Genomic DNA, 54155 nt, shown 5'->3' on the forward strand with positions numbered 1-54155 from the left:
AGGTGAAGAAGGCCCGCCTGGTGGTCAGCGGCGAGATGGCCAACGACCAGATGTGCCTGCGCGTGGAGGCCAGCGAGACCGACAGCGGCCTGCGGCAGCAGATCGAGGCCGCCGTGCGCGAGGTCACCAAGCTGCGCGCCCAGGTCGAGCTCGTCCAGCCGGGCTCCCTGCCCAACGACGGCAAGACCATCGAGGACAGCCGCTGCTGCGCCTGAGGCGCAAGAGGCGCACGCGATCCCCCTTTCAGGGCTGGCGCGCCTCCCGCCGATCCGCGGCGGCCCGCTTGTGCCGCAAGGCACCGGGTGGATGCCCGATGACCCTTTTGAACGCGCGGCTGAACGAGGCCTCCGAGTCGTAACCCAGGCGGGTGGCGGCCACGGCCACGCGCATGCCTTCGCGCTCGATCCAGCGGCGCGCCTGGAACATCCGCACGCGGGTCACGTACCGCGCCGGGCTCTCGCCCAAGGTGCGCGTGAACAACTCGGCGAAGCTGGAGCGCGAGGCGCCCATCAGGTCCGCCAGCGCCGGCACCGTCCAATCGCGTTCGGGCTCGGTGTGGATCGCGGCGATCACCTTGCCGATGCGGGGGCACTGCACCGCCGCGATCCAGCCACTGGCGTCGCTGCAGGCGCACTCGACCCAGGCGCGGATGATGCAGGCGGCCAGCACATCGGCCAGGCGCGCGAGCATGCCGCAGGCGCCGATGCGATCCAGCGCGACCTCGCGCTCCATCGCTTCGAGCAACGCGGGCACGGAGGGGTCTCGCGTGGCCAGTTCGTTGGCGCGCATCGCGTCCGGCATCATCGCCAGCAGGGGGTGCAGGGGATCGAGGTTGAAGCGCATGGCGCCGCAGAAGACGATGTCGTTCGGCGCGCCTGGAGGCCCTTCGTCCGGCGTTGATGGCGATGAGGCCGGGGGCGCGGGCTGCGGCGCGCCGCCGATGAGGTAGATGTTGTCCGCCACCGGGGTGCGCGAGAGCGATTCGATGTCCACGCACGGCACGTCGGGCGCGCTGGCCAGGATGTGAAAGCTGCCCCGCGGCAGCAGCACCGCGTCGCCGGCGTCCAGCCGCACCCAGTCGTGACCGGGCAGCCAGAGCCAGCAGCCGCCGCGCGCCACGAAATGGAAACGGGCCTCCGGCCGCGCGGGGTAGGCCACGGCCCAGGGCGGCTGCATCACGCAACGGCCGTATTCGACGCCGTCGAGTCGCAAGCCCAGCAGGATGCGGCTCAGCAGGTCGGCCGGGCGGGGTGGCGCGTCCGCCGCGCCACGGGCGGCGCTCCCCTCGAGCAGGGCGGGAGATTCGGAGGAATAGTCAAGCATTTCGGCTTTTCCCACATGGAAACGCCGGCATCTTATCCCTAAGCTGGCGGTCTTGCTGGCTTCCCCCTGTTCCATTCATGTCCTCCTCCTGCTCCACCTGCATCGATCCCTCCCAAGCCGTGGCCGCACCGCCGCCGCCAGCGAACGCGGATTCGTCCCACTGGGCCGCCGTCGGCTCGCTGGCGCTGGGCGTTTTTGGCCTGGTGACCGCCGAATTCCTGCCGGCCAGCCTGTTGACGGCCATGGCCACGGACCTGGGCATCAGCAACGGCGCCGCGGGCCAGACGGTCACGGCGACGGCGCTGGTGGGCGCGGTCGCCGCCCCCGCCTTTCCGCTGCTGACGCGGCGGCTGGACCGCAAGTGGGTGATGCTGGCGCTGAGCCTGCTGCTGGTCGTCTCCAACCTGATGGCCGCGACGGCCACCTCGCTGCCCGTGCTGCTGTTGGCCCGCGTGTTGCTGGGCGTGGCGCTGGGCGGCTTCTGGGCCCTGGCGGGCGCGCTGGCCCTGCGGCTGGTGCCCGCGGACCGGTTCGCCCGCGCCATGTCGCTGATCCTCACGGGGGTGTCGGTGGCCACGGTGTGCGCCGCCCCCATCGGCGCCTGGATGGGTGATCTGTGGGGATGGCGCAGCGCCTTCGTCGCCGCGGGCGTGGTCAGCGTGGTGACGCTGGTCGCGCAGGCCATCACCCTGCCCGCGCTGCCGCCGCGCGACCACGCCAGTCTGCGCGTGCTGGGCCAGTTGCTGCTGCGGCCGCAGGTGCGCATGGCCTTGTTGGCGGTGCTGCTGGTGATCTCCGGCCATTTCGCGGGCTTCACCTACATCCGGCCGCTGATGGAAAACGTCACCCACCTGTCCGTCCAGGCGATCTCGGTGGTGCTGCTGGGCTACGGCATCGGGGGTTTCTTCGGCAACCTGGCGGGCGGCTACCTGGCCGAGCGCAGCGAGCGCCGCGCCATCGTGGCGGGTGGCACGCTGGTCGTCCTCATGGCGGGCAGCCTGTTGCTGGCGGGTTCGTCGGCGCTGGTGACCGCCGTGGCGGTGGCGCTCTGGGGTTTTGCGTTCGGCGCGTTCCCGGTCGGTTTCCAGACCTGGGTGGTGCGGGCCGCGCCCGACCACGCTGAAGGCGCGGGCGGCCTGATGGTGGCGGCGTTCCAGATCGCCATCGCCAGCGGCGCGGTGGGTGGCGGGCTGCTGGTCGATCACGTGGGCGCGCTCGGCGCGCCGGCCTTCGCGCTGGTCGCCATCGTGCTGGGCACCTTGCTGACCCTGCGCCACGGTCCCCGGCCGCAGGGCCAACGGGCCGGTGCCCAGCCGGTGCCGGTTCATCACTGAACCAGGGCGTCAGGGCGTCGTCGGGCCTGAACCCGCGGCATTGCGCACGCGCCGCTGGCGCGCCTGCGGCGGCGACGCGTGCTGGTGCAAGGCGAGGCGCAGGGCCGTCGCGGCCACACCGAGGGCGCGGTCGGTGCGGCGGGCCAGGTAGGTCTGCGTGTGCGCCACGCCCAGCGGACCGAGCGCCGTGGCGGCCAAGGGCACCAGCTGCTTCTCGGCCAGTTCGCGCTCGATCACCCACCGCGGCAGGCGGCCCCAGCCCACCCCGCCCAGGATCAGGGCCCGCTTGGCGTCCTGCGTGCCCACGCGCAGCGTCTGGGGCGACAGCACACCGAAGTCGCGTCCCTCGGACAGCGGTGTGGGATCTTCCAGCACGATCTGCACGTGGTCGGCCAGCTCGACGCTGGTGAGCGCCTTGCGGCGCCGCGCCAGCGCATGGCTGGCGGCGGCCACCGCCACGATGGGCACGCGTTGCAGCGCCTCGGTCTCGATGCGCGGATCGAGAAAGTCTTCGCCGGCCATGATGGCCAGGTCGCACTGCCGCTCGCGCAGCGCTTGCAGCGGACCGCCCAGTGGCGCGACCGCCAGACGCAGCCGAACCGACGGCCAGGTCTCGCGCACCGCCTTGAGCGCGGCGGCCACCACGGGCAGCGGGTAGAGCGTGTCCACCATCAGCGAGAGCTCGATCTCCACGCCCTCGCCCAGGCCGCGCGCGCGTGCCCGCATGAAATCCACCTTGAGCAGCACGGCGTGCGCGTCTTCCAGCAAGGCCAGGCCGGCCGGCGTGAGTGTGGGCCGGTGGCCGCTGCGATCGAAGAGGCTCACGTCGAGCTGGTGTTCGAGGTTGGCGATCGCGTGGCTCACGGCCGACTGCGCGCGCCGCAGGCGCGTGGCCCCGGCCCGAAAGCTGCCGGCCTCGGCCACGGTCACGAACATGCGAATCTGATCGAGGGTGAGGGCGTCCAGCATTGATCGATTCCGTAGATCAGGAAGCTCAAAATTTTAGGCCTTCCGCAGATCAATGTGGCTGCCGATACTTCTCCCATTCCCACATGAGAGGTGTTCACGTCATGACCCAGGTGCTGGTGCTCTATTACTCTTCCTACGGCCACATCGCGACCATGGCCAACGCCGTGGCCGAGGGCGCGCGCACGGCGGGCGCGCAGGCCGTGGTCAAGCGCGTGCCCGAACTGGTGCCGGACGCCGTGGCCCGCAAAGCCGGTTACCAGCTGGCGCCAGACGTGCCGGTGGCCACCGTGGAGGAGCTCGCGGCGTACGACGCCATCGTGTTGGGCACGCCCACCCGCTTTGGCAACATGGCCGCGCAGATGAAGAACTTTCTCGATCAGGCCGGTGGCCTGTGGGCCCGGGATGCGCTGGTGGGCAAGGTGGGCAGCGTCTTCACCTCCACGGGCAGCCAGCACGGCGGGCAGGAGTCGACCATCCTCTCGACGCACATCGTGCTGATGCACCTGGGCATGGTGGTGGTGGGCCTGCCCTACAGCTTCAAGGGCCAGATGCGCATGGACGAGATCACCGGCGGCTCGCCATACGGCGCGGCCACCTTGGCCGATGACGGGTCGGGCGGCGACCGCCAGCCCAGCCTGAATGAAATCGAAGCGGCCCGCTACCAGGGGGCCCATGTGGCGCGGGTGGCGCGGGCGCTCGCGCTGTCGCAGCCGATGGCGGTGGCGTGAGCGGCTTCTCTGCGAACCCGGCCCGCACCGACTGGCGGGCCGTCGGGGTGGTGGTGGCCGCCGGGGTGGTCTCGGCCTTTCACCTGGGCAAGGTCGCCATCGCGGCCCCCCAGCTTCAGGCCGATCTGGGCCTCAGCCTGGGCCTGCTGGGCGCCCTCGGTGCCACCTTCGCCGTGCTGGGCGCGCTGGGCGGCGTGGTGGCGGGCTCCGTGGTGGCCCGTGCCGGCGACCACCGCATGCTGGTCCTCGGGCTGTTGGCCACGGCACTGGGGGCGGCGATGGCGGTGCCGAGCGACCGCTTCGGTGTGCTGCTGGCGTCGCGCGTGGTGGAGGGGCTGGGGTTCCTGCTGATCACGGTGGCCGGGCCCACGGTGCTGGCGCGCCGGGTGCGCGCGGCCGATCAGGCCACCGCCTTGGTCTTGTGGAGTTGCTTCATGCCTGCGGGCATGGCGCTGGCGATGCTCACCGGGCCGTGGTTCGGCGACTGGCGCAGCCTGTGGGTGACCGCCGCGCTGGCGGCCGGTCTGCTCGCGGTTCTGGTGGTGGGCATGGTGCCGCGTGGTCCACGGCCTGCCCGCGCGGACGACCCGGCCCGCCTGGCCGAGGTCTGGCGCTCCGAACCCCTGGCGATGGCCGCCACGTTCCTGCTCTACAGCCTGATGTTCTTCGCGCTCTTCAGCTTTCTGCCCGTGCTGCTGCAGCAGCGCCTGCAGGTGGGCGCCGGTGCCGTCGGGCTGCTCGCCGCGGTGGCCTGTGCGGCCAACATCGTGGGCAACCTGTGCGCGGGGGTCCTGCTGGGCAAGGTGGGCCGTGAGGTGCTGGGCGCCTGCGCGGCGATCACGATGGGTCTCTGTGGCCTGGGCATCTTTCTGCCTGTGCTGGGTCCGGGCATGGCCTTGGCCCTGTGCCTGGTGTTCTCCGCGGTGGGCGGCCTGGTCCCGGCCAGCCTGCTGTCCGCGGTACCGCGGGTCACGTCCACGCCCGCGCAGGCGGCCCTGGTGGTGGGGCTGCTCATGCAGGGCAGCAACCTGGGCCAGGCGCTCGGGCCGGTGCTGGTCGGCAGCGCGGTGGACCGCCACGGCTGGCCGGCCGCCGCGGCCTGGGTGGTGGCCGCGGCACTGGCGATGGCCTGGACCGTCTGTCACAAAGCGGCGCCGAGGCCCGTCTAGCAAGACAAGGATTCCCTTTTCAACCCAGGAGCTCACGATGTCCTCTCCCCGACTTGACTACTTCACGCTGGCGCCCAAGGCCGCCAAGGCGTTGGCCCAGCTTTCACACGTGGCCGGCGCCACGCTGGACAAACGGCTGAAGGAGCTGGTGAACCTGCGCATCAGCCAGATCAATGGCTGCGCGTTCTGCATCGACATGCACTGGGCCGACCTGGTGAAGCAGGGCATGGACCCACGGCACATCAACGCCGTGGCGGGTTGGCGCGAGGCGCCGCGCTTCTTCAGCGACGCCGAGCGCGCCGCGCTCCAGTGGGCCGAGGCGGTGAACGCCTTGCCGCAACGGGCACCGAGCGATGCCGACTTCGAAGACCTGCGGCGGCACTTCAGCGACGGCGCGATCGCGGAGCTGACGTTCGCCGTCGGCGCCATCCGGGCGTGGAACGTGCTCAACGCCAGCTTCCACACCCCCGTGCCCGACACCCCGTTTGCGGCCGCTTGAGGCCGGGCGGGCTCAGCCCAGTCGGTCCGCGAAGGTGTACGCCACCATGCCGTCGCCCCGGGCAAAGCCGATCAACAGCAGACCGGCCTCGTTCGCCACGTCGATCGCCATGGCCGTGGGCGCGGAGACGGCGGCCAGCACCGAGATGCCCGCGCGCGCGGTCTTCTGCACCATCTCGAAACTGGCCCGGCTGGTGAGCGCGACGAAGTGCCGCGAAGGGTCGAAGCCTGCCCGCCGCGCCGCGCCGATCAGCTTGTCCAGCGCGTTGTGCCGCCCCACGTCCTCGCGCACCAGCACCACGCCGCCATCGTCGATCCGGCAGAGCGCCGCCGCGTGCGTGGCGCCGGTGAGCTGCTGCCGGGGCTGGTGGGCGGGCAGGGCCTGGAGGGCCGAGGCCACGGCGGCGGGCGCGATGCCCAAGGCGGGCACGGCCGGCGGCCGCTGCCGCACGGCGGCGAGGGAGTCCGTGCCGCACAGGCCGCAACCCGTGCGCCCGGCCATGCTGCGCCGGCGTTCGCGCAGCCGCCACTCGCAGGCGCTGGCCACCTCCAACTGCACCTCGATGCCATCGGGCGTGTCCACCACGTCCACCCCGCGCAGCTCGCCGGGGTCGAGCAACAGGCCTTCGGTGAGGGCGAAGCCCAGCGCGAAGTCTTCCAGGTCGGCCGGCGTGGCCATCATCACGGCATGCGAGATGCCGTTGAACACCAGCGCGACGGCCACTTCGTCGGCCACCCAGTCGGTGGCCAGGCTGGCGAGTCCGTCGCGGCGCACCTGCACCTCGCTGGCCCGCACGCCGGCCGGCGGGCGTTGGGGCGTCGCGGCCATCGAGCGCCCGGCCGCCGTGAGGTGCGCCACCCAGCGGTCGTCGACCTGTTCCACGCGCACCCAGCCGGGCCCGTGCGCGCCGCCGATGACCGCGTGGCCCATCAGTGTGAGCTGGCGCATCAGCACGCTGACGCCCTGACCCAGGCGCTTGCCCAGGCGTGGCAGCGACATGCCGTTGGCCTCGGGTGTGCTGGCCAGTTCGCGCAGGATGGCTTCGGCCAGCGGGGTGAGCGTGGTGGTGCCGTTCATGGCTCGAGGTGGGGCGTCAGGCGCACCGGAATCGCCTTCGAGGTGGGCGTGCCCGCCGCGATCGCGGTGGCCGACAGCGGCACCAGCGGGTTGGTCTCGGGGTAGTAGGCGGCCAGGCAGCCGCGCGGAATGTCGTAGGCCACCAGGCGGAAGCGGTCGGCGCGGCGGTGCTGGTCGTCGTCCCACACGGTGTGGAGGTCCACCCAGTCGCCATCGGCCAGGCCCAGGGCGCGCAGGTCCTCGGCGTGGATGAAGACCACGCGGCGCTGGCCGAACACGCCCCGGTAGCGGTCGTCCATGCCGTAGATGGTGGTGTTGTACTGGTCGTGCGAGCGCGTGGTGAGCAGCGAGAACACGAGGGTGTCGCGCTGGCGGGCCTGCATGGACCGGCGCGCGCGGTGCACCGGCGTGTCGCGCGGCACCGGGTGCGGGAAGAACGTGGCCTTCCGCGCCGGGGTGTCCCACACGCGCTCGCTGGCGGTGTTGCGCAGGCGAAAGCCGCCGGGCACGGCCACGCGGGCGTTGAAGTCCTTGAAGTCGTCGAACACGGCCTCGATCTGGTCGCGGATGCGGGCGTAGTCCTCGATCAGCCACAGCCAGGGGGTGCGGCTGCGCCGGCCCAGCGTGGCCGCGGCCAGGCGCGCGACGATGGCCGGCTCGGACAGCAGGTGTTCCGAGGCCGGCGGGTTGATGCCCAGCGAGAGGTGCACCATGCTCATGGAGTCCTCCACCGTCACGCCCTGCGGGCCCGTGGCCTGCACGTCGATCTCGGTGCGCCCCAGGCAGGGCAGGATCAGCGCCTCGCGGCCGTGCACCACGTGGCTGCGGTTGAGCTTGGTGGCCACGTGCACCGTGAGGTCGCACTGGCGCAGCGCCTTCCAGGTCTCGTGGGTGTCGGGCGTGGCGGCGGCGAAGTTGCCGCCCAGCGCGAAGAACACCTTGCCCTTGCCCTCGCGCATCAGCTGGATGGCCTCCACCGTGTCCACGCCGTTCTGGCGAGGCGGCTCGAAGCCGAACACCTGCCGCAGCCGGTCCAGCAGCGCGGCCGGCGGCTTCTCCCAGATGCCCATGGTGCGGTCGCCCTGCACGTTGCTGTGGCCGCGCACCGGGCAGGCACCGGCACCGGGCCGGCCGATGTTGCCGCGCATCAGGAGCAGGTTCACCAGCATCTGGATGGTGGCCACCGCGTGCTGGTGCTGGGTGATGCCCATGCCCCAGCAGACGATGGTGTTCTTCGCCCCGGCGTAGAGGTCGGCGGCGGTGTGGATCTGTTCGCGCGTGAGGCCACACTCCTCGGTGATCAGGTCCCAGGACTCGGCGCGCAGGTCGTCGGCCAGGGCCTGGAAACCCACGGTGTGTTCGGCGATGAAGGCGTGGTCGAGCAAGGCCTGCTCGCCCGCGTCGTGCCGCTCCAGCAGGCGCTTCATCATGCCTTTCACGGCCGCCAGGTCACCTCCGCCGCGCAGCTGGAAGTAGTGCGAGCTGATCGGCGTGGAGCCCAGCGTGGCCATCTCCATCTTGCTCTGCGGGTCCTGGAAGCGCTCCAGGCCGCGTTCGCGCAAGGGGTTGAAGCTGACGATGCGCGCGCCGCGCTTCGAGGCGGCGCGCAGCTCGCCCAGCATGCGCGGGTGGTTGGTGCCGGGGTTCTGGCCGAAGATGAAGATCGCGTCGGCGAGTTCGAAGTCGTCCAGCGTCACCGTGCCCTTGCCCACGCCGATCTGCGGGCGCATGCCGTTGCCGCTGGGCTCGTGGCACATGTTCGAGCAGTCGGGAAAATTGTTGGTGCCGTACTCGCGCACGAACAGCTGGTACAGGAAGGCCGCCTCGTTGCTGGCGCGGCCCGAGGTGTAGAACATGGCCTGGTTGGGGTCGGGCAGGGCGTCGAGGTGGCTCGCGATGAGGGCGAAGGCGGCGTCCCAGCCAATGGGGCGGTACCGGTCGAGCACGCCGTCGTAGACCATCGGGTGCGTCAACCGGCCCTGGTCTTCCAGCCAGAAGTCGCTCTGCCGCGCGAGCTCGCTCACGGTGTGGCGCTCGAACAGCTCGGGCCCGGCGCGGCGCGCGGTGGCCTCGGCCGCCACGGCCTTCACGCCGTTCTCGCAGAACTCGAAGGTGGATGCGTGGTGGCGGTCCGGCCAGGCGCAGCCCGGGCAGTCGAAACCGTCGGGCTGGTTGGCCGACAGCAGGGTCTTGGCGCCCTTGAGGGGAATGTCCTGCCGCAGCAGCGCGTTCTTCACGCTGTTCAAGGCGCCCCAGCCGCCGGCGGGGCCGGTGTAGAACTCGATCTTCTGTGGATTCATCAGGGTCTCGGTGAGAATGCAGGCGTCCTGGCCTGTCCGGCATCGTCCCGTGATTTCCGTTCGCCATCAATATGAAGCTTTCGGTCCGATGCACCGGCAGCCCGCTGCATAAGCACCGCCTCACATAAGCGCATGAAACAGGTCTCCATCCGCCCCGTCTGGACCATCCAGGAGCCCGATGGCCCGCCCCTGCCGGCGCGCCTGATCGAGTTGCTGGTGCTCGTGGCCGAGCAGGGCAGCCTGCTGAACGCCGCGCGCGGGCTGGGCATGTCCTACCGCCGCGCGTGGGACGTGGTGCGCGAAGGCGAACAGCAGTTCGGGACCCCCTTGCTCGTGATGGAGCGCGGCAAGGGCTCGACGCTGACCGAGCTGGGCGCGCGCATCGTCTGGGCCGACAAGCGCATCCACGCCCGGCTGCGGCCCGCGCTGGAGACGCTGTCTTCCGAACTCGCCGAGGAACTGCGCGGCGCCCTGAGCGAAGCGCCCGCGGCCTTGCGCATCCAGGCCAGCCACGGCTTTGCCATCGAGCGGCTGATCGACCGGCTGGCGCAGGACGGCCTGAAGCTCAGCTTCTCGTATGCGAGCAGTGCCGCGGCGGCCGCCGCGCTGCGCGAAGGCGCGTGCGACGTGGCCGGTTTTCACCTGCCCATCGGGCCGATGGAGGCCATGGCGCTGGCGCACTACCAGCCCTGGCTGCAAGGCCTGGACCTCACACTGGTGGACATCGCCACGCGCCGCCAGGGCCTGATGGTGCGGCCCGGCAACCCGCGCGAGCTCTATGCGCTGGCCGACCTCACGCGCGCCCCCGTGCGCTTCATCAACCGCCAGCCCGGATCGGGCACGCGCCTGCTGCTGGAGGGTTTGCTCAAGGCGCAGGGCATCGTCCCCACACGCATCGCCGGTTTCGAGCAGGGCGAGTACACGCACGCCGCCGTCGCCGCCTATGTGGCCAGCGGCATGGCCGATGTGGGCTTCGGGCTCGAACCCCCGGCGCGGCACTTCAAGCTCGACTTCGTGCCCATCGCCACCGAGCGCTATTTCCTGCTGTGCCGCGACGACGTGATGACCGCGCCCGCGATGCAGGCGGTGCTGTCCGCCCTGCGCGACCCCGGCTTTCGGGCCACGCTCGCGCAGTTGCCGGGTTACGACCCGGCCGACCTGGGCCGGGCGATGCCGTTCCAGGATGCGTACCGGTTCGTACTGCCCTCTGGTTGATACGCGAAAGGTATTGCTGGGAATACAAAACGAGTATTTGAACGTATCGACACCCCGACCTAGGATCGGCCCATGGGATGCACCCGATGACGCCGAACCTCAAATACTCTTCGACCGCGATCGCGATTCACTGGCTGGCTGCGCTGCTGATCCTGGCGGCCATCGCCCTGGGCGTTTACATGACCGGCCTGCCGATGTCGCCGGCCCGGCTCAAGCTCTACAACTGGCACAAGTGGCTGGGCATCACCATCCTGGTGCTCTCCGTCGTCCGCCTGGCGTGGCGCGCCACGCACCGCCCGCCGGCGGACCTGCCCATGCCACCCTGGCAGCGCCGTGCCGCCCATTGCTCGCACGGCCTGATGTACGCGCTGTTCTTCGCCGTGCCGCTGGCGGGCTGGGTCTACAGCTCCGCGTCCGGGTTTCCCGTGGTCGTGTTCGGCGTCCTGCCCCTGCCCGATCTGGTGGCGCCCGACAAGGCGCTGGCGGAGGACTTGAAGTCCGTTCACGCCGGCCTGGCGCTGGCGCTCGGGGCGGCCATCGCGTTGCACCTGGCGGCCGTGGTGCAACACCAATTCATTCACAAGGACGGCCTGCTGTCGCGCATGCTTCCGCGAACGGCTGGAAAGAACCAGGCATGAACAACCGCCTTCGCATCGGCATCGCCGCCTTCGTCCTGTCGGGCGCCAGTGTGGCGATGGCCCAGACCCTGGAGCCGGCGCAGAGCGAGATCGCCTTCACCTTCCGCCAGATGGGCGTGCCCGTGGCGGGGCGCTTCACGAAGTTCAGCGGCCAGGTCCACTTCGACCCCAAGAAACCCGAGGCCGGCAAGGTCGCGCTGCGCATCGACACCGGCAGCGCGCGCTTCGGTTCGGCGGAGACCGACGCCGAGGCGGTCAAGAGCGACTGGCTGCACGCCGCGAAGTTTCCGCAGGCCAGCCTGGATTCCGTGGCCATCCAGGCCGTGGGCCCGGGCCGGTACGAACTGGCCGGCCAGCTGAGCATCAAGGGAACGGCCAGGGCCGTGCGCATCCCGGTGGCGCTGGCACGCAGCGGCGCCATGACCCTCGCCACCGGCGCCTTCACGGTCAAGCGGCTCGAATTCAAGGTCGGCGATGGGGACTGGTCGGACACCTCCCTGGTCGCCAACGAAGTGCAGGTGAATTTCAAACTCGCGCTGTCCGGCATGGCGGCGCTTTAACCCTCCGGTAACCACCATGAAGAAACTGTTGTCTCTGCTGCTCGCCGCATCGGCCTGCGCGTCGGCCCAATCGGCCACCTACCAGCTCGATCCGCTGCACACCCACGTCATGTTCGAGATCGACCACATCATCTCGACCAACCGCGGCCGCTTCGACAAGAAGGAGGGGGTCGTCGAGTTCGATCCGCAGGGCAAGACGGGCAGCGTCAGCCTGACGCTGGACATGAGCTCGATCAACACCGGCGTGGCCCCGTTCAACAAGCAGCTGCAGTCCAAGGACTTCTTCGATGTGGAGCAGCACCCGACGGCCCGCTTCGTGGCGGACCAGTTCGTCTTCAACGGCGACAAGGTGGTGGAAGTCAACGGCCAGCTCACCCTGGTGGGCAAGACCCATCCCGTCAAGCTCAAGGCCTTGCGCTTCACCTGCTACATGAACGGCATGCTCAAGCGCGAGGTCTGCGGCGGCGATTTCGAGGCCACCATCAACCGCAGCGCCTGGGGCATCGAGTTCGGCATCCCGCGCTTTCCCGACAGTGTGAGGCTGGTGCTGCAGGTCGAAGGGATCAAGCAGTGACGGACCGGGGTCGGCCCTCACGACGGTGCGGGAAATGAAGGACCGTTACCTGGCCCACATGCGGGACACCGCGAAGCGCCTCGAAGCGCTGTGAGTCAGCGCGAACGGATCTCCACCACCTGGTCGATGGCCCCGAACAAGGCCTCGCCCTGCGGGCCGCCGGCCAGGATGCGCACGCGGTCGCCGTGCTGAAGGTAGGGCGGCAGCCGGTCCTCGGGCTCGCCTTGCAGCTGCGCGCGCACGCGGGCTTCGGTGATGCAGGCGCTGCCCGAATCGGGGTCGGCGTTGCTGACCGTGCCCGCGCCCACGATGCTGCCCGCCACCAGGCTGCGGGTGCGCGCCAGGTGGGCGATGATCTGCGCGAAGTTGAACACCACCTCGCTGTTGGCATGGGGCTCGCCAAAGCGCTCGCCATTGAGCTCGATGCGCACGCGCCCGTCGAACATGTGGTCCTTCCAGGCCTCGCCCAGCGCGGCGGGGGTGACCGCGATGGGGGCGAAGCTGGTGGCCGGCTTGCTCTGGTAGAAGCCGAAGCCCTTCGCGAGTTCGCCCGGGATCAGGCCGCGCAGCGACACGTCGTTGAGCAGCACCACCAGCGCGATGCGATCGGCGGCCTGTTCGGCGGTGGTGCCCATGGGCACATCCTTCGTGATCACCGCGACCTCGGCCTCCAGGTCCACCAGGTGGGCGGCATCGGTGGCCACGATGGGCTCCACGGGGCCGAGCATCACGTCCGAACCGCCCTGGTACACCAGGGGTTCGATGTCGTAACGCGGCGGGATGGGCTCCTTGCGCCATTGGTAGATCAGGCGCGCGTGGTTGCGGTAGACGGAGGCGTCGGCCCACTGGTAGGCCCGGGGCAATGGCGCCATGCAATGGGCCGGGTCGATGCGCTCGGCACCGCGCCAGCCCTCGGCTTCCAGGGCGAGGCGGCGCTGCTCCAGGCCCGGGGCCTGGGCATCCCAGACGTCCAGCAGGGCCTGCAGCGTGGGCAGGTCGCGGCCGGCGGGCACCCACTGTTGGCCGGACGGGCTGACCAGCATGAGTTCACCGTCTCGGGTGCCGTTGTGGCGGGTGGCGAGTCGCAGGTGCAGGGGACTTGGGGTCATGGGGTGGTGGTGGTCGGTGTCAGAGGCCGCGCTCGCGCACGCTCAGCGCGGAACGGAATTGTTTCTTGAGCCGGTACAGCTGGGCCGGGCGGTTGCGGCCGCCGAGCTTGGTCGCGCCGGGCACTTCTTCCAGGATGCCCAGGTCATCGAGCTTGCGCCGGAAGTTGGGCAGGTTCAAGGGCTGCGCCAGCACCGCCTCGTACACCGCGTGGAGTTCGGGCACGGTGAATTGATCGCCGCAGAGGAACGCCGGCAGCGACGAGTAGGCTGCCTTGTTGCGCACGCGCGCCACCACGCCGGCGATGATCTGCGCATGGTCGAAGGGCAGGGCGGGCAGCCTGCCCACCGGGAACCGCTGGACTGTGTCGCCCAGCACGCTGGGCGGCACCAGGGCGTAGTAGACGACGGTGAGCGACCAGCCCCGTGGATCGCGGCCGGGGCCGGAGAAGGTGCCGTACTCTTCGAGGTAGGGGCTCACGACACCCGCCTTGCGCTTGAGCACGCGCGCCGCCGCCGCGCCGGCGTGGTCGTCCTTGTCCTCGTGCACGTAGCCCCCGGGCAGGGCCCAGAGCCCCTTGAAGGGCTCGGCGTCGCGCTTGAACAGGGCGACTTCCAGCTCGCCCTGGACCAGGGTCAGGAGCACGACGTCGACGGTGAGGATGATGGCCATGGTGGGGAATTTTTTCCGGATTCTACTGCTTAGATTCAGAACGCACCGAATAGATGGATGGATCCATTCATCGGCAAATGTCCTGAATCAGAAAGACTAAGATGCAAAAAAAATCAAAGTAGGTATACTGGGGCCATCGACACCCACCAAGGACGGATGGACATGCGAACCAAGCTCCTGATCATTGATCCCCAGAACGACTTCTGCGACATCGAGGGCGCGGCGCTCCCGGTGGCCGGCGCCCGTGACGACCTGCGCCGCCTGGCCCGCTTCATCGACGCTCAGTCGGCTCGCCTCAGCGACATCACGGTGACGCTGGATTCGCACGCCAGCGTCGCGGTCGAGCGCACCAGCTTCTGGCTGACGCGCGAGGGTGAGGCCGTGGCGCCGTTCACCTTCATCACGGCCGCGAGCGTGGCGGCCGGCGAGCACCGACCGCGCGACGCCCGCCTCACCGGCCAGGTGATGGCCATGCTGAATCAACTGGCCGCCGCGGGCAAGGCCGGCATGGTGGTGTGGCCGGTGCACTGCGTCACGGCCACCTGGGGCCACAACATCCAGAGCGACCTCGCCGACAGCCTCGCCGCCTGGGAGATGGCCCATCAGCGCGCGGTGGCCAAGGTGCTCAAGGGCGAGTACCCGCTGACCGAGCATTTCGGCGTCTTCGAGGCCGACGCCCCGGTGGCCTCGGTGCCGGGCACCCAGTTCAACCGCGCGCTGGCCGCCTCGGTGGCCAGTGGGGCCGACTTCGTCGCGTTCGCGGGGCAGGCGTCGAGCCACTGCGTGGCCGCCAGCTACGACCAGTTCATGCGCTTCCTCGCCAGCGCGCCGGCTTTCGCGCCCCAGGTGGTGCTGCTGCGCGACTGCATGAGCCCGGTGCCCGGCTTCGAGACACTGGCGGACGGCCTTTTCGAGCGCGCGCGGGCCGCCGGCAGCCTGGTGCTGGACGTGGACGAGTTCGCCGCGCGGATCCGCTGACTTCAGACAAGACAAGGAGCGCAACATGAGCGGAACCACCGACACCGCGATGCAGGCCGAGGCGGCGTTCTCACCCGTCGTGACCTCGCTGCTGGGCACCGATCTCTACAAGTTCACGATGCTGCAGCCCATGCTGCACTCGATGCCGGCCAACCAGGCGGAGTACCGCTTCGTGTGCCGCAACGAACCCGGCTACCCCTTGAGCGAGATCCGGGAGGAGGTCGAGCGCCAGCTGGCGCACCTGTGCACCCTGCGCTTCACCGAAGAGGAGCTGCAGTACCTGGGTGGGCTGCGCTACATGAAGTCCGACTTCATCGACTTCCTGCGCATCTTCCAGCTCCAGCACCGCTACGTGACCGTGGCCGCCGAGGGCGATCACCTGATCATCGTGGCCCAGGGGCCGCAGATCCACGTGATGTTCTTCGAGATCTTCGTGCTGGCCATCGTCAACGAGATCTACTTCCGGCGCCTGGCCACGCCCAAGGTGCTGAGCGAAGGCCGCCGGCGCCTGCGCGAGAAGATCGCCCTGCTGCGCACCGTCGGCGCCCGGCGCCAGAACCCGTTCGAGTTCTTCGACTTCGGCGTGCGCCGCCGCTTCTCGGCCGCCTGGCAGGAAGAGGTGGTGGCCACGTTCGCGAAAGAGGTGCCCGAGTTCTTCAAGGGCACCTCCAACGTGTACCTAGCGAAGAAGTACGGCCTGGTGCCGATCGGCACCATGGCGCACGAGTACCTGCAGACCTTCCAGGCCGTGGGCGTGCAGCTCAAGGGCTTTCAGAAGGCGGCGCTGGAGGCCTGGGTGCAGGAGTACCGCGGCGACCTGGGCGTGGCCCTGACCGATGTGGTGGGCATGGACGCCTTCCTCGCCGACTTCGACCTCTACTTCGCCAAGCTCTTCGACGGCCTGCGCCACGACTCGGGCGATCCGGTGGCCTGGGGCGAGAAGGCGCTGGCGCATTACGAGCGCCTGAAGATCAATGCGCACACCAAGCGGCTGGTGTTCTCCGACGGCCTGGACCTGCCGACCGCGATCGGCCTCTACGAGCACTTCGCCGACCGCATCCAGACCGGCTTCGGCATCGGCACCAACCTCACCAACGACATGGGCCTGCCGACGCTGAACATCGTGATGAAGCTGGTGAGCTGCAACGGGCAGCCCGTGGCCAAGCTCTCGGACTCGCCGGGCAAGACCCTCTGCGACGACGAGACCTTCCTCGCCTACCTGCGGCAGGTGTTCCGCATCGCGGCATACCCCTGAATTCCACTCCTTGGAATTGGGGTGGTGCGCGGTGCGATCAGGCGACCTAAGCTGCGCGGAGGTGTCACGGCCACGCCGTGCCGCCTTCCCATACCTAGACCTGGAGACACCGACCGATGACCACCCAACCCCCCTTGTCGCGCCGCCGCTTCAACGCCGCGCTCGGCGCCAGCCTGGTCCTGCCGTTCGCGGCACCCGCGCTGGCGCAGTCACAGGCTTTCCCGAACAAGCCGATCCGCATCCTGGTGCCGTTCGCGGCCGGCGGCCCGACCGACCTGATGGCGCGCGCCGTCGGCAAGAACCTCTCGACCTCGCTGGGGCAGCCGGTGATCGTCGAGAACAAGCCCGGTGGCGGTGGCGTGATCGCCATGGGCGAGGTGGCGCGCGGCCCGGCCGACGGCTACACGCTGGTGTTTCCGTCCATCCTCGCGGTGACCAACCCCGCGCTCATGCCCAACTACCCGTTCGACACGCTGCGCGACTTCGCGCCGCTCACGGTGGTGGGCTACATCCCGCACGCGCTGGTGGTGCGGCCCGATTTCCCGGCCAAGGACCTGCAGGCCCTGGTGGCCATGGCCAAGGCCGCGCCGGGCAGCGTCAACTACGGCTCCTCGGGCAACGGCACCTCGGCCCACCTCGGCGCCGCGCTGTTCGCGCAGCGCGCCGACATCAAGGTCACGCACGTGCCCTACCGCGGCGCGGCCCCGGCGGTGCAGGACCTGCTGGGCGGCCAGATCCAGTTCATGTTCCTCGACATGAGCTCGGCGCTGGCGCAGATCAAGACCGGCAAGCTGCGCGCGCTGGCCGTGGCCCCGGCCAACCGCTTCGCCGGCCTGCCCGACGTGCCCACCGTGGCCGAGCAGGGCTACCCCGGCTTCAACGTGCACGGCTGGTACGGCCTGTTCGCGCGCAGCGGCACGCCCGCGCCCATCGTGCAGGCGCTCTACACCGAGGTGAAGAAGGCGCTGGTGTCGGCCGAGATCCGCGAGCTGTTCCAGAACTACGGCATCGAGGCCGGCGGCATGCCGCCCGAGGACTACACCGAGATCGTGCGCAAGGACCTGGCCATGTGGAAGCGCACCGTCGACCAGCTTCAGATCACCCTGCAATAAGCCCATGATCATCGCGATTCCCGACGACTACCAGGACTGCGTGCGGCACCTGGACTGTTTCGCCAAGCTCGCCGGCCACGAGGTGCGCATCTTCAACGACTCGGTGAAGGGCACGGACGCCCTGGCGGCGCGCTTCGCCGACGCCGAGGCCATCGTGCTCACGCGCGAGCGCACGCGCATCGACGCCGCCCTGCTCGACCGCCTGCCCAGGCTGCGCCTGATCAGCCAGACCGGCAAGCTCGCGGGCCATGTGGACCTGGCCGCGTGCACCGCGCGCGGCGTGCGGGTGGCCGAGGGCAGCGGCGCGGGCTCGGCCACGGCCGAGATCGCCTGGACCCTGGCGCTGGCCAGCCGGCGCCACCTGGTGAGCGAAGCCAACCGGTTGCGCGATGGGCAATGGCAAGGGCACCTGGGCCAGCAGCTCAGCGGCCAGCGCCTGGGCGTCTGGAGCTACGGCCGCATCGGCCGGCAGGTGGCGGGCTACGGCCGCGCCTTCGGCATGCAGGTGTGGGTGTGGGGCCGCGAAACCTCGACCGCCGCCGCGCGCGCCGACGGCTTCGAGGTGGCGCCCTCGCGCGAAGCCTTCTTCGCGCAGAGCGATGTGATCAGCCTGCACGTGCGGCTCTACGCCGACACCGTGGGCATCGTGACGGCCGAGGACCTCGCGCGCATGAAGCCCACGGCGCTGCTGGTGAACACCAGCCGCGCCGAGCTGATCGCGCGCGGCGCGCTCGAACACGCGCTGGCGCAGGGCCGGCCGGGTTTCGCGGCGGTGGACGTGTACGAGGAAGAGCCGGTGCTGGGCGCGAACCACCCCTTGCTGCGCCTGCCGAACGCGCTGTGCACCCCGCACATCGGCTACGTGGAGAAGGACAACTACGAGCGCTACTTCGGCATCGCCTTCGACCACATCCTGGCCCATGCGCAAGGCCGCCTGACCGGGGTGCTCAACCCCGAAGCCAGCCCAGCAGCAGCGGGTTGATCGCGTCGGCGCGCTCGTACTGCACCCAGTGCCCGGCATCCGCCACGAGGCGGGTGTGGGCATCGGGCAGGGGCGAGGCCAGCGCGGCCGCGACGGCGGCCGGCTCGGCCGTCACGTCGTGTTCGCCCCAGGCCAGCAGGGTCGGCCCGGCGTAGGCCGCCAACACGCCGGCGAGGCCGCCGGCGCGCGAGATCTCCTTGCTCCGAAAGCGCGTGCGCACGCAGGCCTCGGTGTGCACGCGCAGCGCGAGCGGATCGATGTCTTGGGCCAACCCGCTGAGCATGTGCACGGCGAGGTTGTGGCGCATGGCCTGTTCCACCGCCGCCGCGTCGCCCGCGCGCCAGGCCGGTTTCCAGTTGACCAGCTCGCCCTTGGGGCGGCGCGGCCCCTGGTGGCCGCCCGTGCCCAGCAAGGCCAGGCGCCGCACCTGGGGCCGCTGCGCGGCCAGGTGCGCGGCGACCAGGCCGCCGAACGAAAAACCCACCAGCTGCACCGGCGTGCCGGGGCCGATGAGGGTGTCCAGGGTCGACAAGGTCGGGGCCAGCAGCGCGGCCAGGCCTTCGCCCTCGGGCGGATCCGAATCGCCGAAGCCGGGCAGGTTCACCGCCCACACGGTGTGCTCGGCGGCCAGGGCCTCGATGTTGCGCACCCAGTGCAGCCAGCTGCCGTGGCCGCCGTGCACCAGCACCACCGGGCTGCCGCTGCCGAAGCCGCGCCAGCAGACCTGGCCGCCGGCCCAGGCCACGCGCTCGGTGCGGGCCCGCGCCGACAAGCTGTCGATCAGCGCCGGGTCAGTCCGCATGCGCGAGCACCACCACGCCGTCGGCGGCCTTCACGCCCTGGCCTTCGGGCAGCACGAACACCGGGTTGATCTCGGCCTCGATCAGCCGCTCGCCGAGCTGCGCGGTCATCTGCGAGAACGCGACGATGGCCGAGACCAGGGCCTCGACGTCGGCCTTGGGCCGGCCCCGGTAACCGTCGAGCAGGGGCCAGGTCTGGAGCTCGCGCAGCATCCCGTGCGCCACCTCGCGGCTCAGGCCGCCTTGTGGGGGCAGCATGCGCAGCGTGGTGTCCTTGAACAGCTCGGCGGTGATGCCGCCCATGCCCAGCAGGATGGCCGTGCCCAGCGCATCGCGGTGCATGCCGAGGATGAGCTCGATGCCGCCCGACACCATCTCCTGCACCAGGAAGCGCGTGGGCGCCACCCCGGCCTTGGCCCGCACCTCGTCGGCCATGCGGGTCAGGCGCGCGCCGATCTGTTCGGGCGTGACGTTGACGGCCACGCCGCCCACGTCGCTCTTGTGCGTGATCTCGCCCGTGAGGATCTTCAGCACCACGCGCTCGCCCAGCGCGCGCGCGGCCCGCTCGGCTTCGGCGGGGCTGCCCACCACGGTCTCGGTGGTGCAGGGAATGCCGAAGCGCGTGAACAGCTGCTTGCACTCGGCCTCGTTCAGCGAGCCGCTGCCGATGTCGTGCACCGCCACCGGCGCGTCCAGCGGCGCGGCGGCGTGTTCGCTCCAGCGGCGGGTCTGCAGCATGCTGTTGAGGGCCACGCTGCAGCTCTCGGCGTCGGCGAAGGCCGGCACGCCGCGCTGCGTCAGCAAGGCGGCCACCTGCGGCGCGTGCGGGCTCACGTAGGCGATCACGGGTTTGTCGCTCAGCGGCAGGCAGTCCTGGATCGCATTGGCCATCAGCTCGGGCATGGCCAGGCTGGACGAGCCCACGATGATGGTCAGCGCGTCGTAGCTCGGGCTCTCCAGCAGGGCGCGGATGGCGCCACGCAGCAGCTCGGGCTGCAGGCCGGCCAGCGTCACGTCGATCGGGTTGCGGTCCAGCGCGGCCTGCTCGCCGGTCTGCAGCGCGCGCAGCTTCGCGGCGGTGGCTTCGTCGGGCGGTGGGGTCTCGAGACCGGAGACGCCGTAGCTGTCCGACACCAGCGTGCCGGCGCCGCCGGTGGAGGTGAGGATGGCCACGCGCGGGCCGCGCAGCACGCGGCCGGTGGACAGCGCCACCGGAATGTCCAGCAGGTCGCTGAAGGTCTGCGCGCGGATCACACCCACTTCCTTGAACAGCGCGTCGTACATGCGGTCGGCACCGGCGAGCGCGCCGGTGTGCGACACGGCGGCCTGGGCGCCGGCCTCGGAGCGGCCGATCTTGAACGCCACCACCGGTTTGCCGGCGCGCGCGGCCTTCAGCGCGGCCTGGCGGAAGCGTTCGGGGTGGCGCACGCTCTCCACGTACAGCGCGATGACCCGCGTGGCCTCGTCGTCGGCCAGGTGGTCCACGAAATCGGCGAGGTCCAGGTCCACCTCGTTGCTGGTGGAGATCAGCTTGGACAGGCCGATGCCGCGCGCCGCCGCGCGCGAGAGCAGCGCGCCCAGGATGCCGCCGCTTTGCGAGACCACGCCCACCGGGCCGGCCGGGAAGTGGTCCATCTCCAGCGCGCCGCTGGCCGAGAGCACGATGTTGTCGGTGAGGTTGACCAGGCCGATGGTGTTCGGGCCGAGCAGGCGCATGCTGCCCGCGGCCTCGCGCAGCTGCGCCTGGCGGCGCGCGCCTTCTTCGCCGGTCTCGGTGTAGCCGCTGGCCAGCACGATGGCGGCGGCCGTGCCGCGCGCGGACAGGTCCGACACGGCCTTGTGCGCGCGCTCGGCGCCGAGCAGCACGATGCCCACGTCGGGCACGGCGGGCAGCGAGGCCACGTCGGGGTAGCAGCGCAGGCCGTCGATGTGCTCGGCGCGCGGGTTGATCGGGTAGATGTCGCCGGTGAAGCCGTGCTTGCGCAGGTAGGCCACCGGGCGGCCGGCGGTTTTGCCCGCGTCGGCCGAGGCGCCGATGACGGCGACGCTGCGCGGCTGCAGCAGCCGGGAGATGGGGGTCACGGGGTTCATGCCTGGGGCGCGGCTTTGTTCAGGAAGGCCATCACCGAGTCGCGGTGCTCGGTGCTGGTGTAGCAGATGCCCTGGGCCTGGCTGCCCTGGGCGAAGACCTGCTGCGCCGGCAACTCGAAGGTCTGGTTCAGGATGGTCTTGCTCAGCGCGAGCGCGGTGGCCGAACCCTGGCTGAGTTCGCGCGCCCAGGCCTGGGCGTCGGCCAGCAGCCGCTCCGCCGAGGTCTTGCGGTCCACGATGCCGAGCGAGAGCGCCTCGTCGGCGTCCACCTTGCGGCCGGTGAAGATCAGCTGCTTGGCGATCGGCAGGCCCACGCGGCGCGGCAGGAAGTACATGCCGCCGCCGTCGGGCACGATGCCGCGGTGGATGTACGACCAGGTGAAGCTGGCCCATTCGCTGGCGATGACGAAGTCGCAGGCCAGGGCGGTGTCGGCGCCCAGACCGGAGGCCGCGCCGTTCACGGCCGCGATCACCGGCTTGGGCAGGGTGTGCAGCAGCATCTGCGTGTGGTGCACGCGCTGCTGCCGGTGCCAGCCGTTGAAACCCACCTCGCCGGCCGGGGCGTTCATGCGCTTTTCCATGCCGGCCACGTCGCCGCCCGCGCAGAAGCCCTTGCCGGCGCCGGTGAGCACCAGCGCGCGGATGGCCTTGTCGGCCGCGACTTGCTCCAGCGCGTGGATGAACTCCGCGCGCATGGCGTCGCTCATGGCGTTGCGTTTGTCGGGCCGGTTCAGCGTGAGCGTGGCGATGCCGGTGTCAACCTGCAGATCGATCAGGGGAGGCGTGGACATGGTGGGTTCCAGAGAGAGGGGAGGTCAGTTCGAGGTGATGTTGTTTTCTTTGACGATCTTGCGCCAGCGCGCTTCTTCGGCGCGCACATAGGTCTCCAGCTCGGCCGGCGCCCCGGCGCTGATCACCAGGCCTTCCTGCTCGACCTTCTTGCGGAACTCGTCGGTGGCCACGGCCTTCTTCGCGGCGGCGTTGAGCTTGGCGATCACGTCGGGCGGCGTGCCGGCGGGCGCGTACAGGCCGTACCAGCTCTCCATCACGTAGCCGGGAATGGTCTCCGCGATGGCCGGCACGTTCTTGAGCACCGCCGAGCGCTCGGCGCCGGTCACGCCCAGCGCGCGCAGCTTGCCGCTTTCCAGGCCCGAGGACACGGCGGTGGCGGTGCCGAAGATCATGTCCACCTGGCCGCCCATCAGGTCGGTGAGCGCCGGGCCCGCGCCGCGGTAGGGAATGTGCTTCATCTGCACCTTGGCGAGGTTGTCGAACATCTCGCCGGCCAGGTGCGCCGAGGTGCCGTTGCCCTGCGAGGCGTAGTTGAGCTTGCCCGGGTTGGCGCGGGCCGCGTCCAGCACGTCCTTGACGGACTTGTACGGGCTCTCGGCGCGCACCACCAGCACGTTGGGGCCCTTGCCGATCAGGATCACCGGCGCGAAGGCCTTGTCGTTGTCGTAGGGCAGCTTGGGCATCAGGCTGGGGTTGACCGCGTGGGCGAAGGTGGAGATCACCAGCGTGTAGCCGTCGGCCGGGCTCTTGGCCACGAGGTCGGTGCCGATGATGGTGCCCGCGCCGGGCTTGTTCTCGATCACCACCGTCTGGCCCAGTTCCCGGGACATGCCCAGGCCCAGGGTGCGCGCGATCAGGTCGGTGCCACCGCCGGGCGCGAAGGGCACGACGAGGCGGATCGGCTTGTCGGGGAACTGGGCCAGCGCGGCGGTGGTTGCGAGCGCCGCCGACACGAAGAAGAGGCTGATCCGCGCGGCGGCGGTTCGAGGGGAAAGGGGCATGGTTGTCTCCGGTAGGGCCATGGGGAAAACGGTGTTTTTCTCAGGGAAGCATGCTACGTTCGATGCTTCCCGGCCGCACCCCTCCAATTCCAAGCAGTGGAATCACGAACATGAAGACCAGCCCCGTTCCGACCCCGTCCGAGGACAGCTTCGGCAGCTCGCCCACCAACCGTTCGCTGGAGCGCGGCATCCTGATCCTGCGGGCGTTCCGCCCTGGCTCGAGCTGGCTGGGCAACGGCGACCTCGCGGAGCGCACCGGCCTCTCGCCCTCCACCATCAGCCGCCTCACGCAGACCCTGGTGGGCGCGGGCCTGCTGCAGCACGACCGCCAGCGCCGCGCCTACCGGCTCGCGCCGCCGGTGCTGAGCTTCGCGCACGCCATGCGGGCCGGTTCCCAGGTGCTCGCGGTGGCCGCGCCGCGCATGCGCGCGCTGGCCGAAAGCCAGCGCGTCAACGTGGGCCTGGCAGCGCCCGACCACGACGAGATGGTGTACCTCGAATCCATCCGCTACAACCGCCGCGTGGCGCTGCGCAACGTGGTCTCGGGGCAGCGGGTGCCGATGGAACTCACCTCGCTCGGCCGGGCCTACCTGTCCACCGTGTCGGCCGGCCGGCGCAAGGCCTTGTTCGGTGTGTTCCAGCGGCGCTGCGGCAGCCACTGGCCCGAGGTGCAGGCCGACATCCTGGCGGCCATCCGGCAGGTGCACGAGCAGGGCTTCTGCGCGGCGTCCTGGCAACCCGAGGTGGTGGCGATGGCCATGCCGCTGAACACGGTGGAGGGCGTGCACGTGCTCAACCTCAGCGTCTCCACCGAGGAGCCGCTGGCGCGCGTGGTGCGCGAGCTGTCGGGCTCACTCACCGCGCTGGCGGCCGAACTGCAAGGCGCGCTGGCGCGGGAGACCGGGCCTTAGCCTGGGCCCATTCGCGCCCGTCGCGCCGAGCCGCTCGACCGACGTTTCTTGCTGCTATATTAGGAATAATTCTCATTCCGACAATTGGGCCGCCTGCTTGCCAGCGGCAGGAAAGCACCGTGGCCACCCCCGAGATCGCGCTTGAGCAGCAACAGCTCACCACCCTGTATGTGGACCACCACGGCTGGCTCCAGGGTTGGTTGCGCCGCAAGCTGGGCGACTCGTTCGTGGCCGCCGACCTGGCGCACGACACCTTCGTGCGCCTCATGGTGTCGAGCTGGCGGCCGGGCAAGCTCGGCGAGCAGCCTCGCGCGCTGCTGACCCACATCGCCAAGGGCCTGGTGGTGGACCACTGGCGCCGCCAGGACGTGGAGCGCGCCTACCTGCAGGCCCTGGCCCAGCTGCCCGAGCCCGAAACCCCTTCGCCCGAGACGCGGCTGCTGATCCTGGAAGCGCTGTGCCGCATCGACGCGATGCTGCGCAGCCTGCCGCCGCGCACGCGCGACATCTTCCTGCTCGCCCAGCTCGAGGGCCTGACCTATGGCCAGATCGCGGCGCAGCTCGGCACCTCGCTGATCACCGTCAAACGGCACATGCGCGTGGCCTTCGCGGGCTGCCTCGCGCTGGCCTGACCCGCCATGGCCGTGTCCGCGACCGACATCGATCCGGCGATCCTGAACGAGGCCGCCGGCTGGATGGTGCTGCTGCAGGCCGGCGAGGCCGGCGAACGCGAACTGGCCGAGCTGGGGCGCTGGCGCGAGCGCAGCCCCGCGCACGAAGCCGCCTGGCGGCGCGCCGAAAGCATGCTCGAGACCTTTCGCCGGGTGCCGCCCCGGCTGGGCCGCGACACCCTGTCGCGCCTGGGCCGCCCGGGCCGCCGGCACCTGCTGGGCCTGCTGGCCCTGGCCGCGCCCGTGGCTTGGTTGAGCTGGCGCGATGCGCCCTGGCAGGAATGGACCGCCGATCTGCGCACCGGCGTCGGCGAGCGGCGCTCGATCGACCTGGCCGACGGCACCCGCCTGGTACTCAATACCGCCAGTGCCGTGAACCTGGCCTTCGGCGCCGAGAGCCGCCGCCTGACGCTGCTGGCCGGCGAGATCCTGGTCACCACCGGCCGCGACCCCTCGCCCACGCCGCGGCCCTTCACCGTGCGCACCGCCCAGGGCAGCGTGCGCGCGCTGGGCACGCGCTTCATGGTGCGCCACCTGGGCGACGCCACCCGCGTGGCCGTGTTCGACGGCGCGGTCGAGGTGCGCCCCGCCGAGTCCGACCAGGCGGCCCTGCTGCGCGCGGGCGAACAGATGCGGTTCACCGCCCACGCCATGCAGCCGGTGCAAGCCGTGGAAGCCACGGCCGCGCTCTGGGAAAAAGGCATGCTGCTGGCGCGCGACATGCCGCTGGGCGAGTTGGTCGCCGAGCTCGCGCGCCACCACCGCGGTGTGCTGCGCTGCGACCCGGCCGTTGCCGCCTTGCCCGTCTCCGGCGCCTTCGCGCTCGGCGACGTGCCGGCCAGCCTGGCCTTGCTGGAGCAGACCCTGCCCTTGCGCATCGCCCGCGCCACGCCGTACTGGATCACGGTGCAGGCCCGCTGATACCTTTTTCGGGCTCGTCCGGTGTACCGGTTGAAAGGCGCGTCGCTCACGCGCTCCCCTCCGCGTCCGCACACCCGATGAAAGGTTCACCGCATGGTCTTCCCTCCCGCCCGCCGCCCCCATGGGGGCGCATCCCCGGTCTTCGAGTTCAGGGCGCTGAGCCTGGCCATCGGCTGCGCGCTGATGGGGTTGGCCGGCATGGCGGCCCTGGTGCCCACCCCGGCGCGGGCCGCCGAAGCGGTGGCGGCGCAGCGCTACGCGCTGGCGCCCGGCAAGCTCAGCGATGTGCTGGCCCAGTTCGCGGCCATGGCCGGCGTGCCGCTGTCCTTCGACCCGCGCCAGCTCGCCGGCCTGAACAGCCCGGGGCTGCAGGGCCAGTACACCCCGCGTGAGGGCTTCTCGCGCCTGCTGGCGGGCAGCGGGTTCGAGCTGGTCGAGGCGGCTGGCGGTTTTTCCCTGCGCCGCGCGCCCGCACCCGCCGCGGCACCCCAGGCGCCGGACGCCCAGGCACCCACCGAAGCGACCGAACTGCCCCAGGTGACCGTGACCGCCAAGCTCTACGGCGCGCGCGAAACCCAGACCCTGGACACCTCCAGCGCGTCCGTCGGCATCGTCACCGCCGAGGACATCGAGGAGGGCCAGATCCGCAACCTCCAGGACTCCCTGCGGCGCCTGGGCAACGTCGAGGACGCCGCCTTCCTCAACTCCGGCTTCGTCATCCGGGGCATGAGCACCGAAGGCTTCGTGCCCTCCGGCGCGCCCATGGGCTCGATCTACATCGATGGCGTGCTGCAGGCCCGCTACAGCTCGCGCTTCGGCGCCCGCAACCTCTGGGACGCGCAGCAGGTCGAGGTCTACCGCGGCCCGCAGTCCACGCTCAGCGGGCGCGCGGCCACGGCCGGTGCCGTCTACATCAAGACCAAGGACCCGGTCTTCGACAAGGAGGCCGAGCTCTCGGCCACGCTGGGCAACCACCGCCAGACCGGCACGGCCTTCGTGCTCAACACGCCGCTGGTGGACAACACCGCGGCGCTGCGCCTGTCGGGCGCCTTCGAGCGCGGGCGCACGACGGTGGCCTATCCCGGCTACCAGGCGTTCGCGGGTTACGACGATCTGCGCACCGAGATCAGCCAGAACCTGCGCGCCAAGCTGCTGCTGCAGCCCTCGGGCAGCACGCGCGCCATGCTCAGCTACGCGTACTCCAACGACCGCCCGAACGAGCGCCTGATCGGCGTCGGCCCGGGTTTCGACCTCGACGACGAGCGCGGCGACTGGTACGCCATCCCCACCTACGCCGAGTTCCGCCAGACCAAGGTGCACAACGGTGGCATGGAGATCACGCATGAACTGTCGCCCGAGCTGCGGCTGACCTCGCAGACCGGCCTGCACAAGGGCATCACCCGCCGCCGCTCGGTGGACCAGGGCACACCCGGCCTGCTCGACGGCATCGACGGCAAGGTCAACGACACCCTGCTCACGCAGGAAGTGCGGCTGAATTACGAGCGGGACCGCTGGAAATGGGTGGGCGGCGTGTTCGCCAGCCACCAGAACTACGACTCCCGCTTCGGCGCGATCGCCGTGCCCTTCCTGCAACTCGGCGAGACCTTCAACCGCAAGACCACCAACCTGGCCCTCTTCGGCGAAGCCACGCACGAGTTCGTGCCCACCTGGAGCGTGACCGTGGGCGGCCGCTGGGACTACCTGCGCGAGAAGACGGTGCAGCGCAACGCGGAGTCCTACCCCTTTGGCGCGGTGCCCAACCAGTACGAGAACCGGGCCGACTTCAGCGAGACCAACTTCGTGCCCAAGCTCGGCCTGGCCAAACAACTCGCGCCGGGGCACCTGCTGGGCGCCACGTACTCCGAGGGCTTTCGCACCGGCGGCTTCTACGTCAACTACAACACCGGCCGGGCCGCGTACTACGGGCCCGAGACCGCGCAGAACCACGAGCTCTATTACAAGGGCCGCTTCCTCGACGAGCGGCTCACGCTCAACGCCAACCTGTTCTTCACCACCTACAAGGACCAGCAGATCGAGATCCGGCCCGACCCGAACAACCAGTCCTACCGCGAGACCTCGAACGCCGCTTCCTCGCGGGCCTGGGGCTTCGAGATCGAACCGGCCTTCCAGGTCAACCGGCGCTTCTCGGTGTTCGCCTCGCTGGGCTACCTGCACACCCGGTTCAAGGAATTCAACCACGCCAGCTACGGCGACCTGTCGGGCCAGCCCTTCCCCGAAGCCCCCAAATGGACCCTGGGCTTCGGCGGGCGCTACCAGCTGCGCAACGGCTTCTTCGTCGGCGGCGACGCCAAGTACATGGCGGGTTACGTGGGCCGCTTCGGCATCGCGCCCCAGGACCCCATCGACTCGCGCTTCATCGCCAACGCGCACGTCGGCTACCGCCACGACAACTGGGAGCTCAGCCTGTTCGCCGAGAACCTGTTCGACGAGCGCTACAACACCTTCATCGACCGCGATGCCACCCCCATCTACGCGCAGATGGGTCCGCGCCGCAGCGTCGGCGTGAACCTGCGCGTGAAGTTCTGATGAACCAGATCCCGGCGCGCGCGCTCGCCGGCGTGGCGGGTGGCTACGTGCTGGCCCAGTGGCTGCCCCTGGCGCTGATGGAGGCGCTGCCCCTGGACCGCGTGGACACCGTGGCGCTGGCCCTGCTGATGAGCTTCGCGGTGTACGTGGCGGCCATCCTCTGGTGCTTCGCCGCGCGCAGCGCCTGGCGCGCCTGCGCCGGCCTCGCGCTGGTGGGCCTGCCTTGCGGTGTGCTGCTGCTGGCGCTGGGGCGCTGGCCATGACGGGTGGCTTCCGCCAGAGCACGTCCTGGGTGCACACCTGGGCGGGCCTGCTGCTCGGCTCGCTGCTGTACTTCATCTTCCTCACCGGCACGGCCGGCTATTTCGACAGCGAGATCGACCGCTGGATGCGCCCGGAGCTGCCACCGCCACCCGCCCCGGTCGACAGCGCGCGGGCCGCCGACGCGGCGCTGCGCTACCTGAACGCGCACGAGGCCGGTGCCGAGCGCTGGGCCATCCAGCTGCCCGGCCACCGCGACACGCCGCACCTGGTGGCCTCGTGGCCGCACGACGGCCACATGGAAGAGCAGGCGCTCGATGCCGACAGCGGCGAGCCCCTGGCCACGCCGCGCGAGACCGGCGGCGGGCAGCTGCTCTACCGCATGCACTGGCGGCTGCACTACCTGCCCGCGGGCGCGGCGCTGTGGCTGGTGGGCGCGGCCACGGTGTTCCTGCTGGTGTCCCTCGTCTCGGGCGTGGTCGCGCACAAGCGCTTCTTCGCCGACTTCTTCACCTTCCGCGCGGGCAAGGGGCAGCGCTCCTGGCTCGATGCCCACAACGTGCTGGGCGTGATGACCTTGCCCTTCCAATTCATGATCACCTACTCGGGGCTGATCTTCTTCGCCGTGACCTTGATGCCCTGGGTGGTGTCGGCCCACTACGGCGCCGGCCCGGCGGGGCAGGGCCAGTTCCTCGCCGAGTTCACCGCCTGGCAGGCCCCGGCCGCGCCCTCCGGCACACCCGCGCCCCTGGCCCCGGTGGCGCCCATGCTGGCGCAGGCCGAACAGCGCTGGGGCCGGGGCAGCGTGCAGGCCGTGGAGGTGCTGCACCCCGGCGATGCCAGCGCGCGCGTGCAGATCGCACCGGTGCTCACCGGCCCGCTGCGCAACGTGGAGGTGATGGTGTTCGACGGCGCCAGCGGCGCCCTGCTGGAGACCCGGGCCCCCAGCCGCCGTGGCACGCTGACCGTGGCCGAAAGCCTGTTGGGCCTGCACGAGGGCCTGTTCGCCGGGCCCGTGCTGCGCTGGCTCTACGCGCTGTCGGGCCTGCTCGGCACCGCCATGGTGGCCACGGGGCTGGTGTTGTGGACGGTGAAGCGGCGCCAGAAACTGGAGCGCGACCAGGGCCGGCCGCACCGTGGGCTGCGCCTGGTGGAGCGGCTGAACGTGGCCACCGTGTTCGGCCTGCCCGTGGCCATCGGCGCCTACTTCTGGGCCAACCGCCTGCTGCCGATCGACCTGGCCGACCGCGCCGGCTGGGAGGCGCACGCCCTCTTCATCGCCTGGGGCGCCACGCTGCTGCACGCCTGCCTGCGGCCACCACCGCGCGCCTGGGTGGAGCAGGGCGCGCTCGCCGCCGGGGCGCTGGGCCTGTTGCCGGTGTTGAACGCGCTCACCGGCGGGCAGCACCTCGGTGCGTCCTGGGCGCGGGGCGACTGGGCGATGGCGGGATTCGATCTCACCGCGCTGGCGCTGGGGAGCGCCTTTGCGTGGATCGCCTGGCGCCTGCATCGGCGGGCGCGGCGAACGGGGGTAGGCGCGTGATGCCGCTGCTCGCGTTGGCGCTGGCCTGCGTCGGCTTCGCCGGCCTGGCGCTGGCCATGGACCGCCACCACCAGCGGCTGTGGAAGCGCCCCGCCTCGCGCGCCGCACGCTGGCTGGGGCGGGCGGTGGGCCTGCTCGGCCTGGGGGCGGCGCTGGCCGTGTGCCTGCTGGGCGCCGGTGGGGCCGTGGGGCCGGTGCTGTGGCTGGGCCTGCTCTCCGTCGCGGGCGTGGTCGTCGTCCTGGCGCTCGCTTGAGGGTGGCGCGCGGTGGTGTCCGCGCCGCACGCATCGCGGTGCGGAATTCACGCTTTCCAGGGCTTTCTGTGCTTCCCGGCCAGCGCGCGCCCCGTGCCGGAGCCAGGGTCTGCAGAATGAAGGCAGTTGAACTTCTCTGCTGTCCATGCCCGTCATCCCGTTTCCGTTGAGCAACCCCCGGCACAGCGCGCCGACCGAACTTCCCCCGGACCCACCCGTGCGCCTGCGGCCCGACGAGGTGGAGGCCCTGACCCAGCTGGACTTCTACCACCGCGCGCGGTCCCATGAGGACAACGGCACGCTGCTCATCGAGGCCGAGGACGAGGCCCAGCTGGTGCGTTACCTGGAGTTCCACGGCCTGCGCCTGCCCCGCGCGGTGGCGGCCAAGCAGGTGCTCGAGCTGTGCAACGACCTGCGCTGGTCGTACGGCGAGGCGGTGCGCTGCGCGGCGCGCGGCGACACCGACATCGCCACGCACTTCCCCGGCCTCAGCGCCGAGAAGCTGGACTACGTGCGCGCGATCGCCAGCCAGGAAAGACACAGGGCGAGGGACCTCGCGAGAAAGCTCTTCGCCAGCCGGGGCGGCGAGGTGTTCCTGTACTGAACGTTTTCATCGTCATTCGCTGGCCTTGATCTTCAGTGTCTTGATGACCTGGCCCCAATGGTCCTGCTGCTGCTTCATCTCCAGCGCGAAGGCCTCGGGTGGGAGCGGCCGGGGCTCGGCGCCGATGGCGCGCAGCTGCTGCACCACGTCCGGCAGGGCCAGCACCTTCTGCAGCGCCGCCGCCGTCTTGTTCACCACCTCTTTGGAGGTCTGTGCCGGCGCGAACAGGCCCCACCAGCCGCGCATCTCCATTTCCGGAAAACCCGCCTCGCGCGCGGTGGGCACGTCGGGCAGCAAGGGGTTGCGCTCCGCGCCGGTGGTGATCAGCGGGCGCAGCTTGCCGGCCTTGATCAGCGCCAGGTAGGACGAGGTGTCGGCGATCGACATGTCGATGTGGCGCGCCAGCGTGTCCTGCATCACCTGGGCACCGCCCTTGTAGGGCACGCGCGTCATCTGGAGCTGGCGCGTGTGCACCAGCTGTTCACCGGCGATCTGCACCATGAGGATGGCCGTGCCGTAGGACACCTGGCCCGGCCGCTCCTTCACGTAGGCCACGAACTCGCCCAGGGTCCTGGCGGGCACGGCGGGGTGCACCACCACCACGGCGGTGCTCTCGCTGATCTTGCCGATGGGGCTGAAGTCTTTCACCGGGTCGTAGCTGATGTTGCTGTAGGCGAAGGGGTTCATCACCATGGTCGACATGTGCGCCATCAACAAGGTGTTGCCGTCGGCCGGCGCCTTGGCCGCCTGGCTGGCGCCGATCATCATGTCGCCGCCCGGCCGGTTCTCCACCACGATGGGGTGGCCCAGCAGATCGCGCAAGGGCGTGGCGAGGATGCGCGCGATGTTGTCGCCACCCGAGCCCGGCGGCAGCGGCACCAGCAGCCGGATGGGGCGGCCCGCGTCCTGCGCGAACGCCAGGCCGGTGGTGGTGGTGAGTGAGGTCGCGGCCATCGCCGCGACAAGGCTTCTTCTGCTCAGGCGCATGGGTCTGTCTCCTGTGTTTGTGTTGGGCTGTCCGCATGCTAGGCCGGCTGCTCGCGCGCTTCAAACGAAGATTGGTGATGCGCCCCATCCGTTTTGAAAATGTCCCGCCGACATTTCGCAAACGCATGCGCCGCATCACGAGCTTTCATTGGTTTTCCGGAAGTCGAATACCTAGCATCCCGCTGCCCGTATTCAACAACCAGGAGACACCTTTTGAACACCACGAAAAGCGGCATCGCCGTCGCGGCGGCGCTGGCCCTCACGGGCCTGCCCGCCACGGCACAGAGCAACACCGGCCCCACGCTGTACGGCACCGTCGACGGCGGCTTCTACGCGAGGCAGCTCGCGGGCGAGACACGCGTCTCGCGCGTGGACGGCGGCATGATGACCACCTCGCGCTGGGGCATCCGCGGCTCCGAAGACCTGGGCGGTGGGCTCACCGCGCTGTTCGACCTCGGTGGCCATTTCCGCCTGGACACCGGCGAGGTCGGCCGCCACCCGGGCGACAACGCCGCCGGTCGCTTCTTCTCGCGCTACAGCTTCGTCGGTGTGCGCGGCGCCTTCGGGCAGTTTCGCGCGGGCCGCATTCCCACCGGCAGTTTCGTCAACACGCTGAGCTTCACGCCCTTTGGCGACTCCACCACGCTGGGCCCGTTCATGCTGCACACCTTCGTCGGCTCGCAGCCCATGCTGGCCTCGCACGGCATCAGCGACGGCAGCTGGAACAACTCGCTGGTCTACAACACGCCCACGCTGGGCAACTTCTCCGGCTCGCTGCAGGTCGCACCGGGCGAAGCCGCGCCGGAAGGGCGCCGTTTCGATGGCACGGCGAACTACCGCTCGGGTCCCTTCGCGGCGGCGCTGAGCGTCAGCAGGATCCGCGCGGCGGCGTACAACGTGCCGCGTTCGCGCACCGACCCGGCGGGCGCGCCCTACGTGATCGAAGCCGAGTCGAGCACGCTCGGCAGCGTGTCCTACGACTTCCAGGTGGTCAAGCTGTTCGGCCAGTGGGCCAAGGCCACGCTGCGCCCGCGCGGCCAGGCCGAGATCGACCTGGACACCGTGGGTGTGCACGCGGCCGTGCCCTTCGGCGCCGGGCGCTTCATCGCCTCGTGGGCACGCACCGAACGCACGCAGGCCGGCACCACCGAGCGCGATCGCACCACGCTGGCCGCGGGTTACCTGCACAGCCTGTCCAAGCGCACCGATGTGTACGCCGTGGTGATGAACGACCGGGCCACCGGCCTGCGTTCCGGCACCGGTTACGCCCTCGGCATGCGCCACCACTTCTGAGATCCCCATGAAACTCGTGACCATCGATTCCGTGCGCGGCGGCGAGCCCGGCGCCCTGTTGCCTTCGGGCGAGGTGCTGGCGCTGCGGCGTGCGGCCCAGGCCGACAGCCTGGAGGCCTGGCTGCCCGAGAGCCTGCGCGAGCTGCTGGCCGGCGGGTCCGCCGCGCTGGCCCTGGTGCGCGGCCTCGTGGACCGTGTGCAGGCCGACCCCGGCCTGCAGGACCGCCTGCGCCAGCGTGGGGCGCTGATGCCACCGGGCACCCGCCTGCTCGCGCCCGTGCCCAACCCCGGCCTGGTGGTGGCCGCGGGCCTGGCCTACAAGTCGCACCTGGCCGAAATGGCCGGCACGCCCGCGCCCCGGCAGCCCACCGGTTTCCTCAAGGTGGCGGCCTCCATCGTCGGGCCGGAACACGCGGTGGCGCTGCCCGCCGATGCGCCCGCGCACGTGGACTACGAGGGCGAGCTCGCGGTGGTCTTCGGCCGGCGCTGCCACCGCGTGAGCGCGGACCAGGCGATGGCCTGCGTCGCTGGCTACACCGTGGCCAACGACATCTCCGCGCGCGACTGGGTGCGCGACGTCTGGGGCGCGACGCAGCCCTGGGAGGCGCGCCAGACCTGGGAGGTAAACATCATGGGCAAGCAGTTCGAGGGCTTCACGCCGCTGGGACCGGTGCTGCTCACGGCAGACGAAGTGCCCGACGTGGGGCGCCTGCACATCACCACCCACCTCAACAGCGCGCTCATGCAGTCCTCGCCCGTGAGCGACCTGATCTTCAGCCTGCCCGAGACCATCGCGCACTTCTCGCGCTGGTACTGCTTCAACGCCGGCGATGTGCTGCTGACGGGCACACCGGCCGGCGTGGGGGCCGGGCGCAAGCCCCCGGTGTTCATGAAGGCGGGCGACGTGATCGAGGTCGCCATCTCCGGCATCGGCACGCTGCGCAACACCCTGGTGGCGGCGCGCTGACGAAGGCGCTTCAGCCGGGTTCGCCCGGCGATGCCGCCGTCTCCCCGTCGTGCAGCGTGGCCAGCGTGAGTTCGCGCAGCCAGATGTTGCCGCCATCGGCGTGCGCGCGGTCGTGCCATTGCTGGCGCACCGAAAACGGCGGCACCTCGAACGGCAGTTGCGCCGAGCGCAGCTGGTCGCGCGAGGCCATCATGGCCTGGCCGAGCCGGCACGGCACGGTGAGCACCAGGCGCGATTCGCTCAACAAGGCCGACAGGCCCAGGGAGTGCGCGGCCGTCAGCACCACCTTGCGCCGCGCCAGCAGGTCGGCCGCCATCAGCGTGGACTGCAGGGCCGCATCGCTGGCGCCGCTGGGCCGGTAGGCCAGGTGTTCGGCGCCGAAGTACTCGTCGAAGCTCATGCGCTCGGAGCGGATGTGGTGGTCCACGTGCATGAGCGCGAAGAAGGTCTCGTCGAACAGGTGCTGCGCATGGAAGCCCGCGCCCATGGGCGCCCAGCTGCCGATCGCCAGGTCGACGCCGCCGTCCGCCATCAGGTGGCGCGTTTCTTCCGGCGAGGTGCCGATGATCTCGAACTGCACATGCGGCGCCTGCGCGCGCGCCGCCGACATCAGGCGCGGCAGCACCACCAGCTGCCCCACGTCGTTCATGGCGATGCGGAACAGGCGGTCGCTGGTGGCGGGATCGAAACGCCGCACCTGGTCCAGCGCCTGGTTGAACTTGGCCAGGCCTTCTTCGACCAGGCCGATGAGCTGCTTGGCCATGGGCGTGGGCACCATGCCCTTGGGCGTGCGCACGAACAGCGGGTCGTCGAAGCGCTCGCGCAGGCGCTTGAGCGCGTTGCTCACGGCCGACTGCGTCATGCAGACCTTTTCACCGGCGACGGTCACGCTGCCGGTGACGTAGATGGCCTGAAAGACAAGGAACAGGTTCAGGTCGACGGTGTTGATGTTCATGGGTGGGGGCAGTGTAGGCAGGCTGGCGCGCGCGTCCATTGGGGAAAGCCACGAAGGCCACGGCGGCCATTTCGCGGCGACATGGCGCCCATCACGACTATTTGTTGGACGGCCTCGCGGCGCGCTGCCAAAGTCTCGCGCATGAGCTTCACCATCACGCTGCATCCGGCCGACCAATCCTTTGCCTGTGGTCCCGGCACCGACATCCTGCGCGCCGGCCTGGCCAGCGGCGTGGCCATGCGCTACAGCTGCCGCTCGGGCGTGTGCCGCACCTGCCGGGGCCGCCTCGTGTCGGGCCAGGTGGACTTCGGCGACGTGCACCCGCACTACCTGTCCGACGAAGAAAAGGCGCAGGGCCATGTGCACCTGTGCTGCGCGCGCCCGCTGACGGACTGCAGCTTCGAGATCGAACCCTTCGACCCCCACCTGGTGCCGGCGCGCACGCTGCCGGTGCGGGTGCTGCGCATGGAGCGGCTCGCACCCGACGTGATGCGCCTGCTGCTGGGAACGCCACCGAACGAGCCCCTGAACTGGCGCGCCGGCCAGTACCTCGAGATCGTGCTCGGCGACGGGCTGCGGCGCTGCTACTCCATGGCCAGCGCACCGCGCGCCGGTGGCCGGCGGCAGATCGAGCTGCACATCCGCCACATGCCCGGCGGCCGCTTCACCGACCACGTGTTCGGGCAGTTGCGCGAACGCGACCTGCTGCGCGTGGAGGCGCCCCAGGGCAGCTTCTTCCTCGACGCGCAGAGCGAAAAACCCGTGGTCATGCTCGCCTCGGGCACCGGCTTCGCGCCCATCCAGGCCATGGTGGAAGACAGCCTGGCCCAGGGCCTGCGCCGGCCCATCGACGTGTACTGGGGCGGCCGCCGGCGGATCGACCTCTACCTCGACGCGCAGGCGCGCCAATGGGCCGCCGAGCACCCCCACATCCGCTACGTGCCGGTGCTCAGCGAAGCGGGCGACGACCCCGCCTGGACCGGTCGCACCGGCTTCGTGCACCGCGCCGTGCTGCAGGACCACCCCGACCTGTCGCGGCACCAGGTGTATGCCTGCGGCGCACCGGCCATGGTGGACGCGGCCCGCCGCGACTTCGGCGAGGCCGGCCTGCCGGCCAACCAGTTCTTCGCCGATGCCTTCATCTCCGAGGCCGACCGCCGGCCGGCCCCGCACTGACCTTCAACCGAGAGAGAGACCCATCGCCATGATCGCTGGATTCGTCCCCGACAACTGCCGCGTCGAACCGCCCGCGCGCCACTCCGTGCTCAAGCCTTTGTGCCTGAGCCACGGCACGCTGGAGTGCTTCAACCTCGCGGCCTCGCGCCGCTTCTACGAAGAGTTCCTGGGGCTCGAATGCGCGCGCCACGCCAAGCCCGCGATGTCGATCCGCCTGGGCATGCGCTTCCATGTGGTGTGCGTGGAGGTGGGCGACCAGATCCACCCCTGCAACGTGCTCAACCACTGGGGGCTGGACGTCGCCTCGCGCGACGAGGTGGACCACGCGCACGCGCTGGCGCTGCGGTTCAAGGACACCTACGGCATCCGCCAGGTGCTCCCCATCCAGGACATGCACGGCGTGTACTCGTTCTACTTCGAAGACCTCGACCACAACTGGTGGGAGATCCAGTACTACGAGAATGGCTTCGTGCACGACGACTACTTCGATTTCGGCGACCGCTTCGACATGACCCCCTCTGAGGAAACCCGCGCATGACCACCGTGAACGTCACCCCGTTCGAGATCCAGTTCCGCACCCGCGACGGCCTGCTGCTGCGCGCTGACGTCTACCTGCCGCCCGGCGGGCAGGGCGCGTTTCCCACGCTGCTGGCCGCTTCGCCGTACCAGAAGTCCCTGCGCCGCCTGCCCGCCATGGGCGTGTTCCCCTTCATCGAATACGGCCCCATCCAGCTGTACCTGGACCACGGCTACGCCTACGTCATCCTGGACCTGCCGGGCTCGGGCGTGTCCGAAGGCATCTGGGACCCGTGGTCCAAGGCCGAAGGCGAGGCCACGCACGACGCGATCGAACACATCGCCACCCAGCCCTGGTCCAGTGGCCGCATCGGCATGATCGGCCAGTCCTACTACGCCATGAGCCAGTGGAACGCCGCGCGCACGCGCCCGCCGCACCTCACCACCATCGTGCCGTACGACGGCTCGTGCGACCCCTACCGCGACTTCCTGTACCACGGGGGTGTGCCCATCCAGGGCTTCCTGGGTTCGTGGCTGATCGGTTCGGTGCTGCTGCAGCACACCGCCGAAGGGCACGACGTGCGCGGTGGCGCGCGCCACGAGGTGCTGCCCGACGTGTTGTCGCACACGCTGGACGATGGGTGGCACCGCCGCCGCGCCGCCTTCTGGGAGCTCGGGAACATCGACATCCCGGTGTTCTCCATCGGCGTCTGGGGCAAGGCCTCGCTGCACCTGCGCGGCAACGTCAACGGCTTCAACGGTGTGCGCGGCCCGCGCCGCCTGCTCATCACCGAGCCCGACACCTTCCACAAGGCACAGCACTATTTCGCCGAAGAGGCCCTGCACCGCGAGGAGCTGCTGCCCTGGTACGACCACCACCTCAAGGGTGTGGACAACGGCGTCATGGACCAGGCGGCGGTGCGTTACTTCGTCAACGGGCGCGGGCGCTATGCGAGCACCGACGCCTGGCCACCGGCCGACGCGGCGCCGCGCGCTTTCTACCTCAGCGGCGCGCGCAGCGGCGTGGTGAACTCGCTCAACGACGGCTCGCTGACGGATGCCGTGCCGGCCGAGGCCACCGCCACCACCGCATGGACCTACCCCGACGAACAGTGGGTGGCCGGGGTGACCACCTTCGTCAATGGCGCGCCCGACCACGTGGCCCGCGTCAACACCTTCACCACGGTGCCGTTCGAGAAGGAAAACGAGTTCACCGGCCAGGGCACCCTGGTGTTGCACGCCTCGTCCGACCAGACCGACTTCGACGTCTTCGTCAAGCTGAGCCTGCTGCCCGCGCCGGGCCGCCCCGGGCCCGCCCGCAAGATGAGCCAGGGCTGGCTGCGCGCCTCGCACCGGCGCGAGGACCCGGCGCTGACGCAGGAGCTGCGCCCCTTCCACACCCACGACCAGGTCGAGCCCGTGGCGCCGGGCCAGGTGGTGGAGCTGCGCATCGAACTCATGCCCATGGGCTTCGTCGTGCAGCCCGGCGAGCGCCTGCGGCTGGAGATCACGAACAACGACTCCACGATGATCGACCAGCCGATGACGCACTGGTATGGACAGAAGGTCGGCACCGACACCTACCACCACGACCGGCTGCACCCGTCGCGGCTGCTGCTGCCGCAGCGGGCGGCCAGCAGCCCCTGATTCAGCCGCCGCGCGCCATCGCCAGCACCGCGCGCGCCTGCGCCGCATCCACCGCCCCGGGCGTGTCCGAGGTCCAGGCGACGAAGCTGTCGGGCCGCACCAGCACCAGGCGGGCCTCGTAGCGCGCGGCCTCGCCGGTCCGGGTGTCTTCCACCACGTTCAGCGGCAGCGTCAGGGCGGCCGCGGCATCGCGGAACGCCTGCGCTTCAGCGGCGCTGGCGCCCAGCGCGATCAGGGTGTAGCCCGGCCCGAAGGCCTCGTACACGTTGCGCCCGGAGGACAGGACCGCCGGCGCGATGTGGTGGCCGGCCCGCGCGACGAACTGGTGCGAGCCCACCGAGCTCGGGCCTTGTCCGCTGCCGTTGGGCTGCACCACGGGCGAGCCTTCGTAGTTCGGCTCGAAGGCGTGCACCTCGCCCACCGCGCCTTTCGCGCGCGCCTGCCAGGCGGCGTCGAACCGCGCCTGGTCGACGGCTGGGTCGTGCGTCTCCAGGAACTCGCGGTCGGTGTCGATCGACTTGGCGATGAAGTCGCGGATCGTGGAGCCGAACACCGGGCGGCGTTCCGCGTCGTAGGAGTCCAGCAGCTCCCCGCCGCCCCAGCCCTGCAGCGTGGACGCCAGCTTCCAGCCCAGGTTGCGCGCGTCCTCCAGGCCGGAGTTCACGCCATAACCCCCGTAAGGCGGGTGGCTGTGGGCGGCGTCGCCCGCGATGAAGACGCGGCCCTGGCGGTAGGTGTCGGCCAGCATGAAGCGCAGGTCCCAGAAACCGATGTGCTCGAACTCGACCTCGAACGGCGCACCCACGGCTTCGTGCAGGTAGGCCGCGAAGTCGAAGTTGTCCTTGGTGGTGCCCGGGGGCACCGGCGCGTGGAAGAACCAGGTGCTGCCCAGGTCCACCCGGCCGAAGAATTTCCAATACCCCTTGAGGCCCGGCTGCAGCACGTTGTAGTAGGACTTGCCGGGGTAGCGCTTGAGCAGCTCGTGCAGCCCTTCGGACTTGAACACCAGCAGCACCATCATGCGGTCGTGGTCGGTGCGGGTCTGGGTCATGCCGGCCTTGTCGCGGATCACCGAGCGCGCGCCGTCGCAGCCCACGGCATAGGCCGCGCGCAGCTGCCGGCGGCCCGAGCCGCCGCGCTCTACCACGCTCACCGTCACGCCGTCGGCGTCCTGCTGCACGTCCTCGGCCTCCCAGCCGTACAGGGTGTGCACGCTGGGCAGCTCGGCCACGCGGCGGCGCAGCACGGCCTCGGTGGCGTACTGCGGCAGCCGCTCGTTGCCGGTGAAGTAATAGGGCTTGACCAGGTCGCGCTGCAGCCAGTCGTAGTGCGGCCCCAGCAGGGTGCCGTAGGCCGTCAGGCCGCCGATGCCGTACTCCGGCGGAATGGTGCGCGCGGCGCGCAGCGCCGGCTCCGCGCCCCAGGCGTGGAAGTGCTCCATGGTGCGCTGGGTCAGGTTCTGGCCCTTGGGGATCGGCTGCGGATGCGGGTAGCGCTCCACCACCACGCAGCGCACGCCGCGCTGGCCCAGCTCGATCGCCAGGCCCGTGCCCACCGGGCCGCCACCGACGATGACCACCTCGGTGTCGAACGTGCTGTCGGCCTTGTTGCTGTGTTTGCTCATGTGTGGCTCTTCTCTCTGTTCTCTCTTACTCGGCGGTGATGCCCTGGGCCTTGATCAGGCTGGCCCAGCGCTGGGCGTCGGTGGTCATCAGCTGCTGGAACGCCTCCGGGGTGGAGTGGGCGGGCGTCATGCCCTGGGTCTCGAACGCGGTCGCGATCGCGGGCTGCGCCAGGATGTCGCGCAGCTCCTTGTTCAGCTGGTCGATCAGCGCGCGCGGCGTGGCCGCGGGCGCCAGCACGCCGTACCACATGTCCACGTTCAGGTTGCCCAGGTTCAGGCTGCTGAGCGGCGGCACGTCGGGCAGCAGCGGGTTCGCCTGGCTCGAGCTGATGGCCAGCGCCTTGAGCTTGCCCGCCTTGATGTGCTGCAGCGCCACGTGGATCGGCAGGAACATCAGTTCGATCTGCCCGCCCAGCAGGTCCGTCACGGCCGGCGCCGTGCCCCGGTAGCCGATGTGCGTGATGGAAATCTTGGCGCGGTTCTTCAGCAGCTCCATCGCCAGGTGGTGCGGCGTGCCGGCACCGGGCGAGCCGTAGTTGAGGGCGCCGGGGCGCGCGCGGGCGCGCTCCAGCAGGCCCTTGAGCGAATCGATCTTGGTGTTGGGGTGGGTCACCAGCAGCAGCTGGCCCCAGCTCGTGAGCGAGACGGCCGCGAGGTCCTTGACCGGGTTGAAGCCCGCGTTCGGGTACAGCGCGGCGTTCATCACCAGCGTGTTGACGCTCACCAGCAGCGTGCTGCCGTCCGGCGTGGCGCGCACGACTTCCTGGGTGCCGATGTTGCCGGAGGCGCCGGCCTTGTTCTCGACGAAGAAGGGCCGTTTCAGGCGCTCGGCCAGCTGGGGCGCGATCTGGCGCGCGATCAGGTCGATGCCGGTGCCGGGGGTGAACGGCACCACCAGGCGCACCGGTCCGTTGGCCGGGCCCTGGGCCCGCACGAAAGGCGCGGCCACCGTGGCCAGGCCACCGAGCACGAGGCTTCGGCGCAGCGGGGAGGGGGGAAGGATGGCGGGAGGGGTTTTCATGGTGCAGTCTCCATTGATGAGGGAGAATTACAGCAACACCTTTGACATTCATCAAACGGAAGATTTTGAACAACTCTTCAAGAAAATTGATCAATGTGGGCAGCCGGCAGCTCCAGGCCTTTCTGGAGGTGGCGCGCCTGCGCAGCTTCGCCAAGGCGGCCGAACAGGTGCACCTGTCGCCCTCGGGCATGAGCATGCTGGTCAAGGAACTCGAAGACCAGGTGGGCGCGCGCCTGTTCGACCGCACCACGCGCTCCGTCACGCTCACCGACGCAGGGCGCCGCCTGCAGCCGGTGGCCGAGCGCATCGTGGCCGAGCTGCGCGCCATCGACGACGTGATCGGCGGCACCGAGGCGGCCGTGCGCTCGCGCATCGATGTGGCGGCCACGCCCATGGTCTCGGCCAGCCTGTTGCCGGAGGTGATCAGCGCCTTCAACCAGAGCCACCCCCAGGTGCAGATCCACCTGGCGGACGTGGACGTGAGCGTGGTGCGCCAGCGCATCCTGGAGGGTGAGGCCGACATCGGCCTGGGCTTCTTCATCAAGCCCGCCGTGGGCCTGCAGCGCCAGCCGCTGTGCAAGTTCCGGCTGATGCGCATCAGCCCGCCGGGCAAGGGCGCGGGCGGCCTGGGGCCCAGCCAGACCTGGAGCAGCCTGGCGGAGCTGCCGCTCATCAGCCTGCCGGTCGACAACCCGATCCAGGCCGTGATCGAAAAACACCTCGCGCGCATCGGGCGCGCGCACGAGGAGCGGCCGCGCATGAACCTGATCGGCACGCTGATCGCGATGGTGCGCGCCGGCCGAGGCCACGCCATCGTGCCGTCCTTCGCGCTGGAGGACTGCCTGCGCCAGGGGCTCAAGGTGTCCATGCTCAGCAACCCCACGGTGCACATCGAGCTGCACGTGGTGTCGCTGCGCGGCACGCAGCCCAAGCTGGCGGCCACGGCCTTCGCGTCTGCCGTGAAGAAGGCGGCCTCGCGCCTGCCCGGTTAGGCTTTGCGAGGGCGCACGGTGCGCGCCGGTTGCCGCGCCACCTCGCGCAGCGCGTCCAGCAGGCCGTCCACCGCCGCGAAGCCGAGCGCGTCCTTGCGCCAGTACATGGTCATGGCGCTGGGCGTCTCCAGCAACAGCGGCAGGCGCTTGAGCATCTTCCAGCGCTCGGGCAGCTCGATGGCGCGCTCGGAGACCACGGCCACCATGTCGCTTTCCGCCACCAGCGCGATGGTGGCGAGCAGGGAGTTCGACTGCACGCTCGCGCCCGGGATCGTGCGGCCGGCGGCCGAGAGCGCCGATTCGAGCAGGTCGCGCGCGGGGATGTCGCGCGTCCAGACCACCCAGCGCTGGGCCAGCAGGTGCGACCACTGCAGGGACTTGCGCTGCGCCAGCGGGTGGTCCGGCCGCACCGCGAAATGCAGCCGCTCCTCGTAGAGCACCTCCGAGGCGATGCCCGGGTCGTGGTACTTGGCCGCCGGCCGGCCCACCGCGATGTCGATCTCGCGCTGCGTGAGCTGCTGGAACAGCCGGTCCATCGGCGCCTCGACCAGCTCCACGCTCGCGTTGGGCATGCGGGCCAGCAGCGACAGCACCGCCTGCGGCACCACGCCCGCGATGGTGGCGCCCGAGGCGCCGATCACCGCGCGGCCGCTGCCGCCGTCGCGCAGCGCGGCCATCTCTTCCCGCGCGCGGTCGAGCTCGTTGCCGATGTGCACCGCGAACTCGCGCAGGATCTGGCCGTGGGCGGTGGGGCGAAGCCCGCGCGCGTGGCGTTCGAACAGCGTCAGCCCAATGTCGGCCTCCAGCTCCTTGAGCCATTTCGAGAGCGCGGGCTGCGTCATGTGCAGCCGCTCGGCGGAGTGGCTGATGTTCTGCGTCTCCGCCAGGCTGACCAGGATCTGCAGGTGCCGCAGGCGCAGTCGATTCGTCCAGTCCATGGGCCGTCCTGCTATGTTCAAAAAGTTATGGATGAGAGCAATTCACCATTTTACGAGGCATGGCATCGGGCCAATACTCGACACCTTCAAGAACAGGAGACAAGACCATGATTCGCCGAAGCCTTCTGGCCTGCGTCGCGCTGTCCGCCATTGCCATGGCGGTGCAGGCCCAGGACACCTACCCGTCCAAGCCCATCAAGTTCGTCGTGGGCTACTCGCCCGGCGGCTCCAACGACATCCTCGCGCGCATCGTCGCCAAGCGCCTGGGCGACAGCCTGGGCCAGCCGGTGGTGGTGGAGAACCGCCCCAGCACCGGCGCCATCGTGGGCGCGGTGGTGACCAAGCAGGCCGCACCCGACGGCTACACGCTGATGATCGGCGCCAGCGGCCCGCTGGTGATCAACGCCGCCACCTATGCCAACCTGCCGTACTCGCCGCAGAAGGACTTCATCCCGATCTCCACGATCGCGACCTTCCCGCTGATCGTCTCGGTCAAGGCGGACTCGCCGTTCAAGTCCATGCCCGACCTGGTGAAGTACACCAAGGAGAACCCGCAGCTCTCCAACTACGCCTCCAGCGCCTCCACCTTCCAGCTCGCCACCGAGCTGCTGAAGGAGCGCACCGGCATCCAGTCGCAGCACGTGCCCTACAAGGGCAGCGGCGACTCGATGAAGTCCGTGGCCGGCGGCGAGACCACCTTCAGCATGCTCGACCCCGGCCCGGCGGCCGGCGCCATCAACGGCAAGCTGGTGCGGGGCCTGGCCGTGTCCTCCGACGTGCGCAACCCGTCCTTCCCCGACATCCCCACGCTCAAGGAGCAGGGCATCGACCTGAGCATCCAGTTCTGGATCGGCCTGTTCGCGCCCGCCGGCACGCCCGCGCCCATCGTGAAGCTGCTGGAGCGTGAAGTGGCCAAGGCGGTGCAGCACCCGGAGACGCTCAAGAGCATGGCCCAGCTGGGCCTGACGCCGGCCTCCAGCACCTCGGAAGCCTTCACCCGCCAGATCGCGCAGGAGATCCCCACCTGGACCGAGGTCGCGCGCAAGAACAACATCAAGGCCGATCAGTGAGCATGAGCGAGATCACCTACCGCGCGCCGCGCCTGTTCATCGGCGGGCAGTGGCGCGCGGGCAGCGCCGAGACCCGCAGCCCGGTGATCAACCCCGCCACCGAAGCCGTGCTCGACGAGCTGACGCACGCCTCGGCGCGCGACCTCGACGACGCGCTCGCGGCGGTGGCCCAGGGCTTCAAGGTCTGGCGCGCCACGCCCGCGGCGGCGCGCCAGCGCGTGCTGCTGCAGGGCGTGCAGAACCTGCGCGCGCAGCGCGAGGCCATCGCGCGCCTGCTCACGCTGGAGCAGGGCAAGCCCCTGGCCCAGGCGCGCATGGAAGTCGATGTGGCGGCCGACATGGTGCAGTGGTACGCCGAGCAGGCCAAGCGCGTCTACGGCCGCATCCTGCCAGCGCCGCAGCCGGGCGCCGACTACGAGGTGCGCAAAGAGCCGGTGGGCCCCTGCCTGCTGATGTCGCCCTGGAACGTGCCCGTGATCCTCGCCGCGCGCAAGCTCGGCGGCGCGCTCGCGGCGGGCTGCTCCTGCATCCTCAAGCCGCCCGAGGAAACCCCGGCCTCGGTCGCGAAGATGGTCGAGTGTTTCATCGAAGCCGGCGCGCCCGATGGCGTCATCAACCTCGTCTTCGGCGTGCCGGCCTTCGTGTCCTCGCACCTCATCGCGTCGGACGTGATCCGCAAGGTGTCCTTCACCGGCTCGGTGGCGGTGGGGCAGGGCCTGGCCCGCCTGGCCGCGCCCGGCCTCAAGCGCCTCACGCTGGAACTCGGCGGCCACTCGCCGGTGATCGTGTTCGATGACGCCGACGTGGACGCCGTGGCGCGCCAGCTGGTCGCGGCCAAGTTCCGCAACGCCGGCCAGCTCTGCCACGCGCCCACGCGCTTCTTCGTGCAGCGCGGCGCCTACGCGCGCTTCGTCGACACCTTCGCGGCCGCCGCTTCGCAACTGCGCGTGGGCGACGGCCTGGCCGAGGGCACCGACATGGGGCCGCTGGCCAACGGCCGGCGCCTGGGCGCGATCCGCGAGCTCGTCGATGCGACACGCACCGAAGGCACGCTGGTGGCCGGCGGCGAGCGCGTGGGCGAGCAGGGCTACTTCCACCAGCCCACCGTGTTCGCCGACGTGAACCCCGATGCCAAGGCCATGCGCGAGGAGCCCTTCGGCCCGGTCGCGCTGATCCGCGCCTTCGACACGCCCGCGCAGGCCATCGAGCTGGCCAACGCCACGCGCTACGGCCTGGGCTCCTACGTGTTCACCGACTCCGCGCGCCTGCAACGCCAGATGATCGCCGACCTGGAGGTGGGCAGCGTCGCCATCAACAGCACCGTCGTCACCGTCGCCGAGGCGCCGTTCGGCGGCGTGCGCGACAGCGGCTACGGCTACGAGAGCGGCGAAGAGGGCCTCGACAGTTACCTCCACACCAAGTTCGTCAACCGCAGCTATTCCGCATGAGCCCCGTTTCCCCGACCCCTTTCACCGTGCGCGACGGCGTGTACGACGTGCTGCGCCAGTTCGGCGTGGACACCATCTTCGGCAACCCGGGCTCCACCGAGCTGCCCATGTTCCGCGACTTCCCCAGCGACATCCAGTACGTGCTGGGCCTGCAGGAAGCCGTGTGCGTGGGCATGGCCGACGGGTATGCCCAGGCCACCGGCAAGGTCGGCTTCGTCAACCTGCACTCGGCCGCCGGCGTGGGCCACGGCATGGGCAACCTCTACACGGCGTTCAAGAACCGCACGCCGCTGGTGGTCATCGCGGGCCAGCAGTCGCGCTCGATCCAGCCGCTGGACGCCTACCTGGCCTCGGAGCGCGCCACCGAGCTGCCGCAGCCGTACGTGAAATGGAGCATCGAACCGGCGCGCGCGCAGGACGTGCCCCAGGCCATCGCCACCGCCTGCCGCCGCGCGCTGCAGGCGCCTTGCGGCCCGGTGCTGGTCTCCGTGCCCTCGGACGACTGGGACCAGCCCGCCGAGCCGGTGGTGCAGCGTGCCATGAGCCGGCGCACGGCGCCCGAACCGCAGGCCATCGCCGCGCTGGCGCAGGCGCTCGCGGCCTGCGAGCGGCCGGTGTTCGTGGCCGGCGCGGAAGTGGACCGCACCGGGGCCTGGGACGGCATCGTCGCCCTGGCCGAGCGCCACGGCGCCAAGGTGTTCAACGCGCCCATGTCGGCGCGCGCGGGCTTCCCCGAGGACCATGCGCTGTTCCACGGTTTCCTGCCCGCGGTCAAGGCGCAGATCGTGCAGAAACTGGCCGGCCACGACCTGATCGTGGTGATCGGCGCGCCGGTGTTCACCTACCACGTGGAAGGCGACGGCCCGCACCTGCCCGACGGCGCCACGCTGTGGCAGCTCACCGAAGACCCCGATGCCGCCGCGCGCTCGCCGGTGGGCACCTCGGTGGTGGGCGACGTGGCGCTGGCGCTGCAGGCCCTGCAGGGCGCGCAACCGCAGCGCGCGCGCACCCCGCCGCCGGCCTGGGTGCGCGAAGCCCGCGCCGAACCGGGCGCGCCGATCCAGGTGGCCTTCCTGCTGCAGACCATCGCGGAACTGCGCTCGCCCGACGACGTGATCGTGGAAGAGGCGCCCACCGCCCGCGTGGTGATGCACCAGCACCTGCCCATCCTGAAGCCGCGCTCCTTCTTCACCATGGCCAGCGGTGGCCTGGGCCACAGCATGCCGGCCGCCGCCGGCATCGCCCTGGCCTGGCGCGAGCGCCGCGTGATCGCCATCATCGGCGACGGCTCCAGCATGTACTCGATCCAGACGCTGTGGACCGCCGCGCAGCTCGGCCTGAACATCAGCTTCGTCGTGGTCAACAACCGCCGCTACGGCGCGATGAAGCGCTTCGGCGGCGTGCTCGGTTTCCCGGCCGGCGCCGTGCTGCCGGGCACCGACCTGCCGGGCATCGACTTCGTCGCGCTGGCGCAAGGGCATGGCGTGCCCGGCGAACGCGTGGAAGACCCCGGCCAGTTGCACGCGGCCTTGAAAGCGTCCCTCGCCTCGAGAGGCCCCTCGCTCGTGGAAGTGCGGGTCGCCTGAACAACCACCACCAGGAGACAAGACGATGAACCCCAACCTCCGCCGACGAAGCTTCGTGGGCGCGGCCCTCGCCGCCGGCGCCGCGCCCCTGGCCTTCGCCCAGGCCGGCCCCTACCCCAACCGGCCGGTCCGCATCTTCGTCGGCTACGCCGCCGGTGGCGCGGTGGACACCATGGCGCGCATCGTCGCGCAGCGCCTCACCACCGCGCTGGGCCAGTCCGTCATCGTGGAGAACCGCGCCGGCTCGGCCGGTCTGCTGGCGGCCGACACGGTAGCCAAGGCGCCGGCCGATGGCTACACGCTGCTGCACGGCGAAAGCGCGCTGCTCATCGCACCGCAGCTGCAGAACCAGACCTCCTCGCTGGACCCGATCAAATCGCTCGTTCCCGTGGCCGGCCTGTTCCAGTCGCGCCTGCTGCTGGTGGCCAACAACGACGTGAAGGCCAGCAACCCGGCCGAGTTCCTCGCGCTGGTCAAGGCCAACCCGGGCCGCTTCACCTACGGCACCTCGGGCATCGGCACCGTGCACCACCTGGGCGTGGAGCTGTTCAAGTCGCGCACCAAGACGCACCTGCTGCACATCCCCTACCGCGGCGCGTCGCAGCTCGTCACCGACGTGATCAATGGCCAGTTGCAGTTCGGCGTGGTGAGCGCCGCGGCCGGCGTGCCGCAGGTGCGCAGCGGGCGCGTGAAGGCCATCGCCATGTTCAGCTCGACCCGCCTGGCCGGCGCGGACGACATCGGCACCCTGGCCGAGGTGGTGCCGGGGTTTCACGTCGCGCCCCGCCAGATGCTGCTGGCGCCGGCCGGCACGCCGCAGGCCGTCATCGACCGCCTGAGCGCGGCCGTGGGTGAGCTGCTGGCCACGCCCGAAGCGGCCAGCGCCGCCGCCGCGCAAGGCGTCACCACCGCCTACCTGGCGCCGGGCCCGCTGGCGGCCGACGTGAAGCGCGAGTACGCGGAGTGGGGCCGGGTCATCAAGGCCCAGGGCATCTCGGCCGAATGAGCGCGCCGCGTCCCCGCATCGGCCTGATCGTGCCGCCGGCCCACGGGCGCGTGCCGCCCGATGCGCCCCTGCTGTACGGCGAGCGCTTCGACTTCATCGCGCGCGGCCTGGGCATCGACGGTGTGTCGCCCCGGGGCTTCGCGCCCGTGGTGAACCAGATCGTCGATCACGCCCGCGCCCTGCGAGCGGACGGCGCGCAGGCGATCTCGCTCATGGGCACCTCGCTCAGCTTCTACCAGGGCCCGGCCTTCACCGACCAGCTGCGCGACGCCATGCAGCAGGCCACGGGCGTGCCCTGCACCACCATGAGCCACGCCGTCGTCTCGGCGCTGCAGGCCCTGGGTGTGCAGCGCGTGGCGGTGGCCACCTCGTACATCGACGAGCTCAATCAGCGCCTGGTTGTTTACCTCGGCGCCCTGGGCTTCGAGGTCACCGCCATCGAAGGCCTGGGCATCGAGCCGGTGGGCGGCGCGGCCGAGGTCTCCACCGAACGCCTGGTCGCGCTGAGCCGAAAGGTGCACGCCCAGGCGCCTGGCGCGCAAGGCATCTTCATGTCCTGCGGCGGCCTGCTCACGCTCGACGCCATCGCCGTGCTGGAAGAGCAGCTCGGCCTTCCCGCCATCGGCAGCTCGCCCAGCGGTTTCCGGGACGTGGTGCGCGCGGCGGGCGAAGACCCACGCAGCCGCACCGCCGGCGGCCGCCTGTTCACCCTGGCCTGAACTCCACCCTTCGCCCATGAAAATCATCCGCATCACCGCCACCGCGCTCCACATCCCCTTCACGCTCGACGTGCCCGGCGGCGGCCAGCACCAGGAGGCGCTCGGCTGCTGCGTCGTCGAGGTCGAGACCGACGAAGGCCTGATCGGCCACGGCCTGACCGCGATCACGCAGGAGAAGGTGGCCGAGTCCATCATCACCCACGTGCTCGCGCCGGCCCTCATCGGCACCGACCCGCTGGCGCACGAGGCGCGCTGGGAGCAGATGTACTGGCTCACCGCCTCGCGCGGCCAGACCGGCTACGCGCAGCACGCCATCGCCGCCATCGACGTGGCGCTGTGGGACATCAAGGGCAAGGCGCTCAAGCAGCCGATCTGGCGCCTGCTCGGCGCGGCGCGCAAGGAGCTCGACATCTACGCCACCTTCGGTTTCGAGTTCCTCGACATCGACGGCCTGCGCGGCGCGGTCAAGTCCCTGGCCACCGAAGGCGTGGAGCACCTGAAGATGGTGGTGGGCTTTCGCGCGCTGCCGCGCCGCGAGAGCCGCAGCCTCATGTCGGTCATCAAGGAGGACGCCAAGCGCGTGCACGCGGTGCGCGAGGCCGCGGGCGACGAGGTCTCGCTCTACATCGACGCCAACTGCGGCCTGGACGCGTACCACGCCGAGCGCCTGATCCGCCTGACCGCCGACTGCAACCTCGGCTTCTTCGAAGAACCGATCACGCAGAACGACGTGCTGGCCATGGCCGACCTGCGCGCGCGCACCGGCATGCCGCTGACCTGCGGCCAGAACGAAGGCCTGGCCTACCGCTTCCGCGACTGGCTGATGGCGCGCAGCGTGGACTTCGTGCAGCCCAACGTGGTCATCACCGGCGGCTTCACGCAGTGCGTGCGCATCGCCGCGCTGGCCAACGCCTTCAACGTGTCCATCACCAGCGGCGGCGCCTACCCGCTGCACAACATGCACCTGCAGGCCGGCGTGGGCAACGGCACCAAGGTCGAGTGGCACCTGCCGGTGGTGGCCATGATGAAGCGCCTCTACCAGGGCTTCCCCGAGCCCGTGGGTGGCCGCATCAGCATGTCGGAAGCGCCGGGCCTGGGCTTCGACCTGATCCCCGGCGCCGTGCAGGCGCTGCGGGCCTGACCCCGTGGTCCTCAACCTCGACGACTTCGACGCCGCCGCGCGCTCGCGCCTGCCGCGCGCGCTCTACGGCTTCGCGGCCAACGGCTCGGAGCGCGGCGCCTCGGTGCTGGCCAACGAGCGCTCGTTCGAACGCTGGTCCTTCGTGCCGCGCACGCTGGTGGACGTGGCCTCGGTGAAGCAGGACACCACGCTGTTCGGCACCCCCTACGCCTCGCCCTTCGGCATCGCGCCCATGGGCGGCTGCGCGCTGTTCGCGCACCGCGCGGACCTCGCGCTCGCGCAGGGCGCGCGCGCCGGCGGCATCCCCTTCGTGCTCAGCGCCGCCTCCAGCGTGCCGCTGGAACAGGTGATGCAAGCCGCGCCGGGCAGCTGGTACCAGGGCTACATTCCCGGCGACGAAGCGCGCATCACCGCCTTGCTCGCGCGGTTGCGCAGCGCCCAGGTGGGCGTGCTCGTGGTCACCGTGGACGTGCCCATCGCCTCCAACCGCGACCGGCGCCTGGGCTTCACCATCCCGCTCAAGCCGCGCCTCTCGCTCGCCGTGGACGGCGTGCTGCACCCGCGCTGGCTGTGCGGCACTTTCGCGCGCACCCTGCTGGCCGACGGCATTCCCCGCCTGCCCAACTTCGGTGGCGAGGCCACAGGCCGACCCATCATCGCCACCCCCACGGCCGCCGCGCGCTCGGACCGCGACCGCTTCACCTGGGCGCACGTGGCCTTCATCCGCCGCCAGTGGGGCGGGGCGCTGCTCATCAAGGGCGTGCTCAGCGCCGACGACGCGCGCCTGGCCCGCGAGGCCGGTGTGGACGGCCTCATCGTCTCCAACCACGGCGGGCGCCAGCTCGACGGCGCGGCCGCGCCGCTGGACGTGCTGCCCGAGGTGCTGGACGCGGCGGGCGAGCTGCCGGTGTGCCTGGACGGTGGCATCCGGCGCGGCACCGACGCGCTCAAGGCCCTCGCGCTCGGCGCGCGCCTGGTCTTCGTGGGCCGGCCCATGCTCTACGCCGCCACCGTCGGCGGGCAGGCCGGGGTCGAGCAGGCGATCGGCATCCTGCAGAGCGAGATCCAGACCAGCCTGGCCCTGCTGGGCTGCACCCGCATCGACGAACTGCGGCCTTCCCACCTTCGAGCCCCATGACGAACACCCATTCCGCCCAGGTCCTGATCGTGGGCGGCGGCCCGGTCGGCCTCACGCTCGCCATCGACCTCGCGCAACGCGGCATCGACGTGCTGCTGGTGGAGCAGCGCCCGCGCGGCGAACGGCCCGAGGCCAAGTGCAACCACGTCTCGGCGCGCTCCATGGAGATCTTCCGCCGCCTCGGCGTGGCCAAGGCCTTGCGCGACACCGGCCTGCCGGCCGACCACCCCGCCGACGTGGCCTACCGCACCACCTTCACCGGCGACGAACTCTCGCGCATCCCCATCCCCTCGCGGCGCGACCGCTACACCGCCACGCAAGGCCCGGACACCGGCTGGCCCACGCCCGAGCCGCCGCACCGCATCAACCAGATCTACCTGGAGCCGGTGCTGTTCGAGCACGCGCTGGCCACGCCCGGCCTGCGCATCCTCACGCACACCCGCATCGAGGACCTCGCGCAGGACGACATGGGCGTGAGCGCCCAGGCCGTGGACCTCGGCAGCGGCGCCACGGTGACGCTGCGCGCCGACCACCTCATCGGCTGCGACGGCGGGCGCTCCCTGGTGCGCAAGAAGATCGGTGCCGCGCTGCACGGCGTGGAGGTGGTGCAGCGCGTGCAGTCCACCTTCCTGCGCGCGCCCGACCTGCTGCGGCGCGCTCAGCACCCGCCGGCCTGGGCCACCTTCTCGTACAACCCGCGCCGCAGCGGCAACGTGTACGCCATCGACGGCATCGAGAAATTCGTGCTGCACAACTACCTGCGCCCCGGCGAGACCGACTTCGAGTCGGTGGACCGCGACGCCTCGATCCGCACCATCCTCGGCGTGGGGGCCGACTTCGAGTACGAGGTGATCTCCAAGGAAGACTGGATCGGCCGCCGCCTCGTGGCCGACAAGCTGCGCGAGCGGCGGATCTTCATCTGCGGCGACGCCGCGCACCTCTGGGTGCCCATGGCCGGCTACGGCATGAACGCGGGCATCGCCGATGCCATGAACCTCTCGTGGCTGCTCGCGGGCCACCTGCAGGGCTGGGCCGGGCCGCGCGCGCTCGATGCCTACGAATCCGAGCGCCTGCCCATCACCGAGCAGGTGTCGCGCTTCGCGATGAACCATTCCATCGCGCTGCAGAAGGAACGCGAGAGTGTGCCGCCCGAGCTGGAGGCCGAAGGCCCGGCCGGTGAAGCCTTGCGCGCCGCCGCCGGCAAGACCCTGTACGACCTCAACGTGAAGCAGTACTGCTGCGCGGGCCTGAACTTCGGCTACTTCTACGACGCCTCGCCCCTGATCGTCCCCGACGGCGAAAGCCCGCCCGGCTACACCATGGACACCTTCACGCCGTCCACCGTGCCGGGCTGCCGCACGCCGCACGTGTGGCTGGGCGGCGGGCGCTCGCTCTACGACGCGATGGGCGATGGCTTCGCGCTCTTGCGCCGGGACCCGCAGGCCGATGCGAGCCCTTTGCTGGACGCCGCGAAGCAGCGCGGCCTGCCGCTGCGCCTGGTGGACCTGAGCCCGGCCGAGGCCACGGGCCTGTACCGCCACCGGTGGGTGCTGTCGCGGCCGGACCAGCATGTGGCCTGGCGCGGGGATGAACTGCCGGCCGATGCCCTGGCGCTGATCGATCGGGTGCGCGGCGCCTAGGGCGCTGGGCGGCCGCCGAGCCGCGTCAGGACTTCTTCGCCCTCGGGAAGTCCTTCGCCGACCGGGGATGGGCCCGCCGGTACTTCTGGTCCTGCAGCAGCGTCAGGAAAAGGTTGGCCCCCTTGGAGCACGTGCGGGACCGGACGGTGACGGCGCAGATGGTGGTCTTGAGCAGCACCGATTCGTCCCAGACCACCAGGGGCACCCGCGTAGAGACCAGCTGGGCGTACATGGTTGGCAGCAGACCGACGCAGTCGCCGGACGCGAGATGGAAAGCCACCGCTTCCAGGCTGTTGGCGGCGGGTCCCGGTGCATACCCGGACGAGTCGAGCAACTGGTCCACGAAAGGATGCGCGCGCATGACCAGGGGAACTGGCGCACCGCCTGGGTGCGAGAAACCTTGCCGCGCAAAAACGCGGTGCTCCTCGATGAAGAGTTCCTGGTAGTCCAGCGAGCGGTCATCGCCATACTGGCCGTGGATGGCCACCTCGACTTCCCCTTGCCGCAGCGCGCCCTTGAGTTGCCAGTAGGGCAGCACGGTGATCTCCGGGCGGATGTTGGGCGCTCTGACGCGCAAATCCTCCAAGGCCGCGGCGATGTCGAAGGCCGACGCCGTCATCAGGTGCTCGGTCACGCCGATGTAGAGCGGGCCGGACAGAACGCCCTGCACCGAATCGATGGCCGGCAAAACCCGGTCCAGGGCTTCCAGGGCGCGCGTGCCCGATTCCAGCGCCGCGATGCCGGCGGCCGTGAGCTCGAACCCTTTCGGCCCACGGTCGCAAAGCCGGACACCCAGCTTCTCCTCCAGCTCGCGGATGTGCCGGCTGATGGAGGCTTTGGAGAGGTGGACACGCTGCTCCGCCGCCGCGAAACCACGCGCATGCGCGGCCGCGCAGAACACGCGCAGGGAACGCAGGTCTCGCTCGTCGAACCTAGGGTTAGCCATGGCTTTTGGTATTGAAATATGGAACCACTGTGCAATATACGACATTGGCAAAACCATAGGGCGTCCCTACAGTCGCGCTGCCTGGGGTTCACCCCGCATCAGTTCACCTGACCAAAGCGACGATGACCAACGACAAGCTCCACCTCACCGCAGCGCCACGAACCGGCTACCCGACCCTGCTGTATTCAGAACTCCAGACGGACCTGACGGACTTCAAGGCAGACATCGCCATCCTGGGCATGCCCTATGGCATGGCGTACACGCCCAAGGGCTATGCCAATGACCAGACCAACGCGCCAGCGGCCATCCGGCAACTGACGGACCGGATCGTTCGCGCGCCGCACCACTACGACTTCGATATCGATGGCCCGTTGCTGCAGGGGCGAAGCGACATCCGGTTCGTGGACTGCGGCGATGTCCTGCCCAGCCTCAACCATCCACGGGAGCACTATGAAAA

Annotated in this window: 51 protein-coding genes and 1 pseudogene (1 of these 52 running past the window's edge); 36 read left to right on the top strand and 16 right to left on the bottom strand. The window is 70.5% G+C overall.

The genetic code is table 11. The features are described from left to right. Window positions 1-215, top strand: a pseudogene (locus tag AC3WPZ_RS05735) (phenylacetate--CoA ligase family protein); the annotation flags it as partial. A gap of 28 nt (window positions 216-243) precedes the next feature. On the opposite strand, the gene AC3WPZ_RS05740 reads toward AC3WPZ_RS05735, so the two are convergent. Continuing rightward, complete coding sequence (locus AC3WPZ_RS05740) at window positions 244-1323, bottom strand: AraC family transcriptional regulator (RefSeq protein ID WP_492438541.1); 1080 nt, start codon at window positions 1321-1323, stop codon at window positions 244-246. A gap of 77 nt (window positions 1324-1400) precedes the next feature. Here AC3WPZ_RS05740 and AC3WPZ_RS05745 point away from each other — a divergent pair, with 77 nt between their 5' ends. Beyond that, window positions 1401-2657 (top strand): MFS transporter, encoded by a 1257-nt coding sequence (locus AC3WPZ_RS05745; protein ID WP_492438543.1) that lies wholly within the window; start codon window positions 1401-1403, stop codon window positions 2655-2657. A gap of 9 nt (window positions 2658-2666) precedes the next feature. Here the strand turns inward: AC3WPZ_RS05745 and AC3WPZ_RS05750 are convergent, their stop codons facing one another. Further along, a complete protein-coding gene (locus AC3WPZ_RS05750) occupies window positions 2667-3626 on the bottom strand; it encodes a LysR family transcriptional regulator (protein ID WP_492438545.1) in 960 nt (319 codons plus the stop codon). A 101-nt stretch (window positions 3627-3727) separates the two neighbouring features. Here AC3WPZ_RS05750 and wrbA point away from each other — a divergent pair, with 101 nt between their 5' ends. From wrbA to AC3WPZ_RS05765, 3 genes are read left to right on the top strand one after another with little or no spacing between them, the layout of a single operon-like run. Further along, window positions 3728-4354: an NAD(P)H:quinone oxidoreductase gene (wrbA, locus tag AC3WPZ_RS05755; protein WP_492438547.1), complete on the top strand. Its 627-nt coding sequence runs from the start codon at window positions 3728-3730 to the stop codon at window positions 4352-4354. Then, window positions 4351-5523 carry an MFS transporter gene (locus AC3WPZ_RS05760; protein ID WP_492438550.1) on the top strand — a complete coding sequence of 391 codons (1173 nt, stop codon included), beginning with the start codon at window positions 4351-4353 and terminating at the stop codon, window positions 5521-5523. The genes wrbA and AC3WPZ_RS05760 overlap by 4 nt, the downstream gene beginning before the upstream one ends. Before the next feature lie 37 nt (window positions 5524-5560). Continuing rightward, entirely contained in the window at window positions 5561-6022 is a 462-nt protein-coding gene (locus AC3WPZ_RS05765) for a carboxymuconolactone decarboxylase family protein (RefSeq protein ID WP_492438552.1), read from the top strand. A 12-nt stretch (window positions 6023-6034) separates the two neighbouring features. On the opposite strand, the gene fdhD is transcribed toward AC3WPZ_RS05765, so the two are convergent. Next, entirely contained in the window at window positions 6035-6850 is an 816-nt protein-coding gene (gene fdhD, locus AC3WPZ_RS05770; protein WP_444688578.1) for a formate dehydrogenase accessory sulfurtransferase FdhD, read from the bottom strand. Between the two features lie 245 nt (window positions 6851-7095). Further along, window positions 7096-9399 (bottom strand): FdhF/YdeP family oxidoreductase, encoded by a 2304-nt coding sequence (locus tag AC3WPZ_RS05775; protein ID WP_492438554.1) that lies wholly within the window; start codon window positions 9397-9399, stop codon window positions 7096-7098. Between the two features lie 132 nt (window positions 9400-9531). On the opposite strand from AC3WPZ_RS05775, the gene AC3WPZ_RS05780 reads away from it, so the two are divergent. The 4 genes from AC3WPZ_RS05780 to AC3WPZ_RS05795 all read left to right on the top strand — a co-directional run bounded on the left by AC3WPZ_RS05780 (window position 9532) and on the right by AC3WPZ_RS05795 (window position 12386). Further along, a complete protein-coding gene (locus tag AC3WPZ_RS05780) occupies window positions 9532-10614 on the top strand; it encodes a substrate-binding domain-containing protein (RefSeq protein WP_492438556.1) in 1083 nt (360 codons plus the stop codon). Window positions 10615-10700: 86 nt separating this feature from the next. Further along, entirely contained in the window at window positions 10701-11252 is a 552-nt protein-coding gene (locus tag AC3WPZ_RS05785; protein ID WP_444688560.1) for a cytochrome b, read from the top strand. Further along, window positions 11249-11812 carry a YceI family protein gene (locus tag AC3WPZ_RS05790; protein ID WP_492438559.1) on the top strand — a complete coding sequence of 188 codons (564 nt, stop codon included), beginning with the start codon at window positions 11249-11251 and terminating at the stop codon, window positions 11810-11812. Before AC3WPZ_RS05785 ends, AC3WPZ_RS05790 begins: the two co-directional genes overlap by 4 nt. Window positions 11813-11828: 16 nt before the next feature. Further along, complete coding sequence (locus AC3WPZ_RS05795) at window positions 11829-12386, top strand: YceI family protein (protein WP_382323147.1); 558 nt, start codon at window positions 11829-11831, stop codon at window positions 12384-12386. 95 nt (window positions 12387-12481) lie between these two features. Here AC3WPZ_RS05795 and AC3WPZ_RS05800 read toward each other — a convergent pair whose 3' ends face one another. Both AC3WPZ_RS05800 and AC3WPZ_RS05805 read right to left on the bottom strand, forming a co-directional pair. Beyond that, entirely contained in the window at window positions 12482-13495 is a 1014-nt protein-coding gene (locus tag AC3WPZ_RS05800) for a fumarylacetoacetate hydrolase family protein (RefSeq protein ID WP_492438560.1), read from the bottom strand. 19 nt (window positions 13496-13514) lie between these two features. Then, entirely contained in the window at window positions 13515-14165 is a 651-nt protein-coding gene (locus tag AC3WPZ_RS05805; RefSeq protein WP_492438563.1) for an NUDIX hydrolase, read from the bottom strand. Window positions 14166-14327: 162 nt separating this feature from the next. On the opposite strand from AC3WPZ_RS05805, the gene AC3WPZ_RS05810 reads away from it, so the two are divergent. The 4 genes from AC3WPZ_RS05810 to AC3WPZ_RS05825 all read left to right on the top strand — a co-directional run bounded on the left by AC3WPZ_RS05810 (window position 14328) and on the right by AC3WPZ_RS05825 (window position 18492). Then, complete coding sequence (locus tag AC3WPZ_RS05810) at window positions 14328-15143, top strand: cysteine hydrolase family protein (RefSeq protein ID WP_444688558.1); 816 nt, start codon at window positions 14328-14330, stop codon at window positions 15141-15143. Window positions 15144-15168: 25 nt separating this feature from the next. Further along, window positions 15169-16398, top strand: a complete 1230-nt coding sequence (gene pncB / locus AC3WPZ_RS05815) for a nicotinate phosphoribosyltransferase (protein WP_492438565.1) — start codon at window positions 15169-15171, stop codon at window positions 16396-16398. A gap of 116 nt (window positions 16399-16514) precedes the next feature. After that, complete coding sequence (locus AC3WPZ_RS05820; protein WP_492438566.1) at window positions 16515-17510, top strand: Bug family tripartite tricarboxylate transporter substrate binding protein; 996 nt, start codon at window positions 16515-16517, stop codon at window positions 17508-17510. Between the two features lie 4 nt (window positions 17511-17514). Beyond that, window positions 17515-18492, top strand: coding sequence for a D-2-hydroxyacid dehydrogenase family protein (locus AC3WPZ_RS05825; RefSeq protein WP_492438567.1), 978 nt, complete (start codon window positions 17515-17517; stop codon window positions 18490-18492). Here the strand turns inward: AC3WPZ_RS05825 and AC3WPZ_RS05830 are convergent. Genes AC3WPZ_RS05830 through AC3WPZ_RS05845 form a run of 4 tightly spaced genes read right to left on the bottom strand, consistent with a single transcriptional unit; the run spans window position 18458 to window position 23176 of the window. Next, entirely contained in the window at window positions 18458-19294 is an 837-nt protein-coding gene (locus AC3WPZ_RS05830) for an alpha/beta fold hydrolase (protein ID WP_492438568.1), read from the bottom strand. The genes AC3WPZ_RS05825 and AC3WPZ_RS05830 overlap by 35 nt on opposite strands. Further along, on the bottom strand, window positions 19284-21383 hold the full coding sequence (locus AC3WPZ_RS05835) for an acetate--CoA ligase family protein (protein ID WP_492438569.1): 2100 nt from the start codon (window positions 21381-21383) through the stop codon (window positions 19284-19286). The genes AC3WPZ_RS05830 and AC3WPZ_RS05835 overlap by 11 nt, the downstream gene beginning before the upstream one ends. Continuing rightward, entirely contained in the window at window positions 21380-22174 is a 795-nt protein-coding gene (locus tag AC3WPZ_RS05840) for an enoyl-CoA hydratase/isomerase family protein (RefSeq protein WP_492438570.1), read from the bottom strand. The genes AC3WPZ_RS05835 and AC3WPZ_RS05840 overlap by 4 nt, the downstream gene beginning before the upstream one ends. A 24-nt stretch (window positions 22175-22198) precedes the next feature. After that, a complete protein-coding gene (locus AC3WPZ_RS05845; protein WP_492438571.1) occupies window positions 22199-23176 on the bottom strand; it encodes a tripartite tricarboxylate transporter substrate binding protein in 978 nt (325 codons plus the stop codon). A 110-nt stretch (window positions 23177-23286) separates the two neighbouring features. Between AC3WPZ_RS05845 and AC3WPZ_RS05850 the strand changes: the two genes are divergently transcribed. The 8 genes from AC3WPZ_RS05850 (at window position 23287) to AC3WPZ_RS05885 (ending at window position 30888) form a co-directional block, all read left to right on the top strand. Further along, on the top strand, window positions 23287-24087 hold the full coding sequence (locus tag AC3WPZ_RS05850) for an IclR family transcriptional regulator (RefSeq protein WP_492438572.1): 801 nt from the start codon (window positions 23287-23289) through the stop codon (window positions 24085-24087). A 119-nt stretch (window positions 24088-24206) separates the two neighbouring features. Continuing rightward, complete coding sequence (locus AC3WPZ_RS05855; RefSeq protein ID WP_492438574.1) at window positions 24207-24719, top strand: sigma-70 family RNA polymerase sigma factor; 513 nt, start codon at window positions 24207-24209, stop codon at window positions 24717-24719. A 6-nt stretch (window positions 24720-24725) separates the two neighbouring features. Beyond that, window positions 24726-25679 carry a FecR domain-containing protein gene (locus AC3WPZ_RS05860; RefSeq protein ID WP_492438576.1) on the top strand — a complete coding sequence of 318 codons (954 nt, stop codon included), beginning with the start codon at window positions 24726-24728 and terminating at the stop codon, window positions 25677-25679. A gap of 93 nt (window positions 25680-25772) precedes the next feature. After that, the gene (locus AC3WPZ_RS05865) at window positions 25773-28226 is read left to right on the top strand and encodes a TonB-dependent receptor (protein WP_492438577.1); all 2454 of its coding nucleotides are present in this window, start codon (window positions 25773-25775) and stop codon (window positions 28224-28226) included. Beyond that, window positions 28226-28489, top strand: a complete 264-nt coding sequence (locus tag AC3WPZ_RS05870; RefSeq protein ID WP_492438578.1) for a DUF3649 domain-containing protein — start codon at window positions 28226-28228, stop codon at window positions 28487-28489. Before AC3WPZ_RS05865 ends, AC3WPZ_RS05870 begins: the two co-directional genes overlap by 1 nt. Then, the gene (locus AC3WPZ_RS05875; RefSeq protein WP_492438579.1) at window positions 28486-30030 is read left to right on the top strand and encodes a PepSY-associated TM helix domain-containing protein; all 1545 of its coding nucleotides are present in this window, start codon (window positions 28486-28488) and stop codon (window positions 30028-30030) included. Before AC3WPZ_RS05870 ends, AC3WPZ_RS05875 begins: the two co-directional genes overlap by 4 nt. Further along, on the top strand, window positions 30030-30284 hold the full coding sequence (locus tag AC3WPZ_RS05880; protein ID WP_382163756.1) for a DUF3325 domain-containing protein: 255 nt from the start codon (window positions 30030-30032) through the stop codon (window positions 30282-30284). Before AC3WPZ_RS05875 ends, AC3WPZ_RS05880 begins: the two co-directional genes overlap by 1 nt. Window positions 30285-30429: 145 nt before the next feature. Next, window positions 30430-30888 (top strand): hypothetical protein, encoded by a 459-nt coding sequence (locus tag AC3WPZ_RS05885; RefSeq protein WP_382162078.1) that lies wholly within the window; start codon window positions 30430-30432, stop codon window positions 30886-30888. Between the two features lie 12 nt (window positions 30889-30900). Here the strand turns inward: AC3WPZ_RS05885 and AC3WPZ_RS05890 are convergent, their stop codons facing one another. Further along, on the bottom strand, window positions 30901-31875 hold the full coding sequence (locus AC3WPZ_RS05890) for a Bug family tripartite tricarboxylate transporter substrate binding protein (protein WP_492438581.1): 975 nt from the start codon (window positions 31873-31875) through the stop codon (window positions 30901-30903). 213 nt (window positions 31876-32088) lie between these two features. Here AC3WPZ_RS05890 and AC3WPZ_RS05895 point away from each other — a divergent pair, with 213 nt between their 5' ends. Together AC3WPZ_RS05895 and AC3WPZ_RS05900 are read left to right on the top strand one after the other, a co-directional pair. Next, window positions 32089-33168: a porin gene (locus tag AC3WPZ_RS05895; protein WP_492438583.1), complete on the top strand. Its 1080-nt coding sequence runs from the start codon at window positions 32089-32091 to the stop codon at window positions 33166-33168. Between the two features lie 7 nt (window positions 33169-33175). After that, window positions 33176-34135, top strand: coding sequence for a fumarylacetoacetate hydrolase family protein (locus tag AC3WPZ_RS05900; RefSeq protein WP_382323163.1), 960 nt, complete (start codon window positions 33176-33178; stop codon window positions 34133-34135). A gap of 10 nt (window positions 34136-34145) precedes the next feature. On the opposite strand, the gene AC3WPZ_RS05905 is transcribed toward AC3WPZ_RS05900, so the two are convergent. Continuing rightward, a complete protein-coding gene (locus tag AC3WPZ_RS05905; RefSeq protein ID WP_382327467.1) occupies window positions 34146-35090 on the bottom strand; it encodes a LysR family transcriptional regulator in 945 nt (314 codons plus the stop codon). 141 nt (window positions 35091-35231) lie between these two features. On the opposite strand from AC3WPZ_RS05905, the gene AC3WPZ_RS05910 reads away from it, so the two are divergent. Genes AC3WPZ_RS05910 through AC3WPZ_RS05920 form a run of 3 tightly spaced genes read left to right on the top strand, consistent with a single transcriptional unit; the run spans window position 35232 to window position 38429 of the window. Further along, window positions 35232-36266 carry a CDP-6-deoxy-delta-3,4-glucoseen reductase gene (locus AC3WPZ_RS05910; protein WP_492438585.1) on the top strand — a complete coding sequence of 345 codons (1035 nt, stop codon included), beginning with the start codon at window positions 35232-35234 and terminating at the stop codon, window positions 36264-36266. 28 nt (window positions 36267-36294) lie between these two features. Beyond that, entirely contained in the window at window positions 36295-36804 is a 510-nt protein-coding gene (locus AC3WPZ_RS05915) for a VOC family protein (protein WP_382162057.1), read from the top strand. Next, window positions 36801-38429 carry a CocE/NonD family hydrolase gene (locus tag AC3WPZ_RS05920; RefSeq protein WP_492438587.1) on the top strand — a complete coding sequence of 543 codons (1629 nt, stop codon included), beginning with the start codon at window positions 36801-36803 and terminating at the stop codon, window positions 38427-38429. Before AC3WPZ_RS05915 ends, AC3WPZ_RS05920 begins: the two co-directional genes overlap by 4 nt. A 1-nt stretch (window position 38430) precedes the next feature. Here AC3WPZ_RS05920 and AC3WPZ_RS05925 read toward each other — a convergent pair whose 3' ends face one another. Then, a complete protein-coding gene (locus AC3WPZ_RS05925) occupies window positions 38431-40053 on the bottom strand; it encodes an FAD-dependent monooxygenase (RefSeq protein ID WP_492438589.1) in 1623 nt (540 codons plus the stop codon). 25 nt (window positions 40054-40078) lie between these two features. Beyond that, on the bottom strand, window positions 40079-41074 hold the full coding sequence (locus tag AC3WPZ_RS05930) for a tripartite tricarboxylate transporter substrate binding protein (protein ID WP_444688538.1): 996 nt from the start codon (window positions 41072-41074) through the stop codon (window positions 40079-40081). Between the two features lie 95 nt (window positions 41075-41169). On the opposite strand from AC3WPZ_RS05930, the gene AC3WPZ_RS05935 reads away from it, so the two are divergent. Further along, complete coding sequence (locus AC3WPZ_RS05935) at window positions 41170-42066, top strand: LysR family transcriptional regulator (protein WP_382325871.1); 897 nt, start codon at window positions 41170-41172, stop codon at window positions 42064-42066. On the opposite strand, the gene AC3WPZ_RS05940 is transcribed toward AC3WPZ_RS05935, so the two are convergent. Next, window positions 42063-43004 carry a LysR family transcriptional regulator gene (locus AC3WPZ_RS05940; RefSeq protein WP_382323168.1) on the bottom strand — a complete coding sequence of 314 codons (942 nt, stop codon included), beginning with the start codon at window positions 43002-43004 and terminating at the stop codon, window positions 42063-42065. The two genes, AC3WPZ_RS05935 and AC3WPZ_RS05940, sit on opposite strands and share 4 nt — an antisense overlap. A 107-nt stretch (window positions 43005-43111) precedes the next feature. On the opposite strand from AC3WPZ_RS05940, the gene AC3WPZ_RS05945 reads away from it, so the two are divergent. The 8 genes from AC3WPZ_RS05945 to AC3WPZ_RS05980 are packed head-to-tail and all read left to right on the top strand — an operon-like array spanning window position 43112 to window position 52752. Next, window positions 43112-44074 carry a Bug family tripartite tricarboxylate transporter substrate binding protein gene (locus AC3WPZ_RS05945; RefSeq protein WP_382327463.1) on the top strand — a complete coding sequence of 321 codons (963 nt, stop codon included), beginning with the start codon at window positions 43112-43114 and terminating at the stop codon, window positions 44072-44074. Between the two features lie 2 nt (window positions 44075-44076). After that, window positions 44077-45522, top strand: coding sequence for an NAD-dependent succinate-semialdehyde dehydrogenase (locus AC3WPZ_RS05950; protein WP_382323171.1), 1446 nt, complete (start codon window positions 44077-44079; stop codon window positions 45520-45522). Beyond that, window positions 45519-47108, top strand: a complete 1590-nt coding sequence (gene mdlC / locus AC3WPZ_RS05955; RefSeq protein ID WP_492438592.1) for a benzoylformate decarboxylase — start codon at window positions 45519-45521, stop codon at window positions 47106-47108. Before AC3WPZ_RS05950 ends, mdlC begins: the two co-directional genes overlap by 4 nt. Window positions 47109-47133: 25 nt before the next feature. Beyond that, on the top strand, window positions 47134-48114 hold the full coding sequence (locus tag AC3WPZ_RS05960; RefSeq protein ID WP_492438594.1) for a Bug family tripartite tricarboxylate transporter substrate binding protein: 981 nt from the start codon (window positions 47134-47136) through the stop codon (window positions 48112-48114). After that, entirely contained in the window at window positions 48111-48833 is a 723-nt protein-coding gene (locus tag AC3WPZ_RS05965; RefSeq protein ID WP_492438596.1) for an arylmalonate decarboxylase, read from the top strand. Before AC3WPZ_RS05960 ends, AC3WPZ_RS05965 begins: the two co-directional genes overlap by 4 nt. 16 nt (window positions 48834-48849) lie before the next feature. Then, the gene (locus tag AC3WPZ_RS05970) at window positions 48850-49974 is read left to right on the top strand and encodes a mandelate racemase/muconate lactonizing enzyme family protein (RefSeq protein ID WP_492438598.1); all 1125 of its coding nucleotides are present in this window, start codon (window positions 48850-48852) and stop codon (window positions 49972-49974) included. A gap of 4 nt (window positions 49975-49978) precedes the next feature. Then, a complete protein-coding gene (locus AC3WPZ_RS05975; protein ID WP_492438600.1) occupies window positions 49979-51112 on the top strand; it encodes an alpha-hydroxy acid oxidase in 1134 nt (377 codons plus the stop codon). Beyond that, on the top strand, window positions 51109-52752 hold the full coding sequence (locus tag AC3WPZ_RS05980; RefSeq protein WP_492438602.1) for an FAD-dependent oxidoreductase: 1644 nt from the start codon (window positions 51109-51111) through the stop codon (window positions 52750-52752). The genes AC3WPZ_RS05975 and AC3WPZ_RS05980 overlap by 4 nt, the downstream gene beginning before the upstream one ends. 25 nt (window positions 52753-52777) lie before the next feature. On the opposite strand, the gene AC3WPZ_RS05985 is transcribed toward AC3WPZ_RS05980, so the two are convergent. Then, window positions 52778-53698 carry a LysR family transcriptional regulator gene (locus AC3WPZ_RS05985; protein ID WP_492438604.1) on the bottom strand — a complete coding sequence of 307 codons (921 nt, stop codon included), beginning with the start codon at window positions 53696-53698 and terminating at the stop codon, window positions 52778-52780. Window positions 53699-53820: 122 nt separating this feature from the next. Between AC3WPZ_RS05985 and AC3WPZ_RS05990 the strand changes: the two genes are divergently transcribed. After that, window positions 53821-54155, top strand: the 5' portion of a protein-coding gene (locus tag AC3WPZ_RS05990) for an agmatinase (protein WP_492438606.1). The gene runs 643 nt beyond the window's last position; 335 of the gene's 978 nt are visible here — the first part of the coding sequence; it begins with the start codon at window positions 53821-53823; its stop codon lies off the right edge, out of view.

Source organism: Hydrogenophaga sp. FW305-3-2-15-A-LB1, from assembly GCF_058787875.1.

What these genes read in the sequence shown, in the direction of transcription:
- AC3WPZ_RS05740 (WP_492438541.1), bottom strand. Translation starts at nt 1,323, where the DNA reads ATGCTTGACTATTCCTCCGAATCTCCCGCCCTGCTCGAGGGGAGCGCC.
- AC3WPZ_RS05745 (WP_492438543.1), top strand. Translation starts at nt 1,401, where the DNA reads ATGTCCTCCTCCTGCTCCACCTGCATCGATCCCTCCCAAGCCGTGGCC.
- AC3WPZ_RS05750 (WP_492438545.1), bottom strand. Translation starts at nt 3,626, where the DNA reads ATGCTGGACGCCCTCACCCTCGATCAGATTCGCATGTTCGTGACCGTG.
- wrbA (WP_492438547.1), top strand. Translation starts at nt 3,728, where the DNA reads ATGACCCAGGTGCTGGTGCTCTATTACTCTTCCTACGGCCACATCGCG.
- AC3WPZ_RS05765 (WP_492438552.1), top strand. Translation starts at nt 5,561, where the DNA reads ATGTCCTCTCCCCGACTTGACTACTTCACGCTGGCGCCCAAGGCCGCC.
- fdhD (WP_444688578.1), bottom strand. Translation starts at nt 6,850, where the DNA reads ATGGCCGCGACGCCCCAACGCCCGCCGGCCGGCGTGCGGGCCAGCGAG.
- AC3WPZ_RS05775 (WP_492438554.1), bottom strand. Translation starts at nt 9,399, where the DNA reads ATGAATCCACAGAAGATCGAGTTCTACACCGGCCCCGCCGGCGGCTGG.
- AC3WPZ_RS05780 (WP_492438556.1), top strand. Translation starts at nt 9,532, where the DNA reads ATGAAACAGGTCTCCATCCGCCCCGTCTGGACCATCCAGGAGCCCGAT.
- AC3WPZ_RS05785 (WP_444688560.1), top strand. Translation starts at nt 10,701, where the DNA reads ATGACGCCGAACCTCAAATACTCTTCGACCGCGATCGCGATTCACTGG.
- AC3WPZ_RS05790 (WP_492438559.1), top strand. Translation starts at nt 11,249, where the DNA reads ATGAACAACCGCCTTCGCATCGGCATCGCCGCCTTCGTCCTGTCGGGC.
- AC3WPZ_RS05795 (WP_382323147.1), top strand. Translation starts at nt 11,829, where the DNA reads ATGAAGAAACTGTTGTCTCTGCTGCTCGCCGCATCGGCCTGCGCGTCG.
- AC3WPZ_RS05800 (WP_492438560.1), bottom strand. Translation starts at nt 13,495, where the DNA reads ATGACCCCAAGTCCCCTGCACCTGCGACTCGCCACCCGCCACAACGGC.
- AC3WPZ_RS05805 (WP_492438563.1), bottom strand. Translation starts at nt 14,165, where the DNA reads ATGGCCATCATCCTCACCGTCGACGTCGTGCTCCTGACCCTGGTCCAG.
- AC3WPZ_RS05810 (WP_444688558.1), top strand. Translation starts at nt 14,328, where the DNA reads ATGCGAACCAAGCTCCTGATCATTGATCCCCAGAACGACTTCTGCGAC.
- pncB (WP_492438565.1), top strand. Translation starts at nt 15,169, where the DNA reads ATGAGCGGAACCACCGACACCGCGATGCAGGCCGAGGCGGCGTTCTCA.
- AC3WPZ_RS05820 (WP_492438566.1), top strand. Translation starts at nt 16,515, where the DNA reads ATGACCACCCAACCCCCCTTGTCGCGCCGCCGCTTCAACGCCGCGCTC.
- AC3WPZ_RS05825 (WP_492438567.1), top strand. Translation starts at nt 17,515, where the DNA reads ATGATCATCGCGATTCCCGACGACTACCAGGACTGCGTGCGGCACCTG.
- AC3WPZ_RS05830 (WP_492438568.1), bottom strand. Translation starts at nt 19,294, where the DNA reads ATGCGGACTGACCCGGCGCTGATCGACAGCTTGTCGGCGCGGGCCCGC.
- AC3WPZ_RS05835 (WP_492438569.1), bottom strand. Translation starts at nt 21,383, where the DNA reads ATGAACCCCGTGACCCCCATCTCCCGGCTGCTGCAGCCGCGCAGCGTC.
- AC3WPZ_RS05840 (WP_492438570.1), bottom strand. Translation starts at nt 22,174, where the DNA reads ATGTCCACGCCTCCCCTGATCGATCTGCAGGTTGACACCGGCATCGCC.
- AC3WPZ_RS05845 (WP_492438571.1), bottom strand. Translation starts at nt 23,176, where the DNA reads ATGCCCCTTTCCCCTCGAACCGCCGCCGCGCGGATCAGCCTCTTCTTC.
- AC3WPZ_RS05850 (WP_492438572.1), top strand. Translation starts at nt 23,287, where the DNA reads ATGAAGACCAGCCCCGTTCCGACCCCGTCCGAGGACAGCTTCGGCAGC.
- AC3WPZ_RS05860 (WP_492438576.1), top strand. Translation starts at nt 24,726, where the DNA reads ATGGCCGTGTCCGCGACCGACATCGATCCGGCGATCCTGAACGAGGCC.
- AC3WPZ_RS05865 (WP_492438577.1), top strand. Translation starts at nt 25,773, where the DNA reads ATGGTCTTCCCTCCCGCCCGCCGCCCCCATGGGGGCGCATCCCCGGTC.
- AC3WPZ_RS05870 (WP_492438578.1), top strand. Translation starts at nt 28,226, where the DNA reads ATGAACCAGATCCCGGCGCGCGCGCTCGCCGGCGTGGCGGGTGGCTAC.
- AC3WPZ_RS05875 (WP_492438579.1), top strand. Translation starts at nt 28,486, where the DNA reads ATGACGGGTGGCTTCCGCCAGAGCACGTCCTGGGTGCACACCTGGGCG.
- AC3WPZ_RS05880 (WP_382163756.1), top strand. Translation starts at nt 30,030, where the DNA reads ATGCCGCTGCTCGCGTTGGCGCTGGCCTGCGTCGGCTTCGCCGGCCTG.
- AC3WPZ_RS05885 (WP_382162078.1), top strand. Translation starts at nt 30,430, where the DNA reads ATGCCCGTCATCCCGTTTCCGTTGAGCAACCCCCGGCACAGCGCGCCG.
- AC3WPZ_RS05890 (WP_492438581.1), bottom strand. Translation starts at nt 31,875, where the DNA reads ATGCGCCTGAGCAGAAGAAGCCTTGTCGCGGCGATGGCCGCGACCTCA.
- AC3WPZ_RS05900 (WP_382323163.1), top strand. Translation starts at nt 33,176, where the DNA reads ATGAAACTCGTGACCATCGATTCCGTGCGCGGCGGCGAGCCCGGCGCC.
- AC3WPZ_RS05905 (WP_382327467.1), bottom strand. Translation starts at nt 35,090, where the DNA reads ATGAACATCAACACCGTCGACCTGAACCTGTTCCTTGTCTTTCAGGCC.
- AC3WPZ_RS05910 (WP_492438585.1), top strand. Translation starts at nt 35,232, where the DNA reads ATGAGCTTCACCATCACGCTGCATCCGGCCGACCAATCCTTTGCCTGT.
- AC3WPZ_RS05915 (WP_382162057.1), top strand. Translation starts at nt 36,295, where the DNA reads ATGATCGCTGGATTCGTCCCCGACAACTGCCGCGTCGAACCGCCCGCG.
- AC3WPZ_RS05920 (WP_492438587.1), top strand. Translation starts at nt 36,801, where the DNA reads ATGACCACCGTGAACGTCACCCCGTTCGAGATCCAGTTCCGCACCCGC.
- AC3WPZ_RS05925 (WP_492438589.1), bottom strand. Translation starts at nt 40,053, where the DNA reads ATGAGCAAACACAGCAACAAGGCCGACAGCACGTTCGACACCGAGGTG.
- AC3WPZ_RS05930 (WP_444688538.1), bottom strand. Translation starts at nt 41,074, where the DNA reads ATGAAAACCCCTCCCGCCATCCTTCCCCCCTCCCCGCTGCGCCGAAGC.
- AC3WPZ_RS05940 (WP_382323168.1), bottom strand. Translation starts at nt 43,004, where the DNA reads ATGGACTGGACGAATCGACTGCGCCTGCGGCACCTGCAGATCCTGGTC.
- AC3WPZ_RS05945 (WP_382327463.1), top strand. Translation starts at nt 43,112, where the DNA reads ATGATTCGCCGAAGCCTTCTGGCCTGCGTCGCGCTGTCCGCCATTGCC.
- AC3WPZ_RS05950 (WP_382323171.1), top strand. Translation starts at nt 44,077, where the DNA reads ATGAGCGAGATCACCTACCGCGCGCCGCGCCTGTTCATCGGCGGGCAG.
- mdlC (WP_492438592.1), top strand. Translation starts at nt 45,519, where the DNA reads ATGAGCCCCGTTTCCCCGACCCCTTTCACCGTGCGCGACGGCGTGTAC.
- AC3WPZ_RS05960 (WP_492438594.1), top strand. Translation starts at nt 47,134, where the DNA reads ATGAACCCCAACCTCCGCCGACGAAGCTTCGTGGGCGCGGCCCTCGCC.
- AC3WPZ_RS05965 (WP_492438596.1), top strand. Translation starts at nt 48,111, where the DNA reads ATGAGCGCGCCGCGTCCCCGCATCGGCCTGATCGTGCCGCCGGCCCAC.
- AC3WPZ_RS05970 (WP_492438598.1), top strand. Translation starts at nt 48,850, where the DNA reads ATGAAAATCATCCGCATCACCGCCACCGCGCTCCACATCCCCTTCACG.
- AC3WPZ_RS05980 (WP_492438602.1), top strand. Translation starts at nt 51,109, where the DNA reads ATGACGAACACCCATTCCGCCCAGGTCCTGATCGTGGGCGGCGGCCCG.
- AC3WPZ_RS05985 (WP_492438604.1), bottom strand. Translation starts at nt 53,698, where the DNA reads ATGGCTAACCCTAGGTTCGACGAGCGAGACCTGCGTTCCCTGCGCGTG.